Here is a 57,671-nt window from a genome sequence, read left to right as displayed (position 1 = left end):
GGGCCGATCACGATGCCCTTGCCGCCGGAGCCGTCGACCGGCTTGAGCACCAGCTCGTCGAGGCGGTCCATGACCTCCTCGCGGTGGTCCGCCTCGCCCATCCGCCACGTGTCGACGTTGCGGAGCACGGGCTCCTCGCCGACGTAGTAGCGGATCAGGTCGGGCATGTAGGTGTAGACGAGCTTGTCGTCGGCGACGCCGTTGCCGATCGCGTTGGCGATCGTCACGTTGCCGGCGCGGGCGGCGTTGATCAGCCCCGGGCAGCCGAGCAGCGAGTCGGCGCGGAACTGCACCGGGTCGAGGAACTCGTCGTCGACGCGGCGGTAGATCACGTGCACCTGCTCGAGACCCTTGGTGGTCCGCATCATCACGCGGCCGCGGCGGCAGACCAGGTCGCGGCCCTCGACCAGCTCGACGCCCATGGTGCGGGCCAGCAGGGCGTGCTCGAAGTACGCCCCGTTGTAGACGCCCGGGGTCAGCACGACGACGGTCGGGTCCGTGACGCCCGCCGGGGCCGCGGCCCGCAGGGCGGAGAGCAGCCGCTGCGGGTAGGAGGCGACGGGCCGGATCCGGTGCTGGGCGAACGTCTCGGGCAGCGCGGAGGAGATCGCGCGCCGGTTGGTCATCACGTAGGAGACGCCGGACGGCACGCGGACGTTGTCCTCCAGCACGCGGAACTCGCCGGCGTTGTCGCGGATCAGGTCGATCCCGGAGACCTGGATCCGCACGCCGTTCGGGGGCGTGATGCCCGCGGCCGCGCGGTGGTAGTGCGAGGACGTGGTGACGACGGAGCGCGGGATGACGCCGTCCTCGAAGACACGGCCGGCGTCGTACACGTCCTCCAGGAACATCTCGAGGACCTTGACGCGCTGCTGCACGCCCTTCTCGATGCGGGCCCAGGCCTCCATCTCGATGACCCGCGGCAGGATGTCGAGCGGGAAGGCCCGCTCCTCGCCGCCGATGTCGAACGTGACGCCCTGGTCGAGGTAGGCCGCCTGCAGCGCGTCGACGCGGCTGCGGATCTCCTGGTCGGTCATCTCGGCCAGCGAGGTGGACAGCTGGTCGTACGACGTGCGCAGCCCCGCGGGGTCGAACATCTCGTCGTACGCCGGGCCGTCCGCCCCCGTGTACCCCTCGAACATCGCCGTCATGGGTCGGACAGTACCGACGACCTGTAACGCCGAGGTTGCACGACGCGCACGTGCGCGCGGGTCAGGGCAGGGTGAGGATCTCCGCGCCGGTGGGCGTCACGAGCACGGTGTGCTCGAACTGCGCGGTCCAGCTGCCGTCGCGGGTCACGGCCGTCCAGCCGTCGTCCCACATCCGGTAGTCGCTCGTGCCCAGCGTCAGCATCGGTTCGATCGTGAACGTCATCCCGACGCGGATCTCGTCGTCGTAGTAGTCGGTGTCGTAGTGCGGCACCACCAGGCCGGAGTGGAAGTGCGTACCGATCCCGTGGCCGGTGAAGTCGCGCACGACGCCGTAGCCGAACCGCTTGGCGTACGCCTCGATCACGCGGCCCACGACGTTGATCCGGCGGCCGGGCTTCACCGCGCGGATGCCCCGCTCGGTCGCCTCGCGGGTCCGCTCGACCAGCAGCCGCACCTCCTCGTCGACGTCGCCGGCGAGGAAGGTGGCGTTGGTGTCGCCGTGCACGCCGTCGAGGTAGCCGGTGATGTCGATGTTGACGATGTCGCCGTCCTCGACCACGGTCGAGTCGGGGATGCCGTGGCAGATCACCTCGTTGAGGCTGCTGCACAGGGACTTGGGGAAGCCGCGGTAGCCGAGCGTCGAGGGGTACGCCCCGTGGTCGCAGAGGAACTCGTGCCCGATCCGGTCGAGCTCGTCGGTCGTCACCCCCGGGACGACGGCGCGGCCCACCTCAGCGAGCGCCTGGGCGGCGACGCGTCCGGCGACGCGCATCCGCTCGATCGTCGCCTCGTCCTTCACCTCGTCGCCCTCGAACCGCTCGGGCGCGGGGCGCCCGACGTACTCCGGGCGCGGGATGCTGCGCGGGACGGTGCGGACGGCGGTCGGGACGCCGGGGGCCAGGGGAGCGCGGGACACGGGCGGGGACTCTACTCGCCGCGGTCTCGCCGCCCGGGGCGTACCTTCGGGCCATGAGCGCCCGACACTCCGACACCACCCCCGACGACTGGTGGTTCTGCCTCAAGCACCACACCGTCGAGCCGCGCAGCGGCTGCAAGAACAAGGACCGCCTGGGTCCCTACGCCACCCGCGAGGAGGCCTCGCACGCCCTCGAGAAGGTCGAGGAGCGCAACGAGGAGTGGGAGGGCGAGCGGGAAGGCTGAGCCGCCCCGCCCGCCGGCTCAGAAGGTGTGCTCGGGTCCCGGGAACGTGCCGGCGCGCACGTCGTGGGCGTACGCCCGGGCACCCTCGAGCAGGACCGAGCGCACGTCGACGTACTGCTTGACGAAGCGCGGCATCCGCCCGCTGCGCAGGCCGAACGCGTCCTGCCACACGAGCACCTGCGCGTCGGTCTCGGCGCCCGCGCCGATCCCGACGGTCGGGATCGCGAGCTCCTTCGTGACCTGCGCGGCCACGTCGCCCGGCACCATCTCCATAACGACGGCGAACGCGCCCGCCTCGGCGACGGCGTGCGCGTCGCGCAGCACGCGCTCGGCCGCGTCCCCGCGGCCCTGCACGCGGTAGCCGCCGAGGGTGTGCTCGGACTGCGGGGTGAAGCCGATGTGGGCGCACACGGGGATGCCGCCGTCGGTGAGCTTGCGGATGGTCGCGGCCATCTCCGCGCCGCCCTCGAGCTTGACGCCGTGGGCCCCGGCCTCCTTCATGAAGCGGGCCGCGGTGAGGTACGCCTGCTCCTCGCTGGCCTGGTAGGAGCCGAACGGCAGGTCGGCCAGCACGAGCGCCCGCCGCGCCGACCGGGCCACGGCGCGGGTCAGGGGGATCAGCTCGTCGACCGTCACGGGCAGCGACGTCTCGTTGCCGAGCACGTTGTTGGAGGCGCTGTCGCCGACGAGGAGCACCTCGATGCCGGCCTCGTCGAAGATCTGCGCCGTGTACATGTCGTAGCTGGTGAGCATCGTCCACCGCTCGCCGCGCTCCTTCATGGAGCGCAGGTGGTGGGTGCGGATGCGCTTCACGGGTGCCGCGGCGGCGTCGGACGCGCCTGCCTGCGACCCCGACCCGTACGGGCTGGGCTGCTCGCTCATCGTGGGTACTTCCTCGTCGTCGCTCTCGCGGCTCCCTGGTGGAGTCCACGGACCGGAGCCAGCGTAGGACGCGGTCACGGCTGCGTCCGTGTGGCCCGTGTCACGTGCGGCCGTGGTGGCAGGATGGTCGTCGTGCGCCCCGTCCTCGCCGGCTACGCCCGTGCCGTCGCCCGGGTGCAGCGCGCGCCGATGTGGCTGCTGCTCGTCCTCGTCGTCGCGGTCGCGCTGCTGCCGGTCTCCACCCCGGTGCAGGTCGGGCTCCTCGTCTTCGTCGTGCTGTTCTTCTGGATCCCGCTGGCGTTCGTGCTGCGTCGCGAGATGCGTCGCGGCTACGACCGCGAGGACGCGCGGCAGCGGCTGCGCGACCTCGACCGCTGACACGACCGACCGGTCCCGCGCCTCGGCTTGCTTCTCCTCCGCAGAGGAGTACCGTGGCCCGGGTACGGATACCCCGTAGGGGTATCGAGCGCGACGGAGGAGCAGGCATGACGACCACCGAGTTCGACGTCACCGGGATGACGTGCGGCCACTGCGAGAACGCGGTGCGCGAGGAGGTGTCGGGCGTCGCGGGCGTCGACGCCGTCGAGGTCAGCGCCGGGTCCGGCCTGCTGGTGGTCACCTCGGCCGCCCCCGTCGACGAGGCGGCCGTGCTGGCCGCCGTCGACGAGGCCGGCTACGAGGCCACCGCCCGGCGATGAACGTCGGGACCCGGCTCGCGCTGTTCGCCGCGGGCCTGGTCGCGGTCTTCGGCACGGCGTACGCCGCCGGTGCGGTCGTCGTCCCCGACGACGCGGCCGACGCCTGGCGCGACGCGAGCGCCGACGACGAGCACGCCGGCGCGGACCACGCGGACGGGCACGGCGGCACGGGTGGCGCCGGTGTCACGCCCGCCGGTCTCTCGGCCAGCCAGGACGGGTTCCGGCTCGACGGGCTCTCCGCACCGACCTCGGTCGGTGCGGACGGCGTGCTCTCGTTCCGGGTGCTGGGCGTCGACGGCGCCGCGGTCACGGCGTACGAGACCGTCCATGACGAGGAGCTGCACCTCGTCGTCGTGCGCACCGACGGGGCCCACTTCCGCCACGTCCACCCCGACCTCGACGACGACGGGACCTGGTCGCTGCCGTGGAGCTGGCCGGCGGCCGGCACCTACCGCGTCTACGTCGACGCGGCCCCGAGCGACGGACCCGCCCTCGTGCTCGGCGGCACGCTCACGGTGGCCGGCGACCTCGAACCCGTCGAGGCGGCGCCGACCCGCGACGCCGTCGCGGGGGAGTACGAGGTGTACCTCGCCGGCAACCTCCTGGCGGGTGGCACCAGCGAGCTGACCGCGCAGGTGCGCCGCGACGGCCGGCCGGTCGAGGACCTGCAGCCCTACCTCGGCGCCCTCGGGCACCTGGTCGCGCTGCGCGCCGACGACCTGGCGTACCTGCACGTCCACCCGACCGGGCCGGAGCCGGACGCCGGCGCCACGTCCGGGCCCGACGTCGCCTTCGAGGCGCACGTCGACACCGTCGGCCGCTACCTGCTCTACCTCGACCTGCGGGTCGACGACGAGGTGCGCACCTTCGCCTTCGTGGTCGACGCGGTCGCGGACGAGGGCGGCAGCCACACGGAGGGGGAGAGCCATGACCACGAGCACTGAGCCCCGCGCCGCGGGCGCGACCGACGACCTCGAGCTGGTCATCGGCGGCATGACGTGTGCGTCGTGCGCGATGCGGGTCGAGAAGAAGCTGAACCGGCTCGACGGCGTCGAGGCATCGGTCAACTACGCGACCGAGAAGGCCCGCGTGCGCGTGCCCGCCGGCTACGACCCCGCCGACCTCGTGGCCGTCGTGGAGAAGACGGGCTACTCGGCCACCCTGCCGCCCCCGCCCGCCACGCCGAGGTCGGACGCGCCGGGGGCGGACGCGACGGACGCCGCCCGGGACGACGACCCGGAGCTGCGCTCGCTGCGCCAGCGGCTCGTCGCGTCGGCGGTGCTGAGCGTGCCGGTGGTCGTGCTGGCGATGGTGCCGCCCTGGCAGTTCGACCACTGGCAGTGGCTCTCGCTGGCGCTGGCGTGGCCCGTCGTCGTGTGGGCGGCGTGGCCGCTGCACCGCGCCGCCTGGACCAACCTGCGCCACGGCGCCGCGACCATGGACACCCTCGTCTCGGTCGGCACGCTCGCAGCGCTCGGCTGGTCGCTGTACGCCCTGTTCTGGGGCACTGCGGGGGTCACCGGGATGACCCACCCCTTCGAGCTCTCCATCAGTCCCGGCGACGGCAGCGGCCACCTCTACCTCGAGGTCGCCGCCGGGGTCACCACCTTCGTGCTCCTGGGCCGCTACGTCGAGAAGCGCTCCAAGCGGGAGGCCGGCGCCGCGCTGCGCGCCCTGCTCGAGATGGGCGCGAAGGAGGTCACGGTGCGTCGCGGCGGCGCCGAGACGACCGTCGGCGTCGACGAGCTGGTCGTGGGCGACGAGTTCGTCGTGCGCCCGGGCGAGAAGATCGCCACCGACGGCGTCGTCGTCGAGGGCGCCTCCGCCGTCGACGTCTCCATGCTCACCGGCGAGTCCGTGCCCGTCGAGGTGGCCGTCGGCGACGAGGTCGTCGGTGCGTGCGTCAACGCCTCGGGGCGGCTCGTCGTGCGCGTCACCCGCGTCGGGGCCGACACCCAGCTGGCGCAGATGGCGCGCCTGGTCGAGGACGCCCAGTCCGGCAAGGCCGAGGTGCAGCGCCTGGCCGACCGCGTCGCCGGCGTCTTCGTGCCGGTCGTCCTGGTCGTCGCCGTCGCCACCCTCGGCGCCTGGCTCGGCGGCGGGTTCGGCATCGACGCCGCGTTCACCGCGGCCGTCGCCGTGCTGATCATCGCCTGCCCCTGCGCGCTCGGCCTCGCCACGCCGACGGCGCTGCTGGTCGGCACGGGTCGTGGCGCCCAGCTGGGCATCCTCATCAAGGGCCCCGAGGTGCTGGAGTCGACGCGCCGCGTCGACGTCGTCGTGCTCGACAAGACGGGCACCGTGACCACCGGCGCGATGGCGCTGGCCGAGACGGTGGTCGCGACCGGGGTCGACCGCGCCGAGCTGCTGCGCCTGGCCGGCGCGCTCGAGAGCGCCTCGGAGCACCCCGTGGCCCGCGCGATCACGGCCGGCGCGGCGGCCGAGGTCGGCGCGCTCCCGAGCCCGTCGTCGTTCGTCAACGTCGCGGGCCACGGGGTGCGCGGCGAGGTCGAGGGCCGCTCCGTCGTGGTCGGACGCCCCGGCCTGGTCGGGGACGGTCCCGCCGACGAGCTGCGGGACGACGCGCTCGCCGCGGCGTGGCGGGAGGCCGCGAGCCAGGGGCGTACCGCCGTGGTCGTCGGGTGGGACGGCGCCGCCCGCGGCGTCCTCGTCGTCGCCGACGAGGTGAAGCCGACCAGCGCCGCCGCCGTGCGCGAGCTGCGCGACCTCGGCCTGCGCCCGGTGCTGCTCACCGGCGACGCCCGTGCCGTCGCCGAGCGCGTCGCGGCCGAGGTCGGCATCGACCCCGCCGACGTCCTCGCGGACGTCCTCCCCGAGGACAAGGTCGCCGCCGTGCGGCGCCTGCAGGACGAGGGCCACGCGGTGGCGATGGTGGGCGACGGGGTCAACGACGCCGCCGCGCTCGCGCAGGCCGACCTCGGCCTGGCGATGGGCACCGGCACCGACGTCGCGATCGAGGCCTCCGACCTCACCCTGGTGCGCGGCGACCTGCGCGCGGCCGCCGACGCAGTGCGCCTGGCGCGGCGCACGCTCGGCACCATCCGCGGCAACCTGTTCTGGGCGTTCGGCTACAACGTCGCGGCGATCCCGCTGGCGGCCCTCGGGCTGCTCAACCCCATGCTCGCCGGCGCCGCGATGGCGTTCTCCAGCGTCTTCGTCGTCGGCAACAGCCTGCGCCTGCGGTCCTTCCGTGGGAGCGAGAACACCACCGGAGGAGCACGATGAGCGACACGCAGGACCACGCCGGGCACGGGTACGTCGGCGACAAGCAGCGCTACCTCGCGCGGCTCAAGCGGATCGAGGGCCAGGCCCGCGGCATCCACCAGATGGTCGCCGACGACCGGTACTGCATCGACGTCCTGACCCAGATCAGCGCCATGACCAGCGCGCTGCAGGGCGTCGCGCTCGGTCTGCTCGACGACCACCTGAAGCACTGCGTCGCCGACGCGGCGCTGGCCGGGGGCGAGGAGGCCGAGGCGAAGCTCAAGGAGGCCTCGGCGGCGATCGCGCGGCTCGTGCGCTCCTGACGTCGGCGCCCGCGGGTACCAGTGGCGACACGTCGATCGGATGGGGCAGACTTTTTGTCATGGGTACCAGAGAACGCGCCGGTGAGTGGACCAACGTGTACGCCCAGGGGTACGCCCGGGTGGCCGCGGTCACGGTGCCGGTGACGGTCGCCGACCCGGCGGCGAACGCGGCCGCGGTGCTCGCCGAGGCGCGCGCGTGCCACGACGAGGGCGTCGCGGTCGCGGTGTTCCCGGAGCTGTGCCTGTCGGGCTACGCGGTCGACGACCTGTTCCTGCAGGACGTCCTGCTCGACGCCGTCGAGGACGCCGTCGTGGAGCTGGCGGAGGCGAGCCGGGACCTGCGTCCCCTGCTCGTCGTCGGCGCCCCGCTGCGCCACCACCACCGCGTCTACAACTGCGCGGTCGTGATCCACCGCGGCGAGGTGCTCGGCGTCGCGCCCAAGGTGCACCTGCCCAACTACCGCGAGTTCTACGAGCACCGCTGGTTCGCCTCCGGCGTGGACCAGGCCGGGGGAGACGTCGTCGAGGTCGGCGGCGTCGAGGTGCCGTTCGGGCACGACCTGGTCTTCACCGCCACCGACGTGCCGGGCCTGCGCGTGCACGCCGAGGTCTGCGAGGACCTGTGGGTGCCGGTGCCGCCGAGCGCCAACGCAGCCCTCGCCGGCGCGAGCGTGCTGGTCAACCTCTCCGGCAGCCCGATCACGGTCGGCCGCGCCGACGACCGGCACCTGCTGGCCCGCTCGCAGAGCTTCCGCTGCGCCGCGGCGTACGTCTACGCCGCCGCCGGCGAGGGCGAGTCGACGACCGACCTGTCCTGGGACGGCCAGACCATGGTCTACGAGATGGGCGACCTGCTCGGCGAGAGCGAGCGCTTCCCGTCGGGCCCGCGCCGCACCGTCGTCGACGTCGACCTCGACCGGATCCGCCAGGAGCGGGCGCGCCAGGGCACGTTCGACGACAACCGGGACGTGGAGGGGGTCCGCCCGGGCTCGTTCACCCACGTCGAGTTCACCCTGGACCCGCCGACGGGCGACCTCGGCCTGCGTCGCTCGCTCGACCGCTTCCCGTTCGTGCCCGACGACCCGGCCAGCCTCGCGCAGGACTGCTACGAGGCGTACAACATCCAGGTCTCCGGCCTCGAGCAGCGCCTGCGCGCCATCGGCGGCGACGCCTGGCAGCCCAAGATCGTGATCGGCGTCAGCGGCGGCCTCGACTCCACCCACGCCCTGATCGTCGCGGCGCGGGCGATGGACCGCCTGGGGCGCCCGCGCAGCGACATCCACGCGTTCACCATGCCGGGCTTCGCCACCGGCGAGACGACGAAGGGGTACGCGACGCGGCTGAGCGAGTCGCTCGGTGTCACGTTCGCCGAGCTCGACATCCGGCCCGCGGCCCGGCAGATGCTCACCGACCTCGACCACCCGTTCGGCGCGGGGGAGAAGGTCTACGACGTCACCTTCGAGAACGTCCAGGCCGGCCTGCGCACCGACTACCTGTTCCGGCTCGCCAACCACCGCGGCGGGATCGTGCTGGGCACCGGCGACCTCTCCGAGCTCGCGCTCGGCTGGTGCACGTACGGCGTCGGCGACCAGATGTCGCACTACAACGTCAACGGGGGCGTGCCCAAGACGCTGATCCAGCACCTGATCCGGTGGGTCGCCGACACCGGCCAGCTCTCCGAGGGCGACGCGTCGGGCGAGGTCAACGACCTGCTGCGCGCGATCGTGACGCAGGAGATCACGCCCGAGCTGATCCCGACCGAGGAGGGCGAGAAGCCGCAGGCGACCGAGGACGCGGTCGGCCCGTACGCGCTGGCCGACTTCGCGCTGTACCACGTCGTGCGGCGCGGCTACCGCCCCTCGAAGATCGCGTTCCTGGCCTGGCACGCCTGGCGGGACGCGGAGGCCGGCACCTGGCCCGCGGGCTACCCGGAGGAGACCCGCGCCGCCTACGACCTGGCGACCGTGCGGCACTGGCTCGAGGTCTTCGTGCGGCGCTTCTTCGCCAACCAGTTCAAGCGCTCCGCGCTGCCGAACGGCCCGAAGGTGGTGGCCGGCGGCACGATGAGCCCGCGCGGCGACTGGCGGATGCCGTCCGACGCCTCGCCCGCCGCCTGGCTGGCAGAGCTGGAGCGCGTGCCCACCCACGAGCCCACCCGGGATCCGGCCGCGACGGGCGGTGCCGGCGCACTAGGGTGACGCCATGAGCAAGCAGGAAGACTTCGTCCTCCGGGCACTCGAGGAGCGCGACGTCCGGTTCGTCCGGCTGTGGTTCACCGACGTGCTGGGCCACCTCAAGTCGGTCGCGGTCGCCCCGGCGGAGCTCGAGGGCGCGTTCAGCGAGGGCATCGGCTTCGACGGCTCCGCCATCGAGGGGTTCGCCCGTGTCTACGAGTCCGACATGCTCCTGCTGCCCGACGCCTCGACGTTCCAGATCCTGCCGTGGCGGGCCACCGGCCCCTCGACCGCGCGGATGTTCTGCGACGTCGTGATGCCGGACGGCAGCCCGTCCTACGCCGACCCGCGCTTCGTGCTCAAGCGCAACCTGTCGGCCGCCGCCGAGAAGGGCTTCACCTTCTACACGCACCCCGAGATCGAGTTCTACCTGCTCAAGGGGGTGCCGGACGCCGGCGAGGAGCCGGTGCCGGTGGACCGCACGGGCTTCTTCGACCACACGCCGCAGTCCATGGGCTCCGACTTCCGCCGCGAGGCGATCACGATGCTCGAGGCGATGGGCATCTCGGTCGAGTTCAGCCACCACGAGGGCGGCCCGGGCCAGCAGGAGATCGACCTGCGCTACGCCGACGCGCTGAGCACGGCCGACAACATCATGACCTTCCGCACCGTGATCCGCGAGGTGGCGCTGAGCCAGGGCGTGTGGGCGACGTTCATGCCCAAGCCGTTCACCACGCACCCGGGCTCGGGCATGCACACCCACCTCTCGCTGTTCGAGGGCGACCACAACGCCTTCTTCGAGGCGGGCGCGGAGTACCAGCTCTCGCGCACCGGCCGCCAGTTCATCGCCGGGCTGATGCGCCACGCGGGCGAGATCTCCGTGGTCACCAACCAGTGGGTGAACTCCTACAAGCGGCTGCTGTGGGGTGGCGAGGCGCCGTCGTACATCTGCTGGGGCCACAACAACCGCTCCGCGATGGTGCGCGTGCCGATGTACAAGCCGAACAAGAGCCAGTCGACGCGCGTCGAGCTGCGCACCATCGACCCGGCCGCCAACCCCTACCTCGCGTACGCGGTGGTGCTCGCGGCGGGCATGAAGGGCATCGAGAACGAGTACGAGCTGCCCCGCGAGGCCGAGGACGACGTCTGGTCCCTCACCGAGCGCGAGCGCAAGAGCCTCGGCATCGACCCGCTGCCCAAGACGCTGGCCGAGGCGATCAACATCGCCGACTCCTCCGAGCTGCTGGCCGAGGCCCTGGGCGAGCACGTCTACGACTTCTTCCTGCGCAACAAGCGCGCCGAGTGGGAGGGCTACCGCACGCAGGTCTCCGCCTACGAGCGCGACCTGATGCTGCCGGTGATCTGAGTGGGCCGCCCCGTGAGCGGTGCCCGGCTGCTCGTCGTGCAGCACCAGGGCGACTGCCCGGCCGCGCTGTTCGGCGGCTGGTGGGTCGAGGCGGGCCTCGAGCTGGACGTGCGTCGCGCCGACCGGGGCGAGCTGGCCCCGGGCCCGGACGCCCTGCTCGCGGGCGTCGCCGGCCTCGTCGTGCTCGGCGGCTCGCCGGGGGCGAACGACGACGACGACGCCCCGTGGCTGCCGGCCGCACGGGACCTGGTCGCGGCGGCCGCCGCCCGGGGCGTACCGACCCTGGGGATCTGCCTCGGCCACCAGCTCGCCGCGGTCGCCCTCGGCGGCACGGTCGAGCGCAACCCCGCGGGCCAGACCGTCGGGCTCACGCCCGTCGCGTGGACCGCCGCCGCGGCGCACGACCCGTTGTTCGCCGACGTCGTCGCACGACGCCCCGAGCCCGTGGCGGTGCACTGGAACAGCGACGTGGTCACCGCCCTGCCGCACGGCGCCGTCCTGCTGGCCTCGACGCCGGGAGGCGACGTGCAGGCGGCCCGTCTGGCGCCGACGGTCTGGGGCGTGCAGCTGCACCCCGAGGCCGACCGCGGGGTCGTGGAGGCGTGGGCGGCGAGCGACGCCGTGGTCCACGCGGAGCGGGGACTCGACCAGTCGGCGCTGCTGGGCGCGGTCGAGGCCGCGCACGCCGAGCTGGCCGCCACGTGGCGGCCCCTGGCCGACGCGTTCGCGCGACGGGTCGCGTCGGGGCGCACCTCGGAGGGCGACGCGGCGTGAGCACGGGGCCGGGCGAGCGGGCGCCGTCCCGCGCCGCGCTGCTGCGCGTGGGCTTCGACGACGTCGACGAGGCCCGGGAGCGGCTGGCCGAGCTGGGCCCCCAGGCCGTCGAGCTGCTCGCCATCCTGGGCCACGCCGCCGATCCGGACACGGCCGTGCTGCAGCTGCTGCGCGTCGCGGAGGCGCTGGACGAGCAGGGCCCAGCCGGGGAGCGGGCGGCGTTCCTCGACGCGCTGGTCGACGACGAGGGCACCGCGATGCGGGTCCTCACCGTGCTGGGGGCCAGCACCGCGCTGGGCGACCACCTGATCCGCCACCCCGAGCAGTGGCACGAGCTCACCGACCCCTCCTCGGGCTCGACCCGGCCCGCCGCCTGGGCGATCCGCGAGGGCCTCCTGCTCGCCGTCGGCGCCGACCCGACCGCAGCGGCGCCGGTCGCCGACGTCGCCACCCCGGAGGCGGACCGCGCTGCCGTGGACGCGCTGCGGGTGGAGTACCGCCGCTGGCTGCTGCGCCTCGCCGCCCGCGACCTGGCCCACCACCTCGGTGTCGACGACGTGGCCGCCGAGCTCTCCGACCTCGCGGCCGGCACCCTCGAGGCCGCGCTGGCCGTCGCCCGGGGCCGGGTCGGCGAGCAGGCCGCCAAGGTGCGCCTCGCCGTCGTCGCCCTCGGCAAGTGCGGCGGCCACGAGCTCAACTACGTCTCCGACGTCGACGTCGTCTTCGTGCACGAGCCGGTCCTCGACGAGGCGGGCGAGCCGCAGATCGGCCCCGACGCGGCGCTGCGCGTCGCGAGCCGGCTGTGCACCCAGCTGATCAGCGTCTGCTCCGACCACACCGGCGAGGGCACCATCTGGCCGGTCGACGCCAACCTGCGCCCCGAGGGGCGGCGCGGCAGCCTGTCGCGGACCCTCGCGAGCCACGAGGGGTACTACGACCGCTGGGCCAGCACGTGGGAGTTCCAGGCCCTGCTGAAGGCCCGGCCGGTCGCCGGCGACGCCGAGCTCGGGCGGGCGTACCACGAGATGGCCCAGGGGTTCGTGTGGCGGGCCGCCGAGCGCGACAACTTCGTGCCCGAGGTGCAGGCCATGCGGCGCCGCGTGCTCGAGCACATCCCCAGCCGCGACGCCGAGCGGCAGCTCAAGCTCGGGTCCGGGGGACTGCGCGACGTCGAGTTCGCCGTCCAGCTGCTGCAGCTGGTGCACGGGCGCGCCGACGAGCGGATCCGCCAGCCCACGACGCTCAGCGCGCTGGCGGCCCTGCGCCGCGGCGGGTACGTCGGGCTCGAGGACGGCCAGGCGCTGCACGACGCGTACGCCTTCCTGCGCACCCTCGAGCACCGCATGCAGCTGTGGCAGATGCGCCGCATCCACGTCGTGCCCGACGACCCGGAGGCGCTGCAGCGCCTGGGGCGCTCGATGGGCCACCTGCGCAGCTCGACCGAGCAGCTGGAGAAGCAGTGGCGCCACCACCGCCGCGAGGTGCGGCGGCTGCACGAGAAGCTCTTCTACCGCCCGCTGCTCGCGGCCGTCGCGCGGATCTCCTCGGAGGACGCGCGGCTCTCGCCCGAGGCCGCGCAGAACCGGCTGGCTGCGCTGGGGTACGTCGACCCCGCCGCCGCGCTGCGCCACCTCGAGGCCCTGACCGCCGGGCTGAGCCGCACCGCCGCGATCCAGCGCACCCTCCTGCCGGTGATGCTGTCGTGGTTCGCCGACGCCCCCGATCCCGACGCCGGACTGCTCGGCTTCCGGCGGATCTCGGAGAGCCTCGGCGCGACGCCGTGGTACCTGCGGCTGCTGCGCGACGAGGGCGAGGTCGCCCGCCGGCTCGCGCACCTGCTCGGCACCTCGCGCTACGCCACCGACCTGCTGCAGCGCGAGCCCGAGGGGGTGCGCATCCTCGGCCAGGACCTCGCGCCGCTCAGCTCGGAGACGCTGACCGCGGAGATGCTCGCGGGCGTGCGACGCCAGGACGGCCTGACGGCCGCGGTCCGCACGATCCGCGCGATCCGCCGCCGCGAGCTGTTCCGCATCTCCGCGGGCGAGCTGCTGGAGATCAACGACGTGGACGTCGTCGGCGCCGCGCTCTCGCGGCTCACCGACGCCACGCTCGAGGCCACGCTGACCGCGGTCACCGCGCACGTCACCCGCGAGCGGAACCTGGTGGCGCCGCCGACCCGGATGGCGATCGTCGCGATGGGCCGCTACGGCGGCTTCGAGCTCTCCTACGGCTCCGACGCCGACGTGATGTTCGTGCACGACCCCGTCCCCGACGCCGACCCGGCCAAGGCGGCGTCGTTCGCGCAGGCGGTGGTCAGCGAGCTGCGCCGCCAGCTCGCCACGGCGGGCACCGACCCCGCCCTCGAGGTCGACGCCGACCTGCGGCCCGAGGGCAAGCAGGGACCGATGGTGCGCACGCTGGAGGCGTACGCGGCCTACTACCGCCGCTGGTCCGCCGTGTGGGAGTTCCAGGCGCTGCTGCGCGCCGACGCCGTCGTCGGCGACGAGGACGTGCGGCGTCGCTTCCACGAGCTCGTCGACCCGCTGCGCTTCCCCGCCGAGGGGATCGGCGACGACGACGTGTCCGAGGTGCGCCGGATCAAGGCCCGCGTCGACACCGAGCGGCTGCCGCGCGGCGCGGACCCCAGCACGCACCTCAAGCTGGGTCGCGGGGGGCTCGCGGACATCGAGTGGACCGTGCAGCTGCTGCAGATGCGGTACGCCGGCCGCGTCGCCGCCCTGCGCACGCCCCGCACGGTCGAGGCCCTCGGCGCCGCGGCGGAGGCGGACCTCGTCGGCGTCGACGACGCCACCACGCTCGTCGAGTCGTGGCGGCTCGTCAGCCGGGTGCGCAACGCCGTCACGCTCGTGCGCGGCAAGGCGGGCGACCAGCTGCCGCGCGATCCCCGCGAGCGGGCCGCCGTCGCCGCGGTGATGGGCTACCCCGTCGGTCAGGACGCGCTCGCCAACGATCTGCTGCGGGCCATGCGCCGCGCCCGCGCGGTCGTGGACCGGGTGTTCTGGGAGTGACGGGGTGACCCGCGCGCCGGTCGAGGTGGAGTGGCGTACCCACCAGCGCCGGGCGCTGGAGGCCGTCGACGCGGACGCGGCGCGCAAGCACGCCGGCGGACGGGCGGTGCGGCACTGGGTGGTGCTGCCGCCCGGGTCGGGCAAGACGTACCTCGGGCTCGGCGTCGTGCGCGCCGCGCTGGCGGCCGACCCGTCCACCTGCGTCGTCGTGATGGTGCCGACGACGGCGGTGCAGGGGCAGTGGCTGCGCGCTGCCGGCGCGTTCGGGCTGGAGGCGGGCTCGGAGCGCTCGCTGGAGCCCGGCCTGCACGTCGTCACGTTCCCCTCGGTGGCCCAGATGGTCTCGCCGCTCGGTGACCTCGACCCCGCGGTGCTGGCCGGCGCGGACGTCGAGGACGACCCGCCGGACCTGCCGGACGAGGTCGACGGGATCGCCGACTCCGAGATCGAGGCCCGGCTGCACTGGCGCGGGAGCGACTGGGTGGCCCGGTTGGCCGAGGTGCCGCGCGTGCTGCTGGTCCTGGACGAGTCGCACCACCTGGTCCAGGCGTGGGGCGGTCTGCTGGTCGAGCTGCTGCGGCACCTGCCCGGGGCCCGCACCCTGGCGCTGACCGGCACGCCGCGCGACGGTCTGTCGCTCGCGCGGGAGCGGGCGGTGCACGATCTGTTCGGGGAGACGGCGTACGCCGCCGGGCCCACCGACCTGGTCCGCGAGGGCGACCTGGCTCCCTACCTGGACCTGGCCTGGTTCACGACGCCCACGGCGGCCGAGCACGACTGGCTGGCCGAGGGCGGGGTGCGGTTCGCGGAGCTGGAGGCCCTGCTGGAGGCGCCCGACTTCGGGTCCACCTCGCTGCGGGCGTGGCTGACCGCGCGCTACGTGGAGCCGACCCGCGCCGAGCGGGGCCGGATGTCGTGGAGCGCGCTGGCCGCCGCCGAGCCCGCGCTCACCGACGCGGTGCTGGCGCTCGTGCACGTCGGCGTGCTCGACGAGCCCGCGGGCGCGCGCCGGGACAACCGCTGGCCGCCGACGCCGGCCGACTGGATGGTGCTGCTCGACGACTGGCTGCTGCGCTGCGTCGTGCCCAGCGACGACCCGCGCGACGCCGAGGTGCTGGAGGTCGTGCGCCGCACGCTGCCGGCGCTCGGCTGGGTGTGGACGCGTCGGGGCGTGCGGCGGGGGCGCGACATGGTGGACCGGGTGCTGGCCCGCTCGGAGGCTAAGACGCTGGCCTGCCGCGAGATCGTCGGCCACACCCTCGCCGTGCTCGGGCCGCGGATGCGGATGCTCGTCGTGACCGACCACGAGAGCGCGGCCTCCACGGTGCCGATGACCCTGAGGGGCGTGGTCGACGGCAAGGCGGGCTCGGCCTGGTCGGTGCTGGACGTCCTCGCCTCCGACCCCGCGACCGACCTGCTCGACCCGATCCTGCTCACCGCGCGCACCGTCGCCGGTACCCCGGCGGCCATGGACCGCCTCCTGGCGTTCGTGGCCGGACGCGACCCCGACCTCGCTGCGTCGCTGCGCGTCGAGCCGGTCGCGGACGGCGCGCCCGAGGCGGGCTCCGTGCCCCTCGCGCGGCTCGTCGGCGAGCGGTCGTGGGGGCCGCGGCGCTGGGTCGCGGAGGTGACCGCGTACCTGTCCGAGGGCCACAGCCAGCTGCTGGTCGGCACGCGGAACCTGCTGGGGGAGGGCTGGGACGCCCGCCGGGTGACGGGCGTGATCGACCTGACCACCCCGACCACGGCGCAGTCGGTGACGCAGGTGCGGGGACGCTCGCTGCGCACCGACCCGGACTGGTCCGACAAGGTCGCCGTCAACTGGACGGTGTGCTGCGTGGAGGCCGACCACCCCCGCGGCGCCACGGACTGGGAGCGGCTGGTGGCCAAGCACGCGGCGTACCCGGCGCTGTCCGCCGCGCGCCGCGTCACCGTCGGCGTCGGCGCGCTGGACGTTGCGCTGCGACCCGACCGGATGCCGCGGCCCGACGAGCTGGCCGGGCTCAACGCCCGGGCTCGCGACCGCGCCGCGGACCTCGCGGTCGTGCGCGAGGCGTGGGCCGGCGGCGCCGTCGCACCGCTGGTCGCGCCGTACCCGCGCGCCGCAGCCCGCGGATCGTCCGTGGACCCCGGCCTGCGGGCGTTCGAGACGCCGCGGACGACCCCGCCCGAGCTGCCGGCCATCGCCGTGCAGCGACGGGTCCCGCCGGCGCGGGTGGCGTGGGTGCGCGCGCGTGCCCGACACGGTGACGCAGCCCTGGCGTTCCGGCGCCAGGTGCCCGCGTTGCAGCACGTGGCCGGTGCCGTCGCGGCCGCGAGCATCGAGGCGCTGTGCGAGGACGGCCTCAGCGGCTTCGACGCCCTCGCCGCCCGCTGGGCCGACCTGGTGGTGCTGCCCGACGGCAGCTATCGGCCCCGGCTGCGCAACGTCGGACCGGAGACGGCGGAGGCCTACGAGACGTCGGTCGCCGAAGCGCTGGGGCCCCTCGACCTGGCCACCCACCTGGTGGAGGTCCGACGCATCGCCGCAGCCCCGAGCGGCGGGGACTCCCTCCGCGTGCGGCGTGCGGCCGCGCGGGGTCGGCTGCCGGCGCCCGACCCGCACCTGTCGGACTGGTACGCGGTGCCGTCCCGGTTCAGCGAGAGCGAGGGAGGCCGTGCGTCGTACGGACGGGCCTGGGCCGCCTGGACCGGTGGGAGCGCGGAGATGGTGCCCGTCGAGAGCCCCGAGGGTGCGGCGGTCCTGGCGTCCCACGCGACGGGGCCCGACGCGATCGGCGGCGCCCGGTGACGTCCGGACCCGCCGGCGGGGGCGTCACCTGGCGCCGCCACCAGCGGCTTGCGCTCGACGCGCTCGCCGCCGACCATGCGCGGGCGACGGCGACGGGCGCACCGTCGCGGTCCTGGGTGGTGCTGCCGCCCGGGTCGGGCAAGACCTGGGTCGGCCTCGGCGTGGCCGCGCAGTCGCTCGCGGCCGGCGAGGCCTCGAGGGTCGTCGTGCTCGCGCCCAACACCGCGATCCAGGCGCAGTGGGTGCGGGCGGCCGCGGCGTTCGGGCTCGAGGCGGGTTCCGACCGGGAGCTGACCGCGGCGGTGAACGTGCTGACGTACCAGTCCGTCGCCGTCTTCGCCCGCAGCGGCCAGGACGGTGACGGGAGCGACGACGGCAGCGGCGAAGACGACGAGGGCGGTGACCTGCCGGACGAGCTGCCCGAGGAGGTCGACGACGAGCCGGAGGACCCGGCCGACGCGCTCCTGGCGCGGCTGCACCCCAACGGTGCCGCGCTGGTGGAGCGGATGGCCCAGGGCGGTCCGCTGCTGCTCGTGCTCGACGAGTGCCACCACCTGCTCGACCTGTGGGGCGAGCTGCTGGTCGCGCTGCTGAGCCGCGTGCCGCGGGCCCGTGTGCTCGGGCTGACGGCGACCCCGCGCGAGACGCTCAGCGGTCCGCAGGCGGCGCTGGTCGAAGAGCTCTTCGGGGCGGTCGGGTTCGCCGCCTCCGTGCCGGCCGTCGTGCGGGAGGGCGACCTGGCGCCGTTCGCCGAGGCCGCGTGGTTCACGCGCCCGACCTCCGCCGAGCTCGACTGGCTCGCCGAGAGCGCCCAACGCTTCGCCGAGCTGGGGGTGCTGCTCGAGGACCCGGACTTCGGCACGCGGCCGTTCCTGGAGTGGCTCTCGGAGCAGTACGTCACCCCGCACGACACCTCCGGCCGGCCCGTGCCGTGGTCGACGATCGCGCTCGCGGAGCCGGAGCGGGCCGACGCGCTGCTGCGCCTGGCCCACAGCGGTCGGCTCCCCGTGCCCGACGGCGCCCGCCTGACCGAAGAGCACCGCGCCGACCCGTCCCTCGACGACCGGATGCTGCTGCTGGACGACTGGATGCGCCGCTGCGTGCTGCTCAGCGACGACCCCCGCGACGCCGAGGTCGTCGAGGTCGTGCGCCGCACGCTGCCGGCGGTGGGGCGGGTGTGGACCCGCCACGGGGTACGCCGCGGGCGCAGCGTCGTCGACCGCGTCCTGGCCCGCTCCGAGGCCAAGGCCGACGCCTGCGTGGAGATCCTCGCCGGCACCGCGGCCGACCTGGGGGAGCGGACCCGGGCGCTCGTGCTCTGCGACCACGAGTCGGCGACGGCCACCCTGCCGATGACCCTGCAGGGCGTCGTCGACGCGCGGGCGGGCTCGGCCTGGGCCATCCTCGAGCGCCTCTGCGGCGACCCGGCCACCGCGGACCTGGCCCCCGTGCTCGTCACCGGCCGCTCGGTCGCGGGAGCGGAGGGCACGATGCGGGCACTGGCGGCCCATGTCGCCGAGCGGGATCCCGCGCTGGGCGCCACGCTGCGGTTGGAGGCCGTGCCCGACGCCCCGCTGGCCCGGCTGGTGGGGACCTCCGGAGCCTGGCGCAGCCGGCGCTGGGTGGGCCACGTGACGGACTTCTTCGAGATCGGCCGCTCCCGGGTGCTCGTCGGCACGAAGGGGCTGCTCGGCGAGGGCTGGGACGCGCGGCGGGTCACCGGCGTCGTCGACCTGACGTCCTCGACCACCAGCCAGTCGGTGGTGCAGGTGCGGGGACGCTCGCTGCGCACCGACCCGTCGTGGCCCGAGAAGGTCGCCGTGAACTGGACGGTCACCTGCCTGGCGCCCGAGCACCCGCAGGGCGACGCCGACTGGGCGCGGCTGGTGCGCAAGCACACCGGCTTCTTCGGCGTCGACGACGCCGGGGACGTCGTGGACGGCGTCGCGCACCTCGACCCCCTGCTCTCGCCGTTCCGCCCGCCCGCGTTGGACGACGTCGCCGGGCTGAACGCCCGAGCGGTGGTGCGCGCGGGTGACCTGGAGGGCGTACGCCGCCGCTGGCGCGTGGGGGAGGCGTACGCCGACGTGGCCGGCGCCGCCGTCCGCGTGCGGCTTCGCGGGGAGAGGGCGACTGCGGTCGTCCCCGCGGGTGAGGACGGATCCCCGCTCGCGCCCGTGCTGGCACCGCGCCGCGCCCCGGAGCCCTCGGCGGACGCGCTCGCGCGCATCGACCACCTGGGCCCGCGGCGCACGGTCGTCGGGGGAGCGTCCGGGGCCGGTCTCGGCGCGTTCGTGGGCGCGGTGGTCGCGCTGCCGCTGCTGCTCGTGGGGTCGGCGGCGCCGGCCCTGGTGGCGCTCGTGCTCGCCGTCCTGGTCGGAGCGGGTGCGGGCGGGTGGGTGGCCCTCCAGCGTCACCGGGCCGAGGTGACCCGCACGCGCCTGGCGCGCGAGGCGCACGTCGCGGCGACCGTCGCGATCGCGACGGCGGTGCCGGAGCCCCACCTGGTCGCCGCGGCCGTGGCGGACGCGCTGCACGCGGTCGGCGACAGCCCGGTCGGCGCGGACGGGCTCGAGGTCGCCCGCGACGACGACGGCACCTACCGCTGCCGCCTGCACGGCGTCGACGAACCCACGGCCGCGACCTTCGCGACCGCGCTCGAGGAGGCGCTCGGACCGCTCGAGCGGCCGCGCTACGTCGTGCAGCGCCGCACGCTGTCCGCCGCGTCGGCGCGAGCGCTGTGTGCTTCGGGCGCCCCGGGCGCCCCGGGCGCCCCGGACACCGACGAGCACGCCGCCGCTCGAGACGAGGCTCTCGCCGGCCGGCTGCCCGCGGACGGGGAGGTGTGGCACCCGGTGCCCACCGTGCTGGGCAACCGCGCCGACCGCGCCCGGGCGTACGCCCGCGCCTGGGCGCACTGGCTCGACGGCGACCCGCAACCCCGCTGGAGGGGCTCGCCCGAGGGCGCGGGAGTCCTCGCGGCGCAGCACGGCAGCGATCCTTTCGACGTCGCCACCGTGATCCGGCGGCACTGGGGGTGAGCGGGCGGCGCCACCCGCTCGGGTACGGCCCGGTCTAGGGCCGTCGCACGAATCGGACGCTGGTGTGGCCGAGGGGGTGTCGGGTGCGGCGGGTCTCGTAGCGGGAGTCGTGGACCGTGCGGTGGTGGTGCCCGCAGAGCAGTCCGGCGTCGGTGGTGTTGGTGGCGCCGCCCGCGGACCAGAGGGTCCAGTGGTGGACCTGGCACTGGTGGGCAGGTCGGTCGCAGCCGTCGGTGACACAGGTCTTGTCGCGGAGCGCGATCGCCAGCCGCTGCGGTTTGGAGTGGTATCGCTGCGCCCGGCCGAGGTCCAATACCTCGCTGGCACCGCCCAGGACGGCCGGCACGAGATTCGCCGAGCACGCCAAGCGCCGAGCCTCAGCGGCGCTGATCCGTCCGCCCGTGTCCAACGTGGCGACACCCAGGTCCCGCAGCAGGGCGTCCAGGTCGAGATTCACCACGACGGTCGCGTTCGCGCCGCCCACCTCGGGCAGGTCGCGGGCGTCGAGGGCCTCGATGAGCTCGACGAACGCCTCACCGCGCCGCAGCGGTGAGGGCACCCCGGTCGCGAACCGGTCCGCCTCATCAGAACTGGCGTTCTTGTGGCCCGGTGCGGCGTAGGCGTCGAGGGCCTTGCCGAGCATCTCGGCGTGCAGGGTCGGCAGGATCCCCCTGATCGAGGTCTTGCCGTCGCCGAGATCGCGCAACGTCAACGACGCCGTCGCCATCGCCGAACGCTCCTCCGCCGCCAACAACCGCGCCTCGTGCGCCTCACCCACCTCGGGTGCGACCACGTCGAGGATCCGCTTGCCGAGCTTGCGCAGCGCGAGTGCGTCGAAGCGGGCCGCGTTGTCCACGAGCACCTCTTCGGCGCGGCCCACGGTCTCGACGTCGACCTCGTCCGGCAGCGCATCGAGCGCCCGGACGATGACGTCGGCCTGGTCGAGCGACACGGCGCCGGCTGCGGCGGCCGCGGCCACACGTGCGTACCGCTCAAACGCACCGCCCACCCGCAGCACCCGGTGTGCCTCGCCCCTGGTCACGCCGGTCGCGTTCGCGAACCACACCGCCGTCGACGGCGACCCGTCCACCCGACCGACCTGCAGCTCCTCGGCCCGCGCGGCCAGCTTGGCGACCAGTCCCGTCGCGCGGTTGATCAGGTGCTGCGCGGCCACCAGCGCCGACCGCGCATCCACCTCACCGAGCGTCAGCAGACCCAGCTCGAGCGCATCCCCGACCCCACGATCAGCACGCGCCAGCGCCGCCAGCACCGGATGCCCCGGACCCGGCGAGAAGGTCCCCGTTCCCCCTGCCATGGACCCACTCAACCAGGAGCCACCGACAGTTCCGCCCCACGTCGGCCCACGCTGTGGAGGGACCGAACCGCGTGCCGCCGAGACCCCGACCTCGTGCCGTTCCACTCGTCCTCGACCCCGTTCAAACAGGGCCCAGGTCGAGCGATACCCGGTGAACCGGGTAATCCAGAGGTGCGACCCCACCCCACCCGCCCGCGACGCACGCCACGCCCGTCGATCAGGGCCGCCTCAGCCTCGGACCGTAGGGTGTCCGGTCGTGAGCGAGCCCGTCGAGATCCCCGAGCCCGCCGACCACTGGGCCGACCTGCGCGACGACGAGCTGCCCGCGGCGGCGCCCGTCGTGCTCGACGGCAGCGGCGTCACGGTCCTCCTCGTCTCCCACGACGGCGCGACCTGGCTGCCGACGGTGCTGGACGCGCTGGCGCAGCAGAGCGTCGAGCCGGCGCGGGTCGTGGCGGTCGACACGGGCAGCACGGACGGCACCGGCGAGCTCCTCGACACCGCGCTCGGGCACGAGAACGTCCACGAGCTGCCCGCCGCGACGCCGTTCGGCGCCGCCGTCACCCACGGCCTCGGCCACCTCGCGCCGGGCACGGAGTGGGTCTGGATCCTCCACGACGACGCCGCCCCGGCGCCGGACGCGCTGCAGCGTCTGCTGGAGTGCGCGGCGGCCGAGCAGGCCGCGGGCGCCCGGGTCGACGCGGTCGGCCCCAAGCTGCGTGAGTGGCCCTCGCTGCGCCGGCTGCTCGAGGTGGGCGTCACGATCAGCGGCACCGCGCGGCGCGAGACCGGCCTCGAGCGCGGCGAGTACGACCAGGGCCAGTACGACGCCTCCCGCCGTGTCCTCGCCGTCAACTCGGCCGGCATGCTCGTGCGCCCGGGCCTGCTCGAGGACCTCGGCGGCTTCTCCGAGGACCTGCCCGTCCTCGGCACCGACCTCGACCTGGGCTGGCGGGCCGCCGCCGCGGGCCGCCGGATCGTCGTGGCGCCCGAGGCCGTCGTCTTCCACGCCGAGGCGGGGCACCGCGGCCTGCGGCCCACCTCGCTGGTGGGTGCGCACCCGCACCAGACCGAGCGCCGCGCGCAGGTCCTCGTCGTCCTCGCGAACGCCTCGACCCGGCTCTTCGTGCCCGCCTACCTGCGTCTGGTGGTCGGAGCGGTCCTGCGCGCGATCGGCTTCCTGCTGACCCGGCGCCCCGGCACCGCGCTGGACGAGGTGGCCGCCGTCCTCTCGGTCTGCCTGCGGCCCGGCGAGCTGCGTCGCGCCCGCGCCGCGCGTCGCGGCACGCGTACCGTCCCCGACGCCGAGATCCGCCCCCTCCTGGCGCCCTGGTGGCTGCCGTTCCGCCACGGCCTCGACGCGGCCGGCGACCTGCTGGGCTCGCTGACCAGCCACGCCAGCGACGTCGCCGACCGGCGCCGTGACGCGCGCGCCGCGGCCGAGCGCGACCGGGTCGCCGCGACCCGCGCGGGCACCCGTGCCGCCCACCCGGGCACCGAGGACGACGACGAGCTCGCCGCCGAGTCGGGCTGGCTGGCGCGCTACCTCACCAGCCCGGTCGCGCTGACGCTGACCGCGGTGGTCCTGCTGCTCCTCGTCGGGGCCCGGGAGGCGTTCGGCGCCGTCTCGGGAGGTGCGCTCGCGCCCGCCCCCGACAGCACCGGCGCCTGGTGGTCGCTGCACCTCGCCTCCTGGCACCCGATCGGGACGGGCAGCGAGGTGCCGGCGCCGCCGTACGTCGCGCCCCTCGCCGTGCTCGCGTGGCTGCTGCCCGGCGGGCCCGTCACGACGGTCTCGGTGCTGCTCGTCGCCTCGCTGCCGCTCTCGCTGTGGGGCGCCTGGCGCCTGCTCGGCGTGGCAACCCGGCTCGTCGACCCCGCGGGCGCATCGCCGTGGCTGCTCGGCGTCGGCGCGGTCACGTACGCCCTGCTGCCCGTCACCAGCGGCGCCTGGGCCGACGGCCGCTTCGGCGTGGTGCTCGGCGCGGCGCTCCTGCCGTGGCTGGTGCACGCGGCGCTCGGCTTCGCGGACCCCGAGCGCGAGCGCCGCTGGCGCGCCGGCTGGCGCACGGGCCTGCTGCTGACCCTGCTCGTCGCCCTCGTGCCCGCCGCCTGGTGGCTGGTCGTCGGCGTCGTCGGCGCCATCGCGGTCTTCGCGTTCGTGCTCGTCGGCCGCACCCGGCTGCTGCGCCGCGACGTGCGCACCGGCGTGCTGGCCCCCGTGGGGGTCGCCCTGGCCACGCCCGCGGTCCTGCTCGCCCCGTGGCTGCTGCCCACGCTGCTGCAGGGCGACCTCGTCGCGCTGGTCGGGGAGGCCGGCCGCCTGCCCTACGGCGTCGTCGCGCCGACCGACCTGCTGTGGGGCCACCTCGGCGCCGACGCGGCGCCCGCCTGGCTGGGCCTCGTGCTGGTGGTCGCCGCCGTCCTGGCCCTGCTGGTGCCGACCACCCGGATCGCGGTCGTGGGCTGCTGGGCCGTCGCGTTCGCGGTCGCCGCCCCGGCGAGCCTGCTCGCCATCCCCGTCTTCTCGCTGGCCCCGGGCGACACGCCGTCCGCGGTCGGCTTCGCCGTCGTGGTGCTGCAGGGCGTCGCCGTGGTGGCCGCGGTCCTCGGCGTGCTGGGGCTGCGGCACCTGCTGGGCGTCCCGAGCACCGAGAGCGGGGTACGCCGCCTGCTCGCCGCCCTGCCGGTCGTCGCGCTGGCCGCCGTGGCCGGCACGGGGCTGGCCTGGTTCGTGGGCCCCGGTGCCGGCATCGTTGAGGACGACCGCGACGCCGTGATCCCCGCGTACATGGCGCAACGCTCGGTCGAGTCGCCCTCCTACGGCGTGCTGGTCGTCGACGGCACGATCCGCGACGGCGTCACGTTCACCGTCCGCCGCGAGGACGGCCTGCGCCTGGGCGAGGAGGAGATCGCCGCCCTCGAGCCCCGCGACGCCGAGATGGTCGCCACGGTGCGCCAGCTCGTGTCCTACCCCTCCGCCACCGAGCTCGACCGGCTGCGCGAGGAGGGGATCTCCTACATCGTCCTCCCGGCCCCGGGCGACCCGGCGATCCGCGCCACCCTCGACTCCATCGCCGGCCTGGCCCCGGCCAGCGCGCCCGACCCGCAGACGCGGGCGTGGGAGCTCGTCGACCAACCGGGCCAGGACGCCGTCCCGGGCCCGAGCACGGGGGTGCTGCGCTGGCTGCTGCTCGCCGTCCAGCTCGGCGCCGCCGGCGTCGTGCTCGTGATGGCCGGGCCGAGCCGTCCGGGCGGTGACCGGCCCGACCCCGCCGACCCCGTGGCCGCCGCCCTCACCCAGGAGCGCCGATGAGCGAGCAGCAGACCCCCTCCACCGGCGGCGGGCGCCGCCGCGCGGCCGAGCAGTCCACCCGGCGCCGGGTGGACGCGACCCTCGTCGCTGCCGTCGTGCTGCCGCTGCTGGTGGTGCTGGCCGGCGCCGCCGTGCGGGTGGGCGCGCCTCCGCCGCGGGCCACCGCCCCGGACGCCGAGCCGCGCCGCGAGGCGGTCGCGGTGTGCCCGTCGACGGGGGTGGCGCCGGGCGCCGACGACCCCGACGAGGCCGTGCCGGGGGAGGGGACCGTACGCGTGGCCACCACGCCCGAGGCCGCGGGTGAGGTGACCGCCTACGTCGGCACGGAGCAGCTGGTCGCGGCCGAGGGCACCGCCGCCCCGGTCGCCGACGGCGCCGTGGCCGACACCACGACCGGCGACGTGACGGTCCTCGAGGCCACCGGCGAGCCCGCCGGCGGTCTCGTCGCGGCCCGCTTCGACGACGAGGGCGGCGCGGGCACGACCTGCGCGGCGCCCACCACCGGCGCCTGGTTCGTCGGGCTCGGGGCCGGGGCGGACCGCTCGTCGGTCGTCGAGCTCACCAACCCCGACAGCAGCACCGCCGTGGCCACGCTGACGCTGCACGACGAGAGCGGGCAGGTGGACGCCGAGGGCATCCGCTCGGTCGTCCTGGAGGCGGGCACCACGCGCCGGCTCGACCTCGGGCAGCTCACGCCGTCCTCGGACGAGCTGGCCCTGCACGTTGACGTCACCCGCGGCCGGCTCGGGGTCGGCACGCTGACGACGACCGAGCCGCTCGACGGCGGGGAGGGCACCGGCTACTGGGCCGCCTCGGCCGCGGCCCCCACGACCGGAACGACGCTGCTCGGCCTGGGCGGCGAGGACGACGCCGCCCGCACGCTGGTCGTCGCCAACCCCGACGAGACCACGGCGCAGGTGCGGGTCGAGCTCCTCGGCGACGCCGGGCTGTTCACGCCGACGGACCTCGACGAGCTGACCGTCGAGCCCGGTGCGGTCGCCACGCTCGACCTCACCGGGGTCGTGCAGGCGGCCCGGGCCGACGGCGCCCAGGGTGCCGCCGGGGTCCGCGTCACCGCCTCGGTCCCGGTCGTCGCGGGCCTGCGCTCCGGCAGCGGCGCCGACGAGAGCGCCGCGGTGGTGGCGGAGCCGGCGCCGCGCGACGTCGCCGACGGGACGCTGAGCGCCCTGCTGCCGCCGGCCGGTGCGTCACGGCTCGTGCTCACGAACGCCGGCGGCGAGGCGGCGCCCGAGGTGGTCGTGCGCGACGCCGACGGGGCGGAGCTCGCCCGGGTCGAGGCGCCCCTGGCCACCGAGGCGTCCACGACGATCGCGCTAGCCGACGGCGCCGCCCGCGTCGACGTGCTCGGCTCGGCCGACGACGACCTGCGCGGCGCCGTGCTGACCGGTCCGGGCGGCACCTCCGTGCTCGCCCTCACCGCGGCCACCCCGAGCGACCTCGTCCCGACGGTGCGGCGCGCCTGGCCGTGAGGCCGTACGCACCGCCGCCGGGGAGGCCGCCGTCTCAGAAGTCCGGGTCGTAGTCCGGGTCGACGTCCTCGGGGGAGATGCCGAGCAGCTCGGCCAGCTGCTCGGCGACGACCTGGCGCACGAGCAGCTCCAGCTCGATGCGCGTGGGGGCCCGTCGCTCCAGCGGGCGGCGGAACAGCACGATCCGCGCCGCGCGGCCCTCGCGGGCCGGCACGAGGCTGGCCAGGGGAGCGCCCCCGGGCCAGTCGTCGGGCACCAGCGGCGTGTCCTCGACGGCGTACTCCAGCGCGCCCAGCCGCGCGCGCCACGGCGCGTCGACGGCGCCGACCACGCCCAGCACGACGGCGTCGAAGCGTCGCCCGCGCGACGGTCGCGGGTCGCGCGCCCCGGGGGGCGGCACGAAGCGCGGCCGGGCCACGCCTCGGCCGTGCCGGTCGCGCCGGCGCACCGGGGCCGGGTCCGCGCTGGCGCCTCGTTCGTCGTCCACGGCACCACAGCCTAGGCGCCGCCCGAGTGACTCCCCGACCGCCGCCCGACGGCCGGCGCGCGCGTGTCGAGCGGCACGCCGCGCGCCTGCCGCCGACGTCGGGGCGCGGGGAGTAGCGTCCCTCCCGTGAGGTCTGCCCGTCGTTGTTCGCGCACCGCCTGCGGCCGTGCCGCGGTGATGACCCTGACGTACGTGTACGCCGACCAGACCGCAGTCCTCGGGCCCCTCTCGACCACGGCCGAGCCCCACGCGTACGACCTGTGCGAGCAGCACAGCGAGCGGCTCTCGGCCCCCCGCGGGTGGGAGGTGCTGCGGCTCGCCAGCGCCCCGGTCGCGCCCGGTCCCTCCGACGACGACCTGCTGGCCCTGGCCGACGCCGTGCGCGAGGCGGCGGTGCGCCCCGCACCCACGGCCTCCTCCCCGCACCTCGTCGAGTCGGTCCACACCGACGCCTTCGAGCGCGTCCCCCGGCCCGACCCGTTCGGTGCCCCGCGGGCCGACCAGCGGCCCGAGGCGCACCGCGGCCAGCGCCCGGCGCGGCGCAACCACCTGCGCGTCCTCGACACCGACCCGACGCTCGGCTGAGAACCCGCGGTGCTGCCGCTAGGCTCCCGACCATGGCGCCCAGCGGATCGCTCGACGAGACCACCATCAACGCCGTCTTCAAGGCGTACGACGTGCGGGGCACCGTCCCCGACCAGATCGACGAGGAGCTCGCGCGCCGCGTGGGCGCCGCGTTCGTGCAGGTGACGGGAGCGCCGACGGTCGTCGTCGGCCACGACATGCGGCCCTCCTCGCCGGGCATGGCGGGCGCGTTCGCCCGCGGCGCCGCCGACCAGGGCGCCGACGTCGTGCTCATCGGTCTCGCCTCGACCGACCAGCTCTACTTCGCCTCGGGCCACCTCGGCCACGCCGGCGCGATGTTCACGGCCAGCCACAACCCGGCGCAGTACAACGGCATCAAGATGTGCCGCGCCCACGCCGTCCCGATCGGCACCGACACCGGGCTGTCCGAGATCCGCGACCTCGTCCTCGGCCCCGAGCCGGCCCCCGCGCCGCGCACCGGCAACATCTCCGAGCACGACGTGCTGACGGCGTACGCCGCGCACGTGCTGTCGCTGGCGCCCGTGCGCGGGCGCCGGCTCAAGGTCGTCGTCGACGCCGGCAACGGCATGGCCGGGCTGACCGCGCCGGCCGTCTTCGAGCGTCTCGGCTCCGAGGCCGTCGACATGGTGCCGCTGTACTTCGAGCTCGACGGGACCTTCCCGAACCACGAGGCGAACCCGATCGACCCCGACACGCTGGTCGACCTGCAGGCGCGGGTGCTGGCCGAGCAGGCCGACGTGGGTCTCGCCTTCGACGGCGACGCCGACCGCTGCTTCCTCGTCGACGAGAACGGTCGCGCCGTCTCGCCGTCGACGATCACGGCCCTCATCGCGGACCGCGAGCTCGCTCGCGTCCCGGGCTCGGCGGTGATCCACAACCTGATCACGTCGAAGGCCGTGCCGGAGATCGTGGCGGAGAAGGGCGGCACGCCCGTGCGCACGCGCGTGGGCCACTCGTACATCAAGGCCACCATGGCGGAGTCGGACGCCGTCTTCGGCGGCGAGCACAGCGGCCACTTCTACTTCCGCGACTTCTGGCGCGCCGACTCCGGCATGCTCGCGGCGCTGCACGCGCTCGCCGCGCTGGCCGAGACCGACCAGCCGCTCTCGCAGCTGCTGGCCGCCTACGAGCGCTACCCGATGAGCGGCGAGATCAACTCGACGGTCGCCGACCAGGGTGCGGTGCTGGCGCGCCTCGAGGAGACCTACGGCTCCCAGGACGGCGTGACGCTGGACCGGCTCGACGGCCTGACCGTCGACGCGGCCGAGTGGTGGTTCAACGTGCGGGCCTCCAACACCGAGCCGCTGCTGCGGCTCAACGTGGAGGGCAAGGACGAGGCGACGATGACCCGGGTGCGCGACGAGGTCCTCGCGCTCATCCGGGGCTGAGGGGAGCGACGATGAGCGACGAGACGACCATCGACCGCACGCTGCTGAGCATCGTGGCGTGCCCGGCCTGCCGCTCCACGCTGGACCTGCGCACCGGGTCGGGGCCCACGGGCACCGAGCTGGCCTGCACCGGTTGCGACCTGGTCTACCCCGTGCGCGAGGGCATCCCGGTGCTCCTCGTCGACGAGGCCCGTCGGGCCGGCTGAGACGGGGGCGGGCGCCGTGTGGTTCGACGAGTCGCGGCTCGACGACGAGCATGCGCTCGCCGGGGTCGACGCCGCCCTGCGCACGCTGGCCGAGTCGGGCGCACGCGTACGCCGTGAGGCCGGGGCCGCCGGGGAGGCCTCGGCGTCCCGCGTGGACGAGGCCCGCCAGCGCCAGCGTCCCCGCGCGGTCCTGGCCGCCGGCCCCGACGCCCGCCTGCTGCGCGACGTCCTCGAGAGCACCTGCCCGGTGCCGTTCGTGGCCTGGCCGGCCCCGGGCCTGCCCGGCTGGGTCGGCAGCCTCGACCTCGTGGTGATGCTCGCGCCGCAGGGCAGCGACGCCGCGGCGGCCGGCGCGGTCGCCGAGGCCGTGCGCCGCGGCGCGGACGTCCTGGTCGCCTGCCCGCCCGGCTCCCTGGTCGCGGAGCACGCCGTCGGGCGCGACGTCGTGCTGCTGCCCACCGACACCGGCGACCCGCTGGCCACGGCCGTGGTCGTCCTCGACTTCCTCGCCTCCGCGGGCCTGGGGCGACCGGCCGACGCCGACGACGTCGCCGCGGCCCTCGACGAGATCGCGGTGCGCTGCTCGCCGCTGCGCGACATCGCCGCCAACCCGGCGAAGGAGGCGGCCCTGGGGCTGGCCGAGTCCGCCCCCCTCGTGTGGGGCGGCTCCCCGCTCGCCGCGCGCGCCGCCCGCCGGGTCGCGGAGGACCTGCGCCGGGCCACCGGACGCGCCGTCCTGGCCGACGACGCCGACCAGATCCTCCCGGTGGTCGAGGCCGCGCGAGCGCGCGACGTCTTCGCCGACCCGGTCGACGGCGACGCGGTCGTGCGGCCCGCGCTGCTGGTGCTCGACGACGGCAACGAGGAGGCGCACGTGCGCGAGCGGGCCGGCCGCCTGCGGGCGGCGGCGGCCGCGCACGACGTGCGGGTGGTCGAGCTGGCCCACACCGGGGGGAGCGACGTCGCCCGTCACGCGTCGCTGCTGCTGCAGGGGCGCTACGCCGCGACGTACCTGGGGCTCGGGCTCGTCGACGGCGACCGCTGAGCGCACTACGCTGCGCCTGCCCGACCCCCCCGATCCCCGTCCCACCCCGTCCGTCCCACCTCGCCCCACCCCCAGGAGACCTGCCGTGAGCGGTGGCCTGTTCGCCCTCCTCGACGACGTCGCCGCGCTGGCGCGCATGGCGGCGGCCTCCGTCGACGACGTGGGCGCGGCCGCGAGCCGCGCCAGCCTCAAGGCCGCCGGCGTCGTGGTCGACGACGCGGCGGTGACCCCGCAGTACGTCCAGGGCGTCGCCGCCGACCGCGAGCTGCCGATCATCAAGCGGATCGCGATCGGCTCGCTGCGCAACAAGCTGCTGCTGATCCTGCCCGCGGCGCTCCTGCTCAGCCAGTTCCTGCCCTGGCTGCTCACCCCGATCCTGATGGCGGGTGGCGCCTTCCTGTGCTTCGAGGGCGCGGAGAAGATCTGGGGCAAGCTGCGCGGGCACGCGCACGCGAAGGAGAAGCAGCTCGCGACCGGGCCCGACGCGGAGAAGACGCTGGTCTCCGGGGCGATCCGCACCGACCTGATCCTGTCGGCCGAGATCATGGTGATCTCGCTGAACGAGGTGGCCGACGAGCCCTTCCTCAGCCGTCTGGCGATCCTCGTGGTCGTCGCGATCGGCATCACCGTGCTCGTCTACGGCGTCGTCGCGCTCATCGTGCGCATGGACGACGTCGGCCTGTCGCTGGCCCAGCGCACCTCGACGACCGCGCAGCGCGTCGGCAACGGGCTGGTACGCGCGATGCCCGGGCTCCTGCGCGGCATCGCGGTCGTGGGCACCGCCGCGATGCTCTGGGTGGGCGGCCACATTCTGCTGGTCGGGGCCGACGACCTCGGGCTGCACGGGCCCTACGCGCTGGTGCACCACGTCGAGGAGGCGGTCCACCACGTGCTCGGCGCCGTCGGCGGCTGGCTGGCCAACACGGCCCTGTCGGCCGTGGTCGGCCTGGTGGCCGGCGCCGTGGTCGTGGCGGCCGTCCACCTCGTGCACACCGTGCGCCACCGTGCCGGCGCCGGGGATTCCTGAATTCCCTGGCCCCGACCTAGTCTGGACCGGTCCGCGTCGGGAGATCCCGCCAGGAGCGCAGATGCGCTGCGCAGATCTGACCTCCACCGTTCGAGGAGACACATCGATGGACTACAAGGTCGCCGACCTGTCCCTGGCCGAGTACGGCCGCAAGGAGATCGAGCTCGCCGAGCACGAGATGCCCGGCCTGATGGCGATGCGCGAGCGCTTCGGCGACGCGCAGCCGCTCGCGGGCGCGCGGATCGCCGGCTCGCTGCACATGACGATCCAGACGGCGGTGCTGATCGAGACGCTGGCCGCTCTCGGCGCCGACATCCGCTGGGCCACCTGCAACATCTTCTCGACGCAGGACCACGCCGCCGCGGCCGTCGTCGTCGGCCGTGACGGCACGCCCGAGGACCCGAAGGGCGTCCCGGTCTTCGCGTGGAAGGGCGAGTCCCTCGCCGAGTACTGGGACGAGGCCGAGAAGGTCTTCGACTTCGCCGAGGGCGGGCCCAACGTGCTCCTCGACGACGGTGGCGACATCACCCTGCTGCTGCACAAGGGCGTCGAGTTCGAGAAGGCCGGCGCCGTGCCGCCGCTCGACTCGACCGACAACGAGGAGTACAAGGAGGTCCTCCGGGTCCTCGCGCGCTCCCTCGAGAACGACCCGCAGCGCTGGACGAAGCGCGCCCCGCTCATCCAGGGCGTCTCCGAGGAGACGACCACGGGCGTGCTGCGCCTGTACGAGCGGTTCAAGGAGGGCTCGCTGCTCTTCCCGGCGATCAACGTCAACGACTCGGTCACGAAGTCGAAGTTCGACAACAAGTACGGCTGCCGCCACTCGCTCATCGACGGCATCAACCGCGCCACCGACGTCATGATCGGCGGCAAGGTCGCCGTCGTGTGCGGCTACGGCGACGTCGGCAAGGGCTCGGCGGAGTCGCTGCGCGGCCAGGGTGCTCGCGTGATCGTCACCGAGATCGACCCGATCTGCGCGCTGCAGGCCGCGATGGACGGCTACGAGGTCAAGCGCCTCGAGTCGGTCGTCGAGTACGCCGACATCTTCGTCACCACGACGGGCAACTTCGACATCATCCGGGTCGAGCACTTCGAGAAGATGAAGAACCAGGCCATCGTCGGCAACATCGGCCACTTCGACAACGAGATCGACATGGCCGGCCTGGCGAAGATCCCCGGCATCGTCAAGGACGAGATCAAGCCGCAGGTCCACCAGTGGATCTTCCCCGACGGCAAGAAGGTCATCGTGCTGTCCGAGGGCCGCCTGCTGAACCTCGGCAACGCGACCGGTCACCCCTCGTTCGTGATGAGCAACTCCTTCACGAACCAGGTGCTCGCGCAGATCGAGCTCTTCAGCAAGGCGGACGAGTACGAGCTCGGCGTGCACGTGCTGCCGAAGCACCTCGACGAGGAGGTCGCCCGCCTGCACCTCGACGCCCTCGGCGTCGAGCTCACGGAGCTCAACAAGGAGCAGGCCGCGTACCTCGGCGTCGACGTCGCGGGCCCGTACAAGTCGGAGCACTACCGGTACTGACCCGCTCCCGGCCGGGCCCCCGCCCGGCACCGGGCAGGCACCTGTGACGGCGCCGTCCTCCTGCGGGAGGGCGGCGCCGTCCCGCGTCCGGGCCGCGGACGCCATACTGGTGCGCGTGACGAACGAGCGGACGACCGTGGGCCCGGACGACAGCCGTGGCCGTGTCCTCGTCGTGGACGACGACGCGTCGCTGGCCGAGATGCTCACCATCGTCCTGCGCCAGGAGGGCTTCGAGCCCGCCGTGTGCCTGCGGGGCGACGAGGCGATGGCCGCGTTCCGCGAGTTCCGTCCCGACGTGCTCCTGCTGGACCTGATGCTGCCGGGCAAGGACGGCATCGACGTGTGCAAGGAGGTGCGCGCCGAGTCCGGCGTGCCGATCGTGATGCTCACCGCGAAGGGCGACACCGTCGACGTCGTCGTCGGCCTCGAGTCCGGCGCCGACGACTATGTGGTCAAGCCCTTCAAGCCCAAGGAACTCGTCGCCCGCATCCGCGCGCGCGTGCGCCGCAGCGACGCCCCGCAGCAGGAGGGCCTGACCATCGGCGACCTGGCGATCGACGTCGCCGGCCACCAGGTGACCCGGGCGGGCACGCCGATCAGCCTCACGCCGCTCGAGTTCGACCTGCTGGTCTGCCTGGCGCGCAAGCCCTGGCAGGCGTTCAGCCGTGAGGTGCTCCTCGAGGAGGTGTGGGGCTACCGCCACGCCGCGGACACCCGTCTGGTCAACGTGCACGTGCAGCGCCTGCGGTCCAAGGTGGAGCACGACCCGGAGCGCCCCGAGATCGTGCTGACGGTGCGCGGCGTGGGCTACAAGGCCGGACCGTCCTGAGCCCGTGCTGAGGTCCGCGCGCCGACTGCCACGGTGGGGCGACGTCCCCGGCGCGGTCGCGCGCGGCCTGACCGTGTGGCGCCGCTCGGTCGCGGCGCGCGTCGTGGTGAGCACGGTCCTGCTCTCCGCCGTCGTCGTCGGTGCCGTCAGCTGGCTCCTGGTCGCCCAGGTGCGCGAGGGCCTGCTCGACAACCGCGTGCGGGCCGGCACCGCCGAGGCCGAGTCGGAGACCGCCCAGGCGGTCGAGCGGCTCACGTCCGCCTCGACCTCGGACTTCGACGTCGCCAGCCAGCTCGAGCAGGTGGCGCTGCCGCTGAGCCAGCGCGGCTCGGTACGCGGGTACGAGGTGCTGCTGGTGCGCTCCGACGTGCCGGTGGACGACGACCTCACGGGGGTGGGGTCCATCTCCTCGCCCGGCCTCGACCCCGACAGCATCCCGGCGAGCCTGCGCGACCACTTCGCGGGCAGCAACCAGCTGGCATGGACGTGGACCGAGCTGCGGGTGCTCTCCGGCGAGGAGATGCGCTCGGTGCCCGGTCTGGTGGTCGGCACGAGGATCCAGCTGCCGGCGGACGGGGAGGCGTACACGCTCTACTTCCTCTTCGCCCTCGACGACGAGCAGGAGACCCTCGACGTCGTGACCCGCGCGGCCGTCGTGGCCGCGGCGCTGCTCGTCGTGCTGATCGGCGGCGTGACCTGGGTGGTGGCGCGCCAGGTGGTCACGCCGATCCGGATGGCGCGCAAGGTGGCGGAGCGGTTGGCGGCCGGTCGCCTGCAGGAACGGCTGCGGGTCAGCGGCCGCGACGACCTCGCCCGCCTGGCCTCCTCCTTCAACCAGATGGCCTCCAACCTGCAGCGCCAGATCCAGCAGCTCGAGGAGCTCAGTCGCGTGCAGCGACGCTTCGTGGCGGACGTGTCCCACGAGCTGCGCACCCCCCTGACCACGGTGCGGATGGCCGGCGACCTGCTCCACGACGCCCGCCAGGACTTCGACCCGGCCGCCGCCCGGGCCGCCGAGCTCCTGCAGGTCGAGCTCGACCGGTTCGAGGTGCTGCTGGGCGAGCTGCTGGAGATCAGCCGCTACGACGCCGGCGCCGTGGCGCTGGAGCTCGAGGACGTCGACCTCCGGGAGGTCGCGGCCCGGGTCGTGCAGCAGACCGCCACGGTGGCGAGCGGGTCGGGCGTCGACGTGCGGGTGCGCCAGCCCGGCGCCCCCTGCATGACCGAGGCCGACGGCCGGCGCGTCGAGCGGGTCGTGCGCAACCTGGTCACCAACGCGATCGACCACGCCGAGTCCCGCGAGGTCGTCATCACCGTCGACGGCGACGAGCACAGCGCGGCGATCGCCGTGCGCGACTACGGCGTCGGTCTGGCGCCGGGGGAGTCGGCCATGGTCTTCAACCGGTTCTGGCGGGCGGACCCGGCCCGCGCCCGCACCACGGGCGGCACGGGCCTGGGGCTCTCCATCGCGCTGGAGGACGCGCACCTGCACGGCGGGTGGCTGCAGGCCTGGGGCACGCCGGGCGGTGGCGCCCAGTTCCGCCTCACGCTGCCGCGCCGCGCGGGCGAGCAGCTGCGGCGCAGCCCGATCCCGCTGCTGCCCTCGGACGCGGAGCCGGAGCGGTGACGGCCCGCCGCGGATCCCGCACGCCGGTCGTCGGCGCCCTCCTCGCGGCCGTCCTCCTGGTGCTGACGGCCGGCTGCGTCGGACTGCCCGACCAGGGGCCCGTCACGGTCGCCGACCCCGAGGACCCGGCCGCGTCGTCGGCCGGGGTCGACTACGTCCCGCCGGGGCCCTCCCCGGGCGAGTCGCCCGCCGAGATCGTCCAGCACTTCCTCGGCGCCATGCGCGCGAGCTCGTTCCAGACCAGCGTCGCGCGGCTCTTCCTCACGAGCGAGGCGGCGGACGCGTGGGCGCCCGAGCAGCGCACGATCGTCTACGAGGACGTGAGTCGACCGAGCCCGGGGCCCCGCGTCAGCGTCGACCTCGCCGGCGTCGCCGAGCTCGACGCCGGGGGGCGCTGGCACGGCGACCCGGGTGCGACGACGCGCCAGGTCTCGTTCAGCCTCGAGCAGGTCGAGGGGGAGTGGCGGATCTCGTCCCTGCCGGACGCGCTCGTGGTGCCGTTGAGCTGGGTGGAGTCGCGCTACGTCCAGGTCGACCTGCACTACCTCGACCCGGGCGGGCGGATCCTGGTCCCGTCCCCGGTCTACCTGCCGGGCGGCGAGCAGCTCCCGACCCGCCTGGTGACCGCGCTCCTCGACGGCCCCGGGCCGGAGCTCTCGGGGGTGGTGAGCAGTGCCCTCGGCGGCGTGGACCCGCGCGGCCTGACGGTCGACGTCTCCGCCACCGGACTGGCGACCCTGCGCCTGACGAGCGCGCAGGACGCCGAGGCGCCGGCCAGCCTGAGCGAGTCGATGATCGCCCAGCTGGCGTGGACGCTGCGCCAGGTGCCGTCGGTGGCGCGCGTGCGGGTCGAGGTGGACGACGTGGCGCTCCCGACGCCCGACGGGGACGACTCCTTCAGCGTGGCGGCCGGCCAGCGCTTCACACCCGACGTCCTGGGCGCCGACGCCTCGCTCTACGGACTGCAGGACGGCCGGCTCGTCGACGTCGGAGCCGGGGCCACGCCGGTCGAGGGCGCCGAGGCGCTCGCGGCGGCCGGGATCAGCACCCTCTCGGTCAGCCTCGACGGCCGTCGGGCCGCCGGGCAGACCGCCGAGGGCACGGTGGTCGCGGTCGCGCTCGACGACGCCGCGGAGCCCCCGACCAGCGTCAGGGTCGACGGCGTCGCCCAGACCGGGTGGGACGCGGCGGGTCGGATGTGGATCCTCGACGGGGGCCGCGACGCGCGGGTGCGGGTGGTGCACCAGGGCAGCGTCGAGACGGTCGTGGTGCCCGGCATCACCGGCGAGCCGGTGCGGCGGATGATCGTCTCGCGCGACGGCTCGCGGCTGGTCGCGGTGGTCGGCGACGACGGTGCCCAGCGGGTCGTGGTCGCCCGCGTCCGCGTCGACGAGCGTGGCGGCGTGGTCGGCGCCGCCCCCCAGGTCTCGCTGCTCGACGTGCCCATCGCGGCCGGTGAGACCGTGGTCGACATCGGGTGGCGCTCGCCGACCGAGGTCATGGTGCTCTCGCGCCTCGACGGCGGCGTCGTGGAGCTGCAGCGGGCGGTAGTCGACGGCTCCGCGAGCCTGACCGACGACACCTCCGTGCTGGTCACCCCGGCCCAGCGCCTCGTCGCGTCGCCCACGCCCGGCAGCAACCTGCTGCTCGTGGGCCCCGAGGGGGCGGAGGAGTACGACGGCACCCGCCTCCTGCCGACCCCCGCCGCAGCCGGCGTCACGGCCCTGACCTACGTCGGCTGAGCCCCGCCCGGGGCACGCCCCGCCCGGGCCGACGCGGTCGTCCACAGGCGCGTGCGTACGCCCTCGACAGCCGTGCGACGCGGTGGTGCGCTGACGCCGTGCCCCCGACCGACCGCCCGACCGACCGCCCGGCTGCGACCCCCTGGCTGCGCGACGCGCTCGTCGACCTGGTCGCCGGTGGTCGGTGCGTGGGGTGCGACCGCCCCGGTCGGCTCGTGTGCGCCGGGTGCCGGGCCGGGCTCGCGGTCCCGGGTGCCGGGCCCCGTCCGGCGTTCGTGGACCCCCGTCCGCCGGGGCTCGGCGTCGTCTGGTCAGCCACGACCCACGAGGGGGTCGCCCGGGGCATGGTGGTCGGGCTCAAGGAGCGGGCGCACCTGGCGCTGCGCCGCCCGCTGGCCGACCTGCTGGCCGGGGCCGTGCTCGGCGCCGCGACGGAGGCGCTGGGCGCCGCCGGCACGCCGCGTACGCCGGCTGCCGCGAGGATCCTGCTGTGCCCGGTGCCCCCGAGCCCCGGCTCGGTGCGCCGCCGCGGCCACGACCCCGTCGGCGGCGTGACCCGCACGGCCGCGCGGGTGCTGCGGGCGGCCGGCCACGACGTACGCCTCGTGCCGCTGCTCGTCTCCCGCGGCGCGGTGGCCGACCAGGGCGACCTGGGTGCTGCCGAACGGGTGCTCAACGTCCGGGGCACGCTGTGGTGCCCCGCGGCGGTCCTCGAGCGCGCCCGGCGCCGCCACGGCTCGGGCCACGTCGTCGTGTGCGACGACGTGGTCACCACGGGCTCCACGCTCCTCGAGGCCCGTCGGGCGCTGGCCGCCGTGGGCGTCCAGGTCGTCGCGGGCGCGACCGTGACGAGCACGCCGCGCCGCAGCCCGCCCACGCGTCGGCGACCGGACCGCGACCGCCCGGCGACCGCTGGGTGAGACCTCGGCGACGAGTTCAGACGATTCCCAGGTGCCTGCCCTTCCGCCCGTTCGGGTGGGCGACTAACGTCTCCACATGGAGTCCGTCCGGGTCCGTGGTTGCGTCGCTCCGACGCGCCGAGCCCTCACGGGGGTGCGGTTCCGGCGGTGCGGCAAGCCGATGCCAGTCGCAGGCGAAACGGCCCACGTAAGCAGTCGTCCGGTCCGCCGGGCGCTGCGATCACGGTGCGGCTTAGACGTAAGTCCTGCCCCTCGCCCGTCGTCAGATGCGACGGAGCGCGGGAGAAGGTCAGTAGTGGCAGAGAAGCTGCGAGAGCCTCAGCAGGCGACTGTGGGGACGAAGACCAGGTCGGCCGGGCGGGCTCCATCCATCGACGGGACGCACACCACCGGCGGTGGTGTGCCAGCGCGGCCGGAGCACGGTCGGTCCCGGTTCTGAACACACCACCATCGGAGGTTCGCATGGACATCGTGGTCACCGGACGACACTGCGAGGTGTCGGAGGGATTCCGCTCCCACGTCGAGGAGAAGCTCGCCCGACTCGAGAAGCACGACCACCGGATCATCCGGATGCAGGTGGAGGTCTCGACCGAGAAGAACCCCCGGCAGGCCGACCGCAGCGTGCGCGTGCAGCTGACCGCGTTCTCCAAGGGCCCCGTGGTGCGGGCCGAGGCCGCCGCCGACCACAAGATGGGTGCGCTCGACCTCGCCGTCGACAAGATGGCCTCCCAGATGCGCCGCGCCTCCGACCGGCGCCGCATCCACCGCGGTCGCCACGTGCCGACGTCGGTGGCCCAGGCCCTGGCCGGCACGCCGTCGGTCGAGCAGCTCGCCGCGGAGGTCGGCGGGGCCGCGCCCGAGCAGGTGGACGGCCAGCGGCAGGCCGGTCCCATCGCCGTCGACGGCGACGGTCCGCTGGTCGTGCGCGAGAAGGTCCACCCGGCGGAGCCCATGACCCTCGACCAGGCCCTCTACGAGATGGAGCTGGTCGGCCACGACTTCTTCCTGTTCGTCGACAAGGCCAACGACCGGCCCGCGGTGGTCTACCGCCGGCGCGGCTACGACTACGGCGTGATCGCCCTCGACCTCGGCCGCGAGATCGAGGACGGGGTGAGCCCGGCGGTCGCCGGGGCGGCGCGTCCCGCCGACGGCTGACCGCCGTGGGATGATCCCTCCGTGACCACACCACCCGGGCCGTCGACGTCGGCCGGAGGCGTCGGCGAGCCGGTGCGCGTGATCGTCGTCGACGACCACGAGCTCTTCCGCCGCGGGCTGACGATGCTGCTCGGCGTCGAGGACGGGATCGACGTGGTCGGCGAGGCCGGAGACGGCGAGGAGGGCCTGCGTCTGGCGGCGAGCACCGCGCCGGACGTGGTCCTCCTCGACGTCCGGATGCCGAAGGGCGCGGGCATCCCCGCGTGCAAGGCGATCAAGGAGACCGTCCCGACCACGAAGATCATCATGCTGACGGTCTCCGACGAGGAGGGCGACCTCTACGAGGCCGTCAAGAGCGGCGCGTCGGGCTACCTGCTCAAGGACTCCTCGATCGACGAGGTCGCCCAGGCCGTGCGCGTGGTCTCGGAGGGCCAGTCGCTGATCAGCCCGTCGATGGCGGTCAAGCTGATCGACGAGTTCAAGCAGATGTCGAGCGGGGAGAAGACCCCGGTCGCCAACCTCAAGCTCACCGAGCGCGAGCTGCAGGTGCTGCGCCAGGTGGCCACGGGCATCAACAACCGCGAGGTGGCCAAGCAGCTCGGCATCTCGGAGAACACGGTCAAGAACCACATGCGCAACATCCTCGAGAAGCTGCAGCTGCACTCGCGGATGGAGGCGGTCATGTACGCGGTGCGCGAGAAGCTGCTCGACGTCCCGTGAGCCGGCCGACCGAGCTCTCGCTGCCGCAGGCGAGACGCATCGCGCTGGCCGCCCAGGGGTTCCGCGACCCCGCGCACGCCGTGCCGACGATGCGGACCTTCGACCGCACCCTGCGCCGCACCGGGCTGCTGCAGATCGACTCGGTCAACGTGCTGGAGCGGGCCCACTACATGCCGCTGTACGCACGGATGGGGGCGTACGACCGCTCCCTGCTCGACCGTGCCTCGGGCGGCACCCGCCGCGACCGCCGGGTGGTGGAGTACTGGGCGCACGAGGCGGCCTTCACGCCCGTGGACGCGCTGCCGCACCTGCGGCACCGCATGGAGCGCTGGCGCGAGCGGTACGCCGTCGAGGGCATCGGGGTCGAGCAGCCGGAGCTCGTGCGTGAGGTGGCCGAGGAGGTGGCCGCCCGGGGCCGCGTCACCGCCCGCGACCTCGACGACGGGCGGCCGCGCGACCGGGTGCACTGGGGCTGGAACTGGTCGGACGCCAAGCGGGCGCTGGAGATGCTGATGCGCACGGGCGACCTGGTGGTCGCGGGCCGCAACGGCGCGTTCGAGCGGCTCTACGACGTGCCGGAGCGGGTGCTGCCGCGTGACGTCGTCGACGCCGCGACGCCCAGCGTCGAGGACGCGGTGCGCGAGCTGGTGCGCCGCGGTGCCCGCAGCCACGGGATCGGCACGACCGCGTGCTTCGCCGACTACTTCCGGCTGCGGCTGACCCCGGCCGCGCAGGCGGTGGCCGAGCTCGTGGAGGCGGGCGAGCTCGAGCCCGTGCGGGTCCGCGGCTGGGACGCGCCGACGTACCTGCACGTCGACGCCGCGCTGCCGCGCCGCGTCGACGCACGCACGCTGCTGAGCCCCTTCGACCCGGTGGTCTGGTTCCGGCCCCGTGCCGAGGCGCTGTTCGACTTCCACTACCGCATCGAGATCTACACCCCGGCCGAGCGCCGGGTGCACGGCTACTACGTGCTGCCGTTCCTGCTCGGCGACCGGGTGGTCGCACGGGTGGACCTCAAGGCCGACCGTCGCGCCGCCGGGGGAGCAGGCGTGCTGCGGGTCCTCGGGGCGTACGCGGAGGGCCACGCGCCCGCCACGACCGCGGCCGAGCTGGCCCTCGAGCTCGACCGCCTGCGGGGCTGGACCGGGCTGGGGAGCATCGAGGTCGCCGAGCGCGGCGACCTGGCGGCCGCCCTGCGCGGGGCCGTCGGCACCGGGAGTGGTCTCGTCGGTCCGGCTGGGTAGCATGGCGGTCGCGCCCAGGCCATCCGCGCACCCCTAGCAACCAGGAGTTCCACCCGTGGCGATTCTCGACAAGCTGCTGCGTGCCGGCGAGGGCAAGATCCTCCGTCAGCTCGAGGCGATCGCATCAGCCGTCAACTCCATCGAGGACGACTACGTCGCGATGACCGACGAGGAGCTGCAGGGCCAGACCGAGGAGTTCAAGAAGCGTCTCGCCGACGGCGAGACCCTCGACGACCTGCTGCCGGAGGCGTTCGCCACGGTGCGCGAGGCGGCCAAGCGCGTCATCGGCCAGCGGCACTACGACGTGCAGATCATGGGCGGTGCGGCCCTGCACATGGGCAACATCGCGGAGATGAAGACCGGCGAGGGCAAGACGCTCGTCGCGACCCTCCCGACGTACCTCAACGCGCTCTCCGGCGACGGCGTCCACGTCGTGACGGTCAACGACTACCTGGCGAAGTACCACGCGGAGTGGATGGGCCGGGTGCACCACTTCCTGGGTCTGACCACCGGCGTGATCCTCCCGTCGATGCGTCCCGACGCGCGGCGCGAGGCGTACAACTGCGACATCACGTACGCGACGAACAACGAGCTCGGCTTCGACTACCTGCGCGACAACATGGCCACCGACGTGGCCTCGTGCGTGCAGCGCGGCCACAACTTCGCCATCGTGGACGAGGTCGACTCGATCCTCGTCGACGAGGCGCGCACGCCGCTGATCATCTCGGGCCCGACCCAGGACGACGTGAAGTGGTACGGGGAGTTCGCCCGCCTGGTCAAGAAGCTCGACCGCGACGTCGACTACGAGGTCGACGAGAAGAAGCGCACGATCTCGGTCCTCGAGCCCGGCATCACGAAGGTCGAGGACCACCTCGGCATCGACAACCTCTACGAGTCGGCGAACACGCCGCTGATCTCGTTCCTCAACAACTCGATCAAGGCCAAGGAGCTGTTCCGGCGCGACAAGGAGTACGTCGTGCAGGGCGACGAGGTGCTCATCGTCGACGAGCACACGGGCCGCATGCTCTCGGGCCGGCGCTACAACGACGGCCTGCACCAGTCGATCGAGGCCAAGGAGGGCGTGCGCGTCCGCGAGGAGTACCAGACGCTCGCGACCATCACGCTCCAGAACTACTTCCGGCAGTACGACAAGCTCTCCGGGATGACCGGAACGGCGATGACCGAGGCCGCCGAGTTCGACAAGATCTACGAGCTCGGCGTGGTGCCGATCCGCACCAACAAGGAGGTCGCCCGCAAGGACCAGCCCGACCTCGTCTACCGCACGGAGAAGGCCAAGTACGAGGCCGTCGTCGAGGACATCGAGGAGCGCCACAAGGAGGGCCAGCCGGTCCTCGTCGGCACGGTCTCGGTGGAGAAGTCCGAGCTGCTGTCGGGCCTGCTGAAGAAGCGCGGGATCCCGCACACCGTGCTCAACGCCAAGTACCACGCCGACGAGGCGAAGATCGTCGCGATGGCCGGCCACAAGGGCGCCGTGACGGTCGCGACCAACATGGCGGGCCGCGGCACCGACATCATGCTCGGTGGCTCGGTGGAGTTCCTCGCCGACGCCGAGCTGCGCAAGAAGGGCCTCGACCCGGTGGACACGCCGGAGGAGTACGAGGCGGCCTGGCCGGAGACCCGCGAGCGGATCAAGAAGCAGGTCGCGGACGAGCACGACGCGGTGGTCGAGGTCGGAGGTCTGTACGTGATCGGCACCGAGCGCCACGAGTCGCGCCGCATCGACAACCAGCTGCGCGGCCGTTCGGGCCGTCAGGGCGACCCGGGCGAGTCGCGGTTCTACCTCTCGCTCGAGGACGAGCTGATGCGGCTGTTCAAGTCGGAGTGGGTCGACCGCGTCATGACGGTGATGCGCGTGCCCGACGACGTGCCGATCGAGGCGAAGCGGGTCACCAAGACCATCGCGAACGCCCAGGGCCAGGTCGAGGCGCAGAACTTCGAGTCCCGCAAGAACGTCCTGAAGTACGACGACGTGATGAGCCGCCAGCGCGAGGTGATCTACCGCGAGCGCCGCCAGGTGCTCGAGGGCGAGGACCTCTCGGAGCAGGTGCGCACCTTCATCGAGGACGTCGTGACCAGCTACGTCATCTCGGCGACGGAGGAGTACCCGGAGGACTGGGACCTCGACGCGCTGTGGACCGCGCTCAAGCAGCTCTACCCGGTGTCGCTGGACGCCGACGAGCTCGTCGAGAAGGCCGGCGGCCGTCCGGCCATGGACCGTCACGAGCTCGCGGCGACGCTGAGCAAGGACGCGCTGGCCGCCTACGACCAGCGCGAGTCCGAGGTCGGCGAGGTCGCGATGCGCGAGCTCGAGCGCCGCGTCGTGCTGACCGTGCTCGACCGCAAGTGGCGCGAGCACCTGTACGAGATGGACTACCTGCGCGAGGGCATCGGCCTGCGGGCGTACTCGCAGCGCGATCCGCTGGTGGAGTACCAGCGCGAGGGCTACGACATGTTCGGCTCCATGATGGACGCCATCAAGGAGGAGGCCGTCGGCTACCTGTTCAACCTGGAGGTCCAGGTCGAGGAGGCTCCGGCGGGGGCCGAGGTCGTCGAGGGTGACGTCGCGGTCGACGGCGGCGCCGACGTGGTGACCGACCCGGCCGCCGGGGACGACGCCGACGCGGCGGAGGCGCCCGCGGTCGACGTGACCAAGAAGCAGCCGGTCATCCGGGCCAAGGGCCTCGAGCCGGTCCGGCAGCCCCAGGGTCTGGCGTACTCCGCGCCGTCCGAGGACGGCGAGGTCGTGACCCGTCGCGACAGCGCGAGCAACGCGGACGACCCGTACTCCGAGACCGGTCGCAACTCCCTGTGCCCCTGCGGCTCGGGCAAGAAGTACAAGCGCTGCCACGGCGCGCCGGGCGGGCCGACCGGCCAGACCGCCCGCGTCAGCGGCTGAGTCCCGCCCCTCAGGCGAACTCGAGGGCGGTGCACAGCCACCGCACCTCACCGGCCCGACCGCGCGTCGCCGTCCGCATCTCGAAGCGGGCGGCGACGGCGCGGCTGCGGCGTCCGTACCGCACGTGGGCCGAGACCTCCGCGACGGCCGGGCTGACGAAGCACGCGTGCACGCTGTGCACCTGCGGCCGCACGAGCGACCGGGTGCGTCCCCAGCCACCCCGCAGGCTGGCCTGACCGACGAGGTGCGCACGGCGCGCCAGGTCGTCGAGCACGCTCCCGGACGTCCAGCGACCGAGCTGGGTCGCGGGGCGGTCGCCGCCGGCGATCTCCACGGCCGCCTGGCAGAAGCGGTGCGCCCACTGCTCGAGGCTGCGCCGGTGCCGCAGGTCCACGGGCTCCACGTCGGCGCCCGGCCCGGTCGGACCGGGAGGGTCCGGCGTGACCGGCGCGGGCGGCGGGTCGAGCAGGGGCGCGATGTCGAGGGCCAGGGTGCCCTGGAGGACCGGCTGGACCGGTACGCCCGGTCGCCGCGGCCGCAGCGCCGTCACGGTGCTGCCACGCGGGGTGGGAGGGGTGGCTCGGGGGTCGAGGTCTCGCATGGTGCTTCCTTTCCTCAGGGGCGGGCTCGGGGTCGGGCTCAGGGACGGTCGTGGTCGGAGACGGGTGAGAGGTCGACGAGCGGCCGGACGTCGAGGCGCTGGCCGGGCAGGACGAGGTCGGGGTGCGGGCCGACCACTGCGGCGTTGGCGTCGTGCAGCGTGGCGACCGCCGCGACGAGGGTGGCGTCGTCGGCGTGGGGGAGGAGGTCGGCGGCGATGCTCCACAGGGAGTCGCCGGCCGCGACGACCACGGTCGTGGCGACCGACGCCGCCGACGGCGTCGGGACCACCTGCGGCTCCGGCGCGTCCGGGCGGTCCGGTGCGGCCGGTGCGGCCGGCGTGGCCGGGCGGTCCGGCAGCGGCAACCCGTCGAGCAGCTCCTCGCGGCCCGGGCTCGTGCCGACCGCACCACCCGTCGCGGCCCCCACGCTCGCGTCCGTGACCAGCTGACCGGCCGGGGCGGGCCGCTCCTCCGCCTGGGCGGGGACCGCGGTGGTCACCAGCGCCAGCCCGCAGGCCGCGAGGACGCCGCGGTGCACCCAGGCGGGACAGCCGACGCGGCGACGGGTACGCCCCCGCACGGCGTCGCAGCAGGTCACGACGGCGAGCAGCCAGCACCAGGGGCCGGCGACGAGCACGACCGTCGCGGCGAGCGCGGCGATCATCTCGTCGAGCCCCGAGCGGGCCGACAGGTCGGTCGCGGCCAGGGTCGCGCACGCGGCCGAGGTGGCTGCGCCGAGCAGGGCGGTGGCGCCCGCTCCCACGACGAGTGCGCGTCGAGGGGACGCCGCTGGAAGGTCGTACATCCCGAGAACCTTTGCGTTTGCGTTTGTTTGCCTCATCTAAGGCTCGCTGAACTGTGGTGTCAACCGTTTGTCAACAGGGCCAAGCGGCGGACGGCGCTGCTACGGTCGGGCGCCATGGGCTGGGAGACCGATCTCTTCGCGTTCCTCGACGAGCTCGAGCAGGAGGCCGGTGCCGCCTTCGGGCGCGAGCGCGCGGGTGAGGTCGCGGACCGGGGCCGGGCCGAGTACCGGGCCGTCACCCTGGCCAGCCGTCTGATGGCGAGCCTCGGCGCCGAGGTGTCGGTGGACGTGCGCGGGGTGGGGCAGGTCGGCGGTGTGCTGCGCAGGGTCGGGGACGGGTGGTGCCTGGTCGAGGCGCCGGGCTGCGACTGGGTGCTGCAGCTGGCCGCGGTGGACGTGCTGCGTGGCGCCTCGGAGCGCTCCGTCCCGGAGTCGGCGTGGTCGGTGGCCGACCGTCTGGGCACGGGATCGGTCCTGCGGCGCCTCGCCGACGCGTACGAGCCGTGCGTGCTGCACCTCGTCGGCGGGGCGCGTCACGAGGGCGTGGTGACGCGCGTCGGTGCGGACTTCCTCGAGGTCACCTACGGGGTGCGCGCGGCGAGGGCCGGCGTGCGGACGCAGCTGGTCGCGCTCGGTGGGCTCGCCGCGGTGCAGAGCGCCCCGCACCTGGCGGGATGACCCGCCGGGTCCCGCGCGTGACCGTCGGAGCGGCGAGGGGTCAGGTCGCCTCGGTGTCGTAGGGCGGGAGCTCTCCGGGCGCCAGCGGGCGGCCGCCGGGGCGCGAGGCCTCGTCGTCCTCCTCGGCGAGCGCCTCCATGACGTGCTTGCGCACGATCACCCGGGGGTCGAGGTCGCGCAGCTCGAGGTCGGCGTACTCGGGCCCGAGCTCGTCGCGCAGGTCGTCGCGGGCGTTGTTCGCCATCCGGCGCACCTGCCGGATCATCTGCCCCGCCTGCTTGGCGACCTGCGGCAGGCGGTCGGGACCCAGCACGATCATCGCGACGAGCGCGATGACCGCCAGCTCGGGCAGGCCGATGCCGAACAACGGCTGCTCAGAACTTCGAGGTCGGCGTGAGGCCGAGCTGCATGCCCGCGAGGCCGCGCCCACGCCCGGTCAGCTCGTTGGCGACCGCCACCAGCTCGCGGGCGGCCGGCGTGGCGGGGTCGGACTCGACGATCGGCTTGCCAGCGTCGCCGCCCTCGCGCAGGGAGGGGTCCAGGGGGATCCGGCCGAGCACCCGCACGTCGTAGCCGAAGCGCTGCGAGAGCGTCGACGCCACGCGGTCGCCGCCGCCGCTGCCGAAGATCTCGAGCTTCTCGCCCGACTCGGGGCTCACGAAGTAGCTCATGTTCTCCACGACGCCGACCACGCGCTGGTGCATCATCGACGCCATCGTGCCGGCGCGCTCGGCCACCTCGGCGGCCGCCTCCTGCGGCGTGGTGACCACGACGACCTCGGCGCTCGGCAGGTGCTGGCCGAGCGAGATCGCGATGTCGCCGGTGCCCGGCGGGAGGTCGAGCAGCAGGGCGTCGAGGTCGCCCCAGTAGACGTCGGAGAGCATCTGGACCAGGGCGCGGTCGAGCATGGGGCCGCGCCACGCGACCACCTGGTCGCGGCGCGGCTTGAGCATGCCGATCGAGATGACGGAGACGCCGGAGGGCGTGGGCACCGGCATGATGAGGTCGTCCACCTGCGTCGGTCGGGCGTCGGCCACGCCGAGCATGGCGGGCACGGAGTGGCCGTAGATGTCGGCGTCGACGACGCCGACCTTGAGTCCCTGGGCCGCCATCGCGAGCGCGAGGTTGACCGTCACGGACGACTTGCCCACGCCGCCCTTGCCGCTGGCGATCGCGAAGACGCGCGTCAGCGAGCCGGGCTGGGCGAACGGGATCTCGCGCTGCGCCTGGCCGCCGCGCAGCGTCTCCTGCAGGCCCTGGCGCTGCTCCGCGGTCATCACGCCGAGGTCGATCGCGACGCCGGTGACGCCCTCGAGGCTGCCGACCGCGGCGGTGACGTCCTTGTTGATGGTGTCCTTCAGGGGGCACCCCGCGACGGTGAGCAGCACGCGTACGTCCACGTGGCCCTCGTCGGAGACCCGGACGTCGTCGACCATGCCGAGCTCGGTGATGGGCCGCTTGATCTCGGGGTCGTTCACCCCGGCGAGCGCAGCGGTGACCTGCTCGACGCTGGGCGGGGTCGGGGAGGTGCTCATGGTCTCCAGACTAACGGCCGCGGCCGCGCCGGCCGGCGTCGAGGTCGCCGCCCTGCTCGTCCCGCTGCTGGTCGCGGCGCTCGTCCCGGCGCTCGCGCCGGTCGCGGCGCTCGCGGTCGTCCTCGTCGTCGTCGGCGAGCTCGGTGAGCAGGGCCCGCAGCTCGCTGCGCAGGAAGTCGCGGGTCGCGACCTCGCCGAGCGCCATGCGCAGGGACGCGACCTCGCGGGCGAGGAACTCCATGTCGGCGTGCGCCCGGGCGTTCGCCCGGCGGTCCTGCTCGGCGATCACCTTGTCGCGGTTCTCCTGCCGGTTCTGCGCCAGCAGGATGAGGGGCGCGGCGTACGAGGCCTGGAGGCTGAGCATGAGCGTCAGGAAGATGAACGCGTACGGGTCGAAGCGCAGGTCGGAGGGCGCCAGCGTGTTCCAGACCAGCCACACGACGACGAAGGCGGTCATGTACGCCAGGAACCGCGCCGTGCCCATGAACCGGGCGAACTGCTCTGCGAAGACGCCGAAGGCGTCCGCGTCGTAGGACGGTCGTCGGACCAGGGCCCGGCGCGGGTCCTGCGGGGTGTCGAGTCGGCTGCGGTCGCGGGAGCTCATGCGTGGTCCCTCCGGTCGGAACGCTCGGCGGCGCGCTCGCGCCAGTCCTCCGGCAGGAGGTGGTCGAGCAGGTCGTCGACGGTGACGGCGCCGAGCAGGCGGCCCTGGTCGTCCGTGACGGGCGCGGCGACCAGGTTGTACGTGGCGAGGTGGGCGGCGACCTCGTCGATCGTCGCGTTCGGGCGCAGCGGGTCGAGCGAGGAGTCGACCGCGGAGGCCGCGAGGCTCGACGGGGGTTCGCGCAGCAGCCGCTGGATGTGCGCGGAGCCCAAGAGCTTGCCCGTCGGGGTCTCCAGCGGCGGGCGGCAGACGAAGACGAGCGCGGCCAGCGAGGGGGTGATCTCCTGGTTGCGGGCGTGGGCGAGCGCGTCGGCGACGGTGGCGTCGGGCGGCAGGATCACCGGCTCGGGCGTCATCATGCCGCCCGCGGTCTCCTCGGCGTACGCCATCATCCGGCGGACGTCGGCGGCCTCCTCGGGCTCCATCAGCGCCAGCAGCTGCGCCGCGGTGTCGGCGGGCAGGTCGGCGATGAGGTCGGCGGCGTCGTCGGGCGACATCTCCTCGAGCACGTCGGCGGCCCGCTCGGAGTCGAGCAGCGAGACGACCGCGACCTGGTCCTCCTCCGGCATCTCCTCGAGCAGCTCGGCGAGACGGTCGTCGGCCAGCTCGTGCACGACGACGCGGCGACGCTCCTCGGGCAGGTCGTGGATCATCCGGGCCGCGTCGGCGGGCCGCATCTCGCCCAGCGCGGCCAGCAGCTGCGTGGCCCCCTGCGCGTCGTCGCGGTGGCCGAGGCCCTCGACCTCGTCCCACTCGACGATGTGGGTCTGGCCGCGCCGGCGGAAGCCGCGGGCGGGCTCCTTGACGGCGACACGGCTGACGAACCAGTCGCGGGTGCGGCTCTGCTCGACGGCGATGTCGTAGACGGTGGCGGCGATCTCGCCGTGGCGCAGCGTGACCCGGCTGTCGAGCATCTGGGCGATGACCAGGAGCTCGGTCGGCCGCTGCTCGAAGCGCCGCAGGTTGAGCAGGCCCGTCGTCGTGACGTGGTCGGCCTCGACGGCCAGCACGCGCGTCATCGGCAGGAAGACGCGGCGGCGGCCGAACACCTCCGTCACCAGGCCGACCACCCGGGGCGCGCCGCCGTCGCTGCGCAGCACCACGATCACGTCGCGCACCTTGCCCACCTGTTCGCCCTGCGGGTCGAAGACCGGCAGACCGAGCAGGCGGGCGACGTACACGCGCGGGGTGGGAGAGCTCACGGCGCAACGCTACCGCTACGCGGCGCGGACCATCCTGGGGGCGAGCGACGCCGGCACTCGGCGGGGCACCCGCGGCGGACACGCCCTGTCGCTCTCGACTACCGACAAGTAACATCGGTTCGGGCCGCGCGCCGCTACGCTGCGCGCGACCCCGACGACGAGATCCGACGAGGAAGGAACGCGCATGCCCCGGTTGTGTCAGACCGACGGTCTCACCGACGTGCAGGAGGAGATCGTCAAGGCGGTCCGCCAGTTCGCGGAGGAGCGGATCATCCCGGTCGCCCAGGAGCTCGAGCACGCGGACGAGTACCCCACGGAGATCGTCGAGGGGCTCAAGGAGCTCGGGGTGTTCGGTCTGATGATCCCGGAGGAGTACGGCGGGCTGGGGGAGTCGCTGCTGACGTACGCCCTGTGCGTCGAGGAGATCGCGCGTGGCTGGATGAGCGTGTCGGGCGTGATCAACACGCACTTCATCGTGGCGTACATGCTGATGCAGCACGGCACGGACGAGCAGAAGCAGAAGTACCTGCCGAAGATGGCGACCGGCGAGGTCCGGGGCGCGTTCTCGATGTCGGAGCCGGCGCTGGGGTCGGACGTCTCCGCGGTCTCGACGAAGGCCGTCAAGGGCGAGGACGGCTCGTACTCCATCACCGGCCAGAAGATGTGGCTGACCAACGGCGGGTCCTCGACCCTGGTCGCGGTGCTGTGCAAGACCGACGAGGGCGCGGACAGCGTCTACAAGAACATGACGACGTTCCTGGTCGAGAAGGAGCCGGGCTTCGGCGAGACCGCCCAGGGCGTCACGGTGCCGGGCAAGATCGACAAGATGGGCTACAAGGGCATCGACACGACCGAGATGATCCTGGAGGGCCACCGGATCTCGGCCGACCAGATCCTCGGGGGAGAGCCGGGCCGTGGCTTCGCGCAGATGATGGACGGCGTCGAGGTCGGCCGCGTGAACGTGGCGGCTCGCGCCTGCGGCATCGCGAACCGGGCCTTCGAGCTGGGCACGGCCTACGCCCAGCAGCGCCACACCTTCGGCAAGCCGATCGCGGAGCACCAGGCCATCCTGTTCCGGATCGCGGAGATGGCCACGAAGGTCGAGACCGCCCACACGATGATGGTCCGCGCCGCGCGGCTCAAGGACTCCGGCCAGCGCATGGACGTCGAGGCCGGCATGGCCAAGATGCTCGCCTCGGAGTACTGCAACGAGGTCGTCGAGGCGTCGTTCCGCATCCACGGCGGCTACGGCTACTCGAAGGAGTACGAGATCGAGCGGCTCTACCGCGAGTCGGCGTTCATGCTGATCGGCGAGGGCACCAGCGACATCCAGAAGATGATCATCGGCCGCGCCCTGCTCAAGGACTACAAGCTGAAGTCGTGACCCCCACGACCGACCGGGACGAGGTGCTCCGCGACGTCGCGGAGCACCTCGTCGCGTTCCGGCTCGACCACCCCGTGCGGGTGGGCGTCGACGGTGTGTGCGGCGCCGGGAAGACCACCTTCGCCCGCGACCTGGTGGCGGCGGTGGCGGCGCTCGGCCGCCCCGCGATCCACCTCGACTCCGACGGCTTCCACCACGTCGCCGCGCCACCGCGGTCCACGACCTGGCCACCGACGCCGTCGTGGAGGGCGCGACCGCCCTCGCGCCGCCGGACGCCGTCGTCGTCGTGGACGCCACGTTCCTCCAGGTCGACGCGCTCGAGGGACACCTCGACGAGGTCGTGTTCCTGCAGGTCGACGACGCGGTGGCCACGGCGCGCGGCGTCGCCCGCGACGCGGACGCCCTCGGGGGTGCGGCGGCCGCGGCGGCGGCGTACGAGACCCGCTACGCGGCGGCGTGCCGCATCTACCTCGCCGAGCGTGACCCCGCCGCCCGGGCGGGCGTGCTGATCGACCACGACGACCCACGGCACCCGCGGGTCGTGCGACCGGCCTCGCTCAGGCGGTGAGCAGCACGACGATCAGCAGGATGACGACCGCGCCGGCCGCCACCGCCAGGGCCGCGATGGCCTGTCCGGACGGTCCGCCGGAGCCGCCCGACGCCGGACGGGCCGGGGAGCCGGTCGATGCCCCCGCGGGGCGCTGGGCCGGGTGGGAGACCTGCGACGGGTTGGACGGGCTGGACGAGGCCCGGTGCGTCGGGTTCGACGCGCTGGAACCCTCGGGTCGGCGCGGCAGCGGCGCGGCCGGGTTCGAGGCGCTGGAGCCGCCGTGCCGGCCGGCGCCGGGGCGGGCCGGGAGCACGGGGCTGGAGCCCCGCGAGCCCTGCGAGGGCTGGTCCACACGCCCCGGGCCGCCGGGCCCGCCGGCGCTGCGCGGGGGCGGGGCGTCCAGGCGCGGTCCGGTGGGCCGGGCGCGCACGCCGGAGGGGCTGCTCGCGCCGGAGGGCGTGCTGGGCGCGGAGCGGGCGCCCGCGCTCGAGCCGCCGGTGCCCGACGGCCCGCCGAGACCCTTGCCGCCGCCCTGGTCGGGCTGCAGCCGGATCTCGCCCTGGCCACGGGCGCGGTCGCTGATCGCCCGCAGGTCGCGGCGCATCGCGGCTGCGTCGGGGTAACGCGCCGCGGGGTCCTTGGCCATCGAGCGCCGCAGCACCGCGTTGACCATCCGTGCGATCGGGGTGTCCTCGACGAACTGGGGGATCGGGTCGCTGATGTGGGACAGGCCGACCTCGACGTCGGTGCCGCTGTAGGGCGCGCGCCCGGCGAAGGTCGTCCACAGCACGCAGCCCAGGGCGTAGATGTCGGTCGCCGGCGTCGCGGCCTCGCCGCGGCAGCGCTCGGGCGCCATGTAGCCCATCGTCCCGGCCACCGAGCCGGCCACGGTCAGGCCCGGCTGGTTGCCCTGCGCGATGCCGAAGTCGCACAGGTACGCGTGGGGGTCGTCGCTGTGGTCGCGCAGGAGGACGTTGCTGGGCTTGACGTCGCGGTGGATGACGCCGGCCTTGTGCGCGTCGTGCAGGGCCGCCGCGGTCTGGCCGACCAGCTCGGCGCCGTCGCGTACCCCCAGACCGCCGGAGGCCTTGATGGCCTGCCCGAGGTCGCCCCCGCGCACGTTCTGCATGGCGATGAACAGGCAGCCGTCCTGCTCGCCGTGGTCGTAGATGTGGATGACGTGCACCGAGTCGAGGCGCGCCAGCGTGGAGGCCTCGCGCACGAAGCGCTCGTGGTAGTCGTCCTGCGCCGCGTACTGCGGGGCCAGGACCTTCAGCGCCACCGTGCGGCCGAGGCCGGACTGCTCGGCCGCGTACACCACACCCATGCCGCCCTGGCCGATCTGGCTGGTGATGGTGTAGGGGCCGAACTGGTCTCCCACCTCGGGGAACTTCGCCACCTCGGGCCTCCTCACGCACGTCGTTCACACTTCACGGCCCGGGCGACGGCCACGCCCCTCGGACCGCAGGCTCTGCAGGTCGATCGACCGTATCCCACGCATCGAGGCGTCAGAAACGCCGTCCGCGCCACCAGATCGCCGGTGGATCGGCGTCGGTCCGGCTCAGCCGTCCCAGGTGAACGTGGCCAGCACCGAGCCGATCTCCTCCTGGGATGCCGCCGGGGCCGTGTCGGCGGCCTGGCTGAAGGTGATGGTCAGCAGCCGATCGCCCTCCAGCGCGGCGAACTGATGGGCGCGGTACGCCACGCCGCCGCCGGCCTGCAGGGTCGCGGCCTGGTAGACGGCCGGCGAGCCGTCGAGGTCCACGATCCCGCCGAGCTCGATGTCGGTGCCGCCGAGCTGCTGCGCGGCCGAGCCGAGCGCGACGACGACCTCGTTCATGGTCGTGCCCGACGGCACGGTCTCGTTCACCGTGTTCACGTTGTTCGCGAACGGTCCCGTGCCGGCGCCGTCCATCCAGGCGACGTCCACGTTCGGCACGTCCGTGCGCTCGGTCCAGCCGCGCGGCACGCGGAACGAGTAACCGTCCAGGGCCACCAGGGCGCCGTCGGCCGGGGTCGCGGTCGTCGCGGGGCCGTACGGCACGGCGACGCTGCCCCTGCCACCGGTGCCGTCGGTGTCGTCGGTGTCGTCGGTCCTGTCGTCGTCCGCCGAGGCCGACTCCTCCGGGCTGCTCGGGGCCTCGGTGGCGCTCGTGCCCGGCGAGCTGCCGGACGCCTCGTCGTCCCCGCCGCCGTCGCCGTCGCGCAGCGCGACCACCCCGACGGCGGTGCCGGCGACGAGCACGACCACGGCGGCCGCGGCCAGCGCCCAGGTCAGGGTCCGGGACCGGGGTGCGCCGGAGGACACCGGGGCGCCGGGTGGCAGGGGAGCGAACGCGGGCGACCCCGCGCCGGTGCCCGGCCCCGTGCCCGTCCCCGCGCCGGTGAGGCCCGCCCGGATCTCCTGCAGCTCGTCGCGCAGCTCGGCGGCCGAGCCGTGGCGCTGGGCCGGGTCCTTCGCGAGCACGCGGCGCAGCAGGGCGTTGAGCCGCGCCGTCAGCGGGTCGTGGCCGGGCAGCTGCGGCACCGGGCCGTGCAGGTGCTGCACGCCGACCTCCACGTCACTGCCCCGGTAGGGCGCGTGGCCGGTGAGCATCGCGACCAGCACGCAGCCGACGGCGTACAGGTCGCTGGAGGGTGTCGCCGCCTCGCCGCGGCAGCGCTCGGGGGCCAGGTACGCCGGCGTCCCGGCCACCGCACCCGCGGCCGTCAGGTCGGCTCCTTCGGCGCCGTCGACCCCCTCGGGCCCGGCCGCCTGGGCGATCCCGAAGTCGCAGAGGTAGGAGAACGGCTCGCTCGTGCCCGCGCGGAGCAGCACGTTGCTCGGCTTGACGTCGCGGTGCACGATGCCGACGCGGTGCGCGTCGTGCAGCGCGTCGGCGACCTGGGCGGCGATCGCGAGCGCGGCGCGCGGCGCCAGCGCCCCGTGCGTACGCAGGAGGTGGCCGAGGTCGCCGCCACCGACGTGCTGGGTGGCGAGGAACAGGCACCCGTCGACCTCGCCGTGGTCGTAGACGTGGATGACGTGGGGCGAGTCGAGACGCGCGAGCGCCGCGGCCTCCCGGACGAACCGGCGGCGGTAGTCGTCGTCGACCGCGTGCTGGGGCGAGAGCACCTTGAGCGCGACCGTGCGGTCGAGACCGGACTGACGGGCCGCGAACACCACGCCCATCCCTCCACGCCCGACCACGTCGGTGATCGTGTAGGGCCCGAAGGTGTCCCCGGGCTCGGGGTAGTACCCCATCGTCGTCCCCCTCCCTGCGCGTCGTGCGGCGCGTCGTCCGTGCGGGCCCACCCTGCCGCACCCGGCGCCGCCCTGTGGGCCTGGTCCCCCAGGGGCGGGGCCGTCGGCCATGATGACCCGCATGGCGAAGACGAACCCCGGCAACTTCTTCGAGGACTTCTCGGTCGGTCAGGTGCTCGAGCACGCGACCCCACGGACCATCACCGAGGGCGACCGGGCGGCGTACGGCGCGCTCTACCCGACGCGCTTCGCGATCCCCTCCTCGGCGGTCTTCGCCGCCTCCGTCGGCCTCGACCCGGCCCCGGTCGAGGACCTCGTGGCGTTCCACGTCGCGTTCGGCAAGACGGTGCCGGACGTCTCGCTGAACGCGGTCGCCAACCTCGGCTACGCGGAGTGCCGCTTCCACCGTCCCGTCGTGCCGGGCGACACGCTGCGCACGCGCTCCGAGGTCATCGGGCTGAAGCAGAACTCGAACGGGCGCACCGGCGTGGTCTGGGTGCGCTCGACGGCGACGAACCAGCGCGACGAGGTCGTGCTCGACTGGGCCCGCTGGGTGATGGTGCACAAGCGCGACCACGACGCCCCGGCGCCCGAGACCGTGGTGCCGCAGCTCGCCGACGCGGTGGCCGCGCAGGACCTGGTCGTGCCCGCGGGCCTCGACCTCACGGCGTACGACTTCGCGGCGGCCGGCGAGCCGCACCGGTTCGACGACTACGAGGTGGGGGAGCGGATCGACCACGTCGACGGCGTGACCATCACGGACGCCGAGCACATGCTCGCCACCCGGCTGTGGCAGAACACCGCGAAGGTGCACTTCAGCACCGAGGCGCGGCCCGACAGCCGGCGGCTGGTCTACGGCGGGCACGTGATCTCCCTGGCCCGCGCGCTGTCCTTCAACGGGCTGGCCAACGCGCAGCTGCTCGCGGCGATCAACGCCGGGGCGCACGCGGCGCCGGCCTACGCGGGGGACACCGTGTACGCGTGGTCAGAGGTGCTCGACAAGGCCGAGACGTCCGCGCCGGGCGTGGGGGCGCTGCGGCTGCGGCTCGTCGCCACCAAGGGCCGCGACGAGTCCATGACGCTGCGCGGCGAGGACGGGAAGTACGCCCCCGGGGTGCTGCTCGACCTCGACCTGTGGGCGTACGTCCCGCGCTGAGGCTGCCGTGACACCCGCGGAGGCGTTCCGGCAGCAGGGACGGGCCTGCGGCGCGCTCGGCTCGCCGATGTACGCCGACCTCTGCGCCCTGCTGGCCGACGACCTGGCCGCCGGCGGACCGACGGCCCGGGTGCTGTCCGGGCACCTGGGCTCCCGCGGCCCGGACGCGCTGGCGCTGCGACTGCTCGGCGCCGTGCACCGGCTGGTGCTCGAGCGTCGAGCGGGGTCGCTCGCCACCTTCTACCCCTCCGTCGGCGGGACCTGGGCGCCGGCGGGCGGTGGTGCAGCGGTGCTCGCCCTCCTCGAGCGCTCCCTCGACGACCCGGAGCTCGGCGGGGAGGTCGCGGCCGGTCTGGCGCTCCCGCCGCAGACCAACGAGCCCGGGCGCGCGGCGGCGCTCGTCGGCGCCCTGCTGCACCTGCCCGACGAGCACCGGCTCCCGGTGCACCTGGTGGAGCTCGGCGCCAGCGCGGGTCTCAACCTGCGCGCCGACCACGTGCGCATCACCGGCGCCGGCCCGCTCGGTCCGTTGGCCCAGGGGCCGGAGGACGCGGGCGTACGCCTCGACGACGCGTGGCGGGTCGCCGCGGGCTCGTCGGGTGGGTCGTCGGGCGCCGGGGGCCCGTGGGTGCCGCGCGCCTGGCCCGACCTGCGGTTCGCGGCGCGGAGCGGGGTCGACATCGCGCCCGTCGACGCGGCGAGCCCGGAGGGCCGTCTGCGGCTCGGTTCCTACGTGTGGCCCGACCAGCGGGAGCGGTGGGAGCGGCTGCGCGCTGCCCTCGCCCTGGCGGCGCAGGTGCCGATCGACCTGCGGCGCGGGGACGCGGCGGAGGCCGTCGAGGCGCTGGAACCCGTGGACGGTGCGCTGACGGTCGTGTGGCACTCGGTCGTGCGCCAGTACCTGCCGGCGCCGACCCAGGAGCGTCTCGACGCGGCGCTCGACCGGCTGCTGGCCGCGGCCCGCCCCGACGCCCCGGTCGCCCACGTGTCGCTGGAGCCCCGCCGCCTCGCCCCCGGGGAACCGCACCGGTTCGTCGTCACCCTGCGAGCCCGCCGGGGCGGAGCGGCGGGGGACGCGGACGCGGGCACGATCGATGCCGTGCTCGGCACCGCGGCCCCGCACGGCGTGCCGTGCGTGTGGGGCGCGGTGGGCTGAGCGCGCCGGCGGGCCCGGAGCGGCGGCGGGCTCGTCACGGAGGTGGCCCGGCGCCTCCTCGGCGCCACGGGCCTCTGTCGTGATCCGGTGATGCATTCCGGGTGGACGTCACGACGTCCTCCCCTGAGAACGGCCTCGAGTGTCTCAACTCGATCGTCGTCGAGGTCGAGCGCCTGCTGGCCGGGTCGACGCGTCGACGCGTCGACGCGTCGACGGGACGCCTGGTTCCGATCGTGCCGCTCGAAATCTCCTCGCGATGAACGACGAGAGCGCGCGACGTGGCAACCGTGAACCGGGTGCGAGCACGCCGGCGGGCCCGGCGACGTGGTGTCGGCGGGCCTGCCGGTGGTGCGGGGCGGGTGTAGGGCTGTCGTCGGATCCGGTTATTCGAGCGCCGTCGTTCCGGTCGGTGTGACGAGGTAGCGGCGGCCTCGGGGGCTGGTCCAGATGAAGCCGTCGGGTGGTTCGTCGGGGTGTGTGGGTCGGTAGCGCCAGCGGCGCTCGTGTTCGCG

The 57,671-nt window shown here is 74.6% G+C and carries 46 protein-coding genes (1 of these 46 running past the window's edge); 33 read left to right on the top strand and 13 right to left on the bottom strand.

Annotated features, from left to right (window positions below):
• Together RDV89_RS17785 and map are read right to left on the bottom strand one after the other, a co-directional pair.
• Positions 1 to 1,151, bottom strand: the 5' portion of a protein-coding gene (locus RDV89_RS17785) for a circularly permuted type 2 ATP-grasp protein (RefSeq protein ID WP_315735223.1). Its footprint begins 475 nt before the window's first position; the window shows 1,151 of its 1,626 coding nt (coding positions 1-1,151); the start codon lies at positions 1,149 to 1,151; the stop codon falls past the left edge of the window.
• Between the two features lie 61 nt (positions 1,152 to 1,212).
• Positions 1,213 to 2,067, bottom strand: a complete 855-nt coding sequence (gene map, locus RDV89_RS17780) for a type I methionyl aminopeptidase (RefSeq protein WP_315735221.1) — start codon at positions 2,065 to 2,067, stop codon at positions 1,213 to 1,215.
• 53 nt (positions 2,068 to 2,120) lie between these two features.
• Here map and RDV89_RS17775 point away from each other — a divergent pair, with 53 nt between their 5' ends.
• Positions 2,121 to 2,312, top strand: coding sequence for a hypothetical protein (locus tag RDV89_RS17775; RefSeq protein WP_315735219.1), 192 nt, complete (start codon positions 2,121 to 2,123; stop codon positions 2,310 to 2,312).
• Positions 2,313 to 2,330: 18 nt separating this feature from the next.
• Here RDV89_RS17775 and panB read toward each other — a convergent pair whose 3' ends face one another.
• A complete protein-coding gene (gene panB, locus RDV89_RS17770; protein ID WP_315735217.1) occupies positions 2,331 to 3,194 on the bottom strand; it encodes a 3-methyl-2-oxobutanoate hydroxymethyltransferase in 864 nt (287 codons plus the stop codon).
• Positions 3,195 to 3,326: 132 nt separating this feature from the next.
• Here panB and RDV89_RS17765 point away from each other — a divergent pair, with 132 nt between their 5' ends.
• The 11 genes from RDV89_RS17765 to RDV89_RS17715 all read left to right on the top strand — a co-directional run bounded on the left by RDV89_RS17765 (position 3,327) and on the right by RDV89_RS17715 (position 20,615).
• The gene (locus RDV89_RS17765; protein ID WP_315735214.1) at positions 3,327 to 3,572 is read left to right on the top strand and encodes a hypothetical protein; all 246 of its coding nucleotides are present in this window, start codon (positions 3,327 to 3,329) and stop codon (positions 3,570 to 3,572) included.
• A 107-nt stretch (positions 3,573 to 3,679) separates the two neighbouring features.
• Positions 3,680 to 3,892: a heavy-metal-associated domain-containing protein gene (locus tag RDV89_RS17760; protein ID WP_315735213.1), complete on the top strand. Its 213-nt coding sequence runs from the start codon at positions 3,680 to 3,682 to the stop codon at positions 3,890 to 3,892.
• Positions 3,889 to 4,836 carry a DUF8832 domain-containing protein gene (locus RDV89_RS17755; protein ID WP_315735211.1) on the top strand — a complete coding sequence of 316 codons (948 nt, stop codon included), beginning with the start codon at positions 3,889 to 3,891 and terminating at the stop codon, positions 4,834 to 4,836. The genes RDV89_RS17760 and RDV89_RS17755 overlap by 4 nt, the downstream gene beginning before the upstream one ends.
• The gene (locus RDV89_RS17750) at positions 4,820 to 7,138 is read left to right on the top strand and encodes a heavy metal translocating P-type ATPase (protein WP_315735209.1); all 2,319 of its coding nucleotides are present in this window, start codon (positions 4,820 to 4,822) and stop codon (positions 7,136 to 7,138) included. The genes RDV89_RS17755 and RDV89_RS17750 overlap by 17 nt, the downstream gene beginning before the upstream one ends.
• Complete coding sequence (locus RDV89_RS17745; RefSeq protein ID WP_315735207.1) at positions 7,135 to 7,440, top strand: metal-sensitive transcriptional regulator; 306 nt, start codon at positions 7,135 to 7,137, stop codon at positions 7,438 to 7,440. The genes RDV89_RS17750 and RDV89_RS17745 overlap by 4 nt, the downstream gene beginning before the upstream one ends.
• A gap of 59 nt (positions 7,441 to 7,499) precedes the next feature.
• Complete coding sequence (locus tag RDV89_RS17740; RefSeq protein ID WP_315735205.1) at positions 7,500 to 9,638, top strand: NAD(+) synthase; 2,139 nt, start codon at positions 7,500 to 7,502, stop codon at positions 9,636 to 9,638.
• A gap of 4 nt (positions 9,639 to 9,642) precedes the next feature.
• Complete coding sequence (glnA, locus tag RDV89_RS17735; protein ID WP_315735203.1) at positions 9,643 to 10,980, top strand: type I glutamate--ammonia ligase; 1,338 nt, start codon at positions 9,643 to 9,645, stop codon at positions 10,978 to 10,980.
• Between the two features lie 12 nt (positions 10,981 to 10,992).
• Positions 10,993 to 11,754: a type 1 glutamine amidotransferase gene (locus RDV89_RS17730; RefSeq protein ID WP_315735201.1), complete on the top strand. Its 762-nt coding sequence runs from the start codon at positions 10,993 to 10,995 to the stop codon at positions 11,752 to 11,754.
• A complete protein-coding gene (locus RDV89_RS17725) occupies positions 11,751 to 14,783 on the top strand; it encodes a bifunctional [glutamine synthetase] adenylyltransferase/[glutamine synthetase]-adenylyl-L-tyrosine phosphorylase (protein WP_315735199.1) in 3,033 nt (1,010 codons plus the stop codon). The genes RDV89_RS17730 and RDV89_RS17725 overlap by 4 nt, the downstream gene beginning before the upstream one ends.
• A 4-nt stretch (positions 14,784 to 14,787) precedes the next feature.
• Complete coding sequence (locus RDV89_RS17720) at positions 14,788 to 17,574, top strand: DEAD/DEAH box helicase family protein (protein ID WP_315735197.1); 2,787 nt, start codon at positions 14,788 to 14,790, stop codon at positions 17,572 to 17,574.
• Positions 17,571 to 20,615 (top strand): DEAD/DEAH box helicase, encoded by a 3,045-nt coding sequence (locus RDV89_RS17715; RefSeq protein WP_315735195.1) that lies wholly within the window; start codon positions 17,571 to 17,573, stop codon positions 20,613 to 20,615. The genes RDV89_RS17720 and RDV89_RS17715 overlap by 4 nt, the downstream gene beginning before the upstream one ends.
• Positions 20,616 to 20,649: 34 nt before the next feature.
• Here the strand turns inward: RDV89_RS17715 and RDV89_RS17710 are convergent, their stop codons facing one another.
• Positions 20,650 to 21,930, bottom strand: a complete 1,281-nt coding sequence (locus RDV89_RS17710) for an HNH endonuclease signature motif containing protein (protein ID WP_315735193.1) — start codon at positions 21,928 to 21,930, stop codon at positions 20,650 to 20,652.
• Positions 21,931 to 22,186: 256 nt separating this feature from the next.
• Between RDV89_RS17710 and RDV89_RS17705 the strand changes: the two genes are divergently transcribed.
• Positions 22,187 to 25,246, top strand: a complete 3,060-nt coding sequence (locus RDV89_RS17705; protein WP_315735191.1) for a glycosyltransferase — start codon at positions 22,187 to 22,189, stop codon at positions 25,244 to 25,246.
• On the top strand, positions 25,243 to 26,736 hold the full coding sequence (locus RDV89_RS17700; protein ID WP_315735189.1) for a DUF5719 family protein: 1,494 nt from the start codon (positions 25,243 to 25,245) through the stop codon (positions 26,734 to 26,736). The genes RDV89_RS17705 and RDV89_RS17700 overlap by 4 nt, the downstream gene beginning before the upstream one ends.
• A 34-nt stretch (positions 26,737 to 26,770) precedes the next feature.
• Here the strand turns inward: RDV89_RS17700 and RDV89_RS17695 are convergent, their stop codons facing one another.
• Positions 26,771 to 27,223, bottom strand: coding sequence for a metallopeptidase family protein (locus tag RDV89_RS17695; RefSeq protein WP_315735187.1), 453 nt, complete (start codon positions 27,221 to 27,223; stop codon positions 26,771 to 26,773).
• Positions 27,224 to 27,349: 126 nt separating this feature from the next.
• On the opposite strand from RDV89_RS17695, the gene RDV89_RS17690 reads away from it, so the two are divergent.
• The 14 genes from RDV89_RS17690 to secA all read left to right on the top strand — a co-directional run bounded on the left by RDV89_RS17690 (position 27,350) and on the right by secA (position 44,183).
• Positions 27,350 to 27,808 (top strand): DUF3499 domain-containing protein, encoded by a 459-nt coding sequence (locus tag RDV89_RS17690; protein WP_315735185.1) that lies wholly within the window; start codon positions 27,350 to 27,352, stop codon positions 27,806 to 27,808.
• A 32-nt stretch (positions 27,809 to 27,840) separates the two neighbouring features.
• Positions 27,841 to 29,217 (top strand): phosphomannomutase/phosphoglucomutase, encoded by a 1,377-nt coding sequence (locus RDV89_RS17685; protein ID WP_315735183.1) that lies wholly within the window; start codon positions 27,841 to 27,843, stop codon positions 29,215 to 29,217.
• An 11-nt stretch (positions 29,218 to 29,228) separates the two neighbouring features.
• Positions 29,229 to 29,423 carry a Trm112 family protein gene (locus RDV89_RS17680; RefSeq protein ID WP_315735181.1) on the top strand — a complete coding sequence of 65 codons (195 nt, stop codon included), beginning with the start codon at positions 29,229 to 29,231 and terminating at the stop codon, positions 29,421 to 29,423.
• A gap of 16 nt (positions 29,424 to 29,439) precedes the next feature.
• Complete coding sequence (locus RDV89_RS17675; RefSeq protein WP_315735179.1) at positions 29,440 to 30,468, top strand: SIS domain-containing protein; 1,029 nt, start codon at positions 29,440 to 29,442, stop codon at positions 30,466 to 30,468.
• A gap of 85 nt (positions 30,469 to 30,553) precedes the next feature.
• Complete coding sequence (locus RDV89_RS17670) at positions 30,554 to 31,495, top strand: DUF808 domain-containing protein (protein WP_315735177.1); 942 nt, start codon at positions 30,554 to 30,556, stop codon at positions 31,493 to 31,495.
• A gap of 106 nt (positions 31,496 to 31,601) precedes the next feature.
• A complete protein-coding gene (ahcY, locus tag RDV89_RS17665) occupies positions 31,602 to 33,029 on the top strand; it encodes an adenosylhomocysteinase (protein WP_315735176.1) in 1,428 nt (475 codons plus the stop codon).
• Between the two features lie 115 nt (positions 33,030 to 33,144).
• The gene (gene mtrA / locus RDV89_RS17660) at positions 33,145 to 33,858 is read left to right on the top strand and encodes an MtrAB system response regulator MtrA (RefSeq protein ID WP_315735174.1); all 714 of its coding nucleotides are present in this window, start codon (positions 33,145 to 33,147) and stop codon (positions 33,856 to 33,858) included.
• A 4-nt stretch (positions 33,859 to 33,862) separates the two neighbouring features.
• Positions 33,863 to 35,485 (top strand): MtrAB system histidine kinase MtrB, encoded by a 1,623-nt coding sequence (gene mtrB / locus RDV89_RS17655; RefSeq protein WP_315735172.1) that lies wholly within the window; start codon positions 33,863 to 33,865, stop codon positions 35,483 to 35,485.
• A complete protein-coding gene (locus tag RDV89_RS17650; protein ID WP_315735170.1) occupies positions 35,482 to 37,227 on the top strand; it encodes an LpqB family beta-propeller domain-containing protein in 1,746 nt (581 codons plus the stop codon). Before mtrB ends, RDV89_RS17650 begins: the two co-directional genes overlap by 4 nt.
• 98 nt (positions 37,228 to 37,325) lie before the next feature.
• The gene (locus RDV89_RS17645) at positions 37,326 to 38,147 is read left to right on the top strand and encodes a ComF family protein (RefSeq protein ID WP_315735168.1); all 822 of its coding nucleotides are present in this window, start codon (positions 37,326 to 37,328) and stop codon (positions 38,145 to 38,147) included.
• Positions 38,148 to 38,609: 462 nt separating this feature from the next.
• On the top strand, positions 38,610 to 39,302 hold the full coding sequence (gene hpf, locus RDV89_RS17640) for a ribosome hibernation-promoting factor, HPF/YfiA family (protein WP_315735166.1): 693 nt from the start codon (positions 38,610 to 38,612) through the stop codon (positions 39,300 to 39,302).
• 21 nt (positions 39,303 to 39,323) lie between these two features.
• Positions 39,324 to 40,022: a response regulator gene (locus tag RDV89_RS17635; protein WP_315735164.1), complete on the top strand. Its 699-nt coding sequence runs from the start codon at positions 39,324 to 39,326 to the stop codon at positions 40,020 to 40,022.
• Entirely contained in the window at positions 40,019 to 41,266 is a 1,248-nt protein-coding gene (locus tag RDV89_RS17630; protein WP_315735162.1) for a winged helix-turn-helix domain-containing protein, read from the top strand. The genes RDV89_RS17635 and RDV89_RS17630 overlap by 4 nt, the downstream gene beginning before the upstream one ends.
• Before the next feature lie 55 nt (positions 41,267 to 41,321).
• The gene (secA, locus tag RDV89_RS17625; RefSeq protein ID WP_315735160.1) at positions 41,322 to 44,183 is read left to right on the top strand and encodes a preprotein translocase subunit SecA; all 2,862 of its coding nucleotides are present in this window, start codon (positions 41,322 to 41,324) and stop codon (positions 44,181 to 44,183) included.
• A gap of 10 nt (positions 44,184 to 44,193) precedes the next feature.
• Here secA and RDV89_RS17620 read toward each other — a convergent pair whose 3' ends face one another.
• A complete protein-coding gene (locus tag RDV89_RS17620) occupies positions 44,194 to 44,784 on the bottom strand; it encodes an Rv3235 family protein (protein WP_315735158.1) in 591 nt (196 codons plus the stop codon).
• 38 nt (positions 44,785 to 44,822) lie between these two features.
• Positions 44,823 to 45,590 (bottom strand): LysM peptidoglycan-binding domain-containing protein, encoded by a 768-nt coding sequence (locus RDV89_RS17615; RefSeq protein WP_315735156.1) that lies wholly within the window; start codon positions 45,588 to 45,590, stop codon positions 44,823 to 44,825.
• 114 nt (positions 45,591 to 45,704) lie between these two features.
• Between RDV89_RS17615 and RDV89_RS17610 the strand changes: the two genes are divergently transcribed.
• On the top strand, positions 45,705 to 46,268 hold the full coding sequence (locus RDV89_RS17610; RefSeq protein WP_315735154.1) for a hypothetical protein: 564 nt from the start codon (positions 45,705 to 45,707) through the stop codon (positions 46,266 to 46,268).
• 40 nt (positions 46,269 to 46,308) lie between these two features.
• On the opposite strand, the gene RDV89_RS17605 is transcribed toward RDV89_RS17610, so the two are convergent.
• The 4 genes from RDV89_RS17605 to RDV89_RS17590 are packed head-to-tail and all read right to left on the bottom strand — an operon-like array spanning position 46,309 to position 49,669.
• Positions 46,309 to 46,635, bottom strand: a complete 327-nt coding sequence (locus tag RDV89_RS17605; RefSeq protein WP_315735152.1) for a sec-independent translocase — start codon at positions 46,633 to 46,635, stop codon at positions 46,309 to 46,311.
• Between the two features lie 7 nt (positions 46,636 to 46,642).
• Positions 46,643 to 47,803: an Mrp/NBP35 family ATP-binding protein gene (locus tag RDV89_RS17600; RefSeq protein WP_315735149.1), complete on the bottom strand. Its 1,161-nt coding sequence runs from the start codon at positions 47,801 to 47,803 to the stop codon at positions 46,643 to 46,645.
• 10 nt (positions 47,804 to 47,813) lie between these two features.
• Positions 47,814 to 48,407: a DUF1003 domain-containing protein gene (locus RDV89_RS17595; protein WP_315735147.1), complete on the bottom strand. Its 594-nt coding sequence runs from the start codon at positions 48,405 to 48,407 to the stop codon at positions 47,814 to 47,816.
• Positions 48,404 to 49,669, bottom strand: coding sequence for a magnesium transporter MgtE N-terminal domain-containing protein (locus RDV89_RS17590; RefSeq protein ID WP_315735145.1), 1,266 nt, complete (start codon positions 49,667 to 49,669; stop codon positions 48,404 to 48,406). The genes RDV89_RS17595 and RDV89_RS17590 overlap by 4 nt, the downstream gene beginning before the upstream one ends.
• Positions 49,670 to 49,853: 184 nt before the next feature.
• On the opposite strand from RDV89_RS17590, the gene RDV89_RS17585 reads away from it, so the two are divergent.
• Positions 49,854 to 51,053: an acyl-CoA dehydrogenase family protein gene (locus tag RDV89_RS17585; protein WP_315735143.1), complete on the top strand. Its 1,200-nt coding sequence runs from the start codon at positions 49,854 to 49,856 to the stop codon at positions 51,051 to 51,053.
• A gap of 241 nt (positions 51,054 to 51,294) precedes the next feature.
• Entirely contained in the window at positions 51,295 to 51,621 is a 327-nt protein-coding gene (locus RDV89_RS17580; protein WP_315735141.1) for a nucleoside/nucleotide kinase family protein, read from the top strand.
• On the opposite strand, the gene RDV89_RS17575 is transcribed toward RDV89_RS17580, so the two are convergent.
• Together RDV89_RS17575 and RDV89_RS17570 are read right to left on the bottom strand one after the other, a co-directional pair.
• Entirely contained in the window at positions 51,611 to 53,002 is a 1,392-nt protein-coding gene (locus RDV89_RS17575) for a serine/threonine-protein kinase (protein WP_315735139.1), read from the bottom strand. The two genes, RDV89_RS17580 and RDV89_RS17575, sit on opposite strands and share 11 nt — an antisense overlap.
• Positions 53,003 to 53,164: 162 nt before the next feature.
• A complete protein-coding gene (locus tag RDV89_RS17570) occupies positions 53,165 to 54,847 on the bottom strand; it encodes a protein kinase domain-containing protein (RefSeq protein WP_315735137.1) in 1,683 nt (560 codons plus the stop codon).
• A gap of 121 nt (positions 54,848 to 54,968) precedes the next feature.
• On the opposite strand from RDV89_RS17570, the gene RDV89_RS17565 reads away from it, so the two are divergent.
• A complete protein-coding gene (locus tag RDV89_RS17565) occupies positions 54,969 to 56,003 on the top strand; it encodes a MaoC family dehydratase (RefSeq protein ID WP_315735135.1) in 1,035 nt (344 codons plus the stop codon).
• 7 nt (positions 56,004 to 56,010) lie between these two features.
• Positions 56,011 to 57,159: a DUF2332 domain-containing protein gene (locus RDV89_RS17560; protein WP_315735134.1), complete on the top strand. Its 1,149-nt coding sequence runs from the start codon at positions 56,011 to 56,013 to the stop codon at positions 57,157 to 57,159.
• Positions 57,160 to 57,671 lie beyond the last annotated feature (512 nt).

The sequence above is a fragment of the Nocardioides imazamoxiresistens genome (assembly GCF_032378595.1).
Taxonomy (GTDB): domain Bacteria; phylum Actinomycetota; class Actinomycetes; order Propionibacteriales; family Nocardioidaceae; genus Nocardioides; species Nocardioides imazamoxiresistens.
This window is presented reverse-complemented; position numbering and strand designations above follow the sequence as displayed.

Bases quoted from the DNA above. Each gene is read 5' to 3' on its own strand.
- ahcY (WP_315735176.1), top strand. From the start codon at position 31,602: ATGGACTACAAGGTCGCCGACCTGTCCCTGGCCGAGTACGGCCGCAAG.
- RDV89_RS17565 (WP_315735135.1), top strand. From the start codon at position 54,969: ATGGCGAAGACGAACCCCGGCAACTTCTTCGAGGACTTCTCGGTCGGT.
- RDV89_RS17775 (WP_315735219.1), top strand. From the start codon at position 2,121: ATGAGCGCCCGACACTCCGACACCACCCCCGACGACTGGTGGTTCTGC.
- RDV89_RS17760 (WP_315735213.1), top strand. From the start codon at position 3,680: ATGACGACCACCGAGTTCGACGTCACCGGGATGACGTGCGGCCACTGC.
- RDV89_RS17710 (WP_315735193.1), bottom strand. From the start codon at position 21,930: ATGGCAGGGGGAACGGGGACCTTCTCGCCGGGTCCGGGGCATCCGGTG.
- RDV89_RS17570 (WP_315735137.1), bottom strand. From the start codon at position 54,847: ATGGGGTACTACCCCGAGCCCGGGGACACCTTCGGGCCCTACACGATC.
- RDV89_RS17740 (WP_315735205.1), top strand. From the start codon at position 7,500: ATGGGTACCAGAGAACGCGCCGGTGAGTGGACCAACGTGTACGCCCAG.
- RDV89_RS17750 (WP_315735209.1), top strand. From the start codon at position 4,820: ATGACCACGAGCACTGAGCCCCGCGCCGCGGGCGCGACCGACGACCTC.
- RDV89_RS17620 (WP_315735158.1), bottom strand. From the start codon at position 44,784: ATGCGAGACCTCGACCCCCGAGCCACCCCTCCCACCCCGCGTGGCAGC.
- panB (WP_315735217.1), bottom strand. From the start codon at position 3,194: ATGAGCGAGCAGCCCAGCCCGTACGGGTCGGGGTCGCAGGCAGGCGCG.
- RDV89_RS17755 (WP_315735211.1), top strand. From the start codon at position 3,889: ATGAACGTCGGGACCCGGCTCGCGCTGTTCGCCGCGGGCCTGGTCGCG.
- RDV89_RS17595 (WP_315735147.1), bottom strand. From the start codon at position 48,407: ATGAGCTCCCGCGACCGCAGCCGACTCGACACCCCGCAGGACCCGCGC.
- RDV89_RS17610 (WP_315735154.1), top strand. From the start codon at position 45,705: ATGGGCTGGGAGACCGATCTCTTCGCGTTCCTCGACGAGCTCGAGCAG.
- hpf (WP_315735166.1), top strand. From the start codon at position 38,610: ATGGACATCGTGGTCACCGGACGACACTGCGAGGTGTCGGAGGGATTC.
- glnA (WP_315735203.1), top strand. From the start codon at position 9,643: ATGAGCAAGCAGGAAGACTTCGTCCTCCGGGCACTCGAGGAGCGCGAC.
- RDV89_RS17685 (WP_315735183.1), top strand. From the start codon at position 27,841: ATGGCGCCCAGCGGATCGCTCGACGAGACCACCATCAACGCCGTCTTC.
- RDV89_RS17745 (WP_315735207.1), top strand. From the start codon at position 7,135: ATGAGCGACACGCAGGACCACGCCGGGCACGGGTACGTCGGCGACAAG.
- RDV89_RS17680 (WP_315735181.1), top strand. From the start codon at position 29,229: ATGAGCGACGAGACGACCATCGACCGCACGCTGCTGAGCATCGTGGCG.
- RDV89_RS17600 (WP_315735149.1), bottom strand. From the start codon at position 47,803: ATGAGCACCTCCCCGACCCCGCCCAGCGTCGAGCAGGTCACCGCTGCG.
- RDV89_RS17615 (WP_315735156.1), bottom strand. From the start codon at position 45,590: ATGTACGACCTTCCAGCGGCGTCCCCTCGACGCGCACTCGTCGTGGGA.
- RDV89_RS17585 (WP_315735143.1), top strand. From the start codon at position 49,854: ATGCCCCGGTTGTGTCAGACCGACGGTCTCACCGACGTGCAGGAGGAG.
- RDV89_RS17700 (WP_315735189.1), top strand. From the start codon at position 25,243: ATGAGCGAGCAGCAGACCCCCTCCACCGGCGGCGGGCGCCGCCGCGCG.